Consider the following 56,437-nt stretch of genomic DNA (forward strand, 5'->3'; position numbering starts at 1 on the left):
GCGCCCTCCGAGAATGGGCCTATGCAAAAGCCTATCCGACCTCACAACGCCGCGCCCTCGAACTGCCGGTCTGGCTGCATAGATACAACTGGCATCGGCCACACGGTGGGATAAAATCACAAACACCCATCAGTCGCCTCGCTCTGTCCGAGGACAACCTGTTGAGGCTCCACAACTAGTCAATGACCAGTTCCATAAGGATCCTGGTCATGAAAGTGCTTCTCGTGTTTGCCCATCCTGAACCGCGCTCGCTCAACGCCGCCTTGCGCGACGTCGCCATCAAGGCGCTCGAGGCCGAAGGCCACGAGGTGTGGGTGTCGGACCTCTATGCCGAACGCTGGAAAGCCCAGGTCGATCTCGGCGACTTCCCGGAGCTGGCTTCCGAGGCGCGGCTCAAGGTGCCCGCCGCGTCGGGCGAGGGCTTCGCGGCCGGCGCGCTGACCGACGACGTCAAGGCCGAGCAGGACAAGCTATTGTGGGCGGATGTGCTCATCCTGCAATTTCCGCTGTGGTGGTTTTCGATGCCGGCGATCCTCAAAGGCTGGGTCGACCGGGTGTTCGCCCGCGGCTTCGCCTACGGCGTCGGCGAGCACAGCGACAGCAAATGGGGCGACCGTTACGGCGAGGGGGTCTTCGCCGGCAAGCGCGCGATGCTGGTCGTCACCACCGGGGGATGGCAGCAGCACTACGGGCCGCGCGGCGTGAACGGGCCGATCGACGACCTGCTATTTCCGATCAACCACGGCATTCTGTTTTATCCGGGCTACGACGTGCTGCCGCCGTTCGTGGTGCACAGCGCGGATCGCATCAAAGAGAGCGGGTTCGAGGCGATCGCCGAAGATCTGCGCGAGCGGATGCGGACGCTGGCGACCACGCCGCCGCTCGCTTATCGGCCGCAGAACGGCGGCGACTATCTGATTCCGAACTGCGAACTGCGCCCCGGACTGGGCGAGCCCGGCGCGAGCGGTTTTGCGCTTCACATCCGGCCTGCGGCAGCCGTCGTGGAGGTTGTCGTCGGCGACGCGCAGCGCGCCGTCTGATCAGACCGCGACGTTGTCGATCAGCCGGGTGGTGCCGATGGTTGCCGCCACCAGCAGCCGGATCGGGCCGTCCTTGCGCGAGGCGATAGGCGCCAGCGTCTCGGCGTGGCGGGCTTCGAGATAGTCCAGCTTGAAGCCGGCCGCGGTGATCGTCGCGGCGGCCTCGGCCAGCGCCGGCGCCAGCTTGTCGCCGCCCCGGATCCGCTTCGCGGCTTTTTTCAGGCCACGATATAGCGCCGGCGCGCTGCCGCGGTGCTCGGGCGACAAATAGCGGTTGCGCGACGACATCGCGAGCCCGTCGCGCTCACGGACGATCTGCACGCCCAGCACCTTGACCCCGAGATCGAGGTCGCGGGCCATCCGCGTCACCACCCGCAACTGCTGAAAATCCTTCTCGCCGAACAGCGCGAGGTCCGGTCGCACCTGGGCGAACAGCTTGCCGACCACGGTGGTGACGCCGCCGAAGAATTGCGGCCGGAACCAATCCTCGAGCCCGACCAGCGCCGGGCCCTCGGTGAGGATCTTGCTGGCGAAGCCGGCCGGATACATCGTCTTGGCATCCGGGTTCCAGATCAGGTCGACGTTTTCGGCAGCGAGCCGGGCCAAATCGGCCTTCCAGGTCCGCGGGTAGGCGGCAAAATCCTCGTTCGGGGCAAACTGCGCCGGATTGACGAAGATCGACACCGCGACCTTGCTGGCGCGGCGCTTCGCCAGCCGAACCAGCGAGACGTGGCCGTCGTGCAGCGCGCCCATGGTGGGAACCAGCGCCAGGCTGGCGTGACGGCTACGCAGCGTATCCAGCGCGCGGCGCAGCGCCGGCAGGGTGCGGACGATAACGGGAGAACGGGACATTGCGACTCGATTGTGCAGGGACGGCGGGAGCCAAGTCTAACAAGTTGGGTACGGCACCGCCAATCTTGCGTGCCGGATTCATCATCGCGCGCGCCGCCGCGCTCCGCGAACGCCGTTCGATCGGCAGGTCCAGCCGCGCACCAGCCGCGCCGCCGCGATCGCCCGCGAGAACAGAGAGCTAAGAATTTGCGTTGATTTATCGCAACCTTGGACGGCAATGCATTAGTTATGCTCGCAAGCGCTGCACGGCGACAAGATCAGTTCGCATCGCGCGCCTCTGCTAAGCATGTTTCAGCATTATGACGGTGTGCACAGGAAAGTGCCTTGGCAGCTAATCTTTGTTCGTCTTGCCGGTCGCCCGCCCGCTATAATAGGTATAATAGATCTTCAGCACGATCGGTTGATGGGACCCGGACGAGGCGTTTCGCCGATCAGGATCGCAGATGAAACGCGGAATTTACATTCTGGGTTCGCTTTGCTTGGTGTTCGCCGCGGCGTATTTCACCGCGAGCAAATGGGCGATCCGCCACGAAACCCTGACCTTCTACGACGCCGCGCGAAGCCGGCCGGTGGAGGTCGACATCGCGGTGCGCCGCGACCGTGAAATGCAGTCGGCGGCAGGAATGCTGAAACTGCCGATCGCGATCCTCAACCACGGCAACACCGTCAAATTCACCGAGTATTCGTTCCTGGCCAATCTGTTCGCCGCGCGCGGCTACATGGCGGTGAGCATCCAGCACGACCTCGACACCGACGCGCCTTTAGTGACCAATGTCGGCGAACCCTATGTCGGCCGGCTGCCGGTGTACCAGCGCGGCATCGCCAACATCAATTTCGCGATCGATCGGCTGAAGACCATCCAGCCGAATTCGGACTACGACCATCTCACCATGGTCGGGCATTCCAACGGCGGCGACATTTCGATGTATTTCGCCAAGATCAATCCGGATCGGATCACCAAGGTGGTGACGCTGGACAATCTGCGGGTGCCGTTCATGATCGACGGCAGGTTCAAGATCCTGTCGTTCCGCTCCACCGATCCGGTGTTCAAGGCCGATCCGGGCGTGGTTCCGGACACCGAGATCTGCGAAAAGGCCGGCATCACCGTGGTCAAGACCGAGTTCCAGCACGTCGAGATGAGCGACCGCGGGCCGGCCAAGGTCAAGACCAACATCCAGGGCGTGCTCGACAAGTTCCTGCAGGACAGCGAGCCGGCGCCGGCGCAGGCCCCGCCGCCGTCGGTGATGCAGACCGGGCGCTGGGCGGACGCCAAGACCGTCGCCCACGGTCATGGCCATTGAACGCCTGACGATCCGACGCGGGCGCGCGACACATTGACCGCGCGGCGGCCACTCTCCACATAAGCTCCCGCATGACACGCCAACCGACGCAACCTCCTTCGCGACCGCCGGCCTCGCGCGCCGGCGCACTGCCGGACAGCACGATGTCGCCCTCCGAGGAGATCGCGGCGTTTGTCGCCAAGGCGCGGGCGATGTCGCCGCATGCCGCCGGCGCCAGGGGGCGGCTGGTGTTCGCGCTCGACGCCACCATGAGCCGGCAGCCGACCTGGGACATGGCCTGCAGCCTGCAGGCGGAGATGTTCCGCGAGGCCGCAGCGCTCGGCAGCCTGGACATCCGGCTGGTGTATTATCGCGGCATGAACGAGTGCCGCGCCAGCGGCTGGATCTCGGATTCCGCCAAACTGGCCGCGCTGATGGGCAAGATCGATTGCCGCGGCGGCAACACCCAGATCGGCAAGGTGCTGTCGGAAGCCCGCCGCGATGCCGTGGCCGCGGGCGTGCGCGCGGTGGTGTTCGTCGGCGACGCGATGGAAGAGTCGGCCGATCAGCTTTGCGTCAAGGCCGGCGAGTTGGGGCTGCTCAAGGTGCCGGTGTTCCTGTTCCAGGAAGGTCATGACGCCGCCGCCGAACAGACCTTCCGCGAGATCGCGCGGCTCACCGGCGGGGCATGGTGCCGGTTCGATCCGGGCGCCGCGACGCAATTGCGCGACTTGCTGCGCGCCGCCGCGGCCTATGCCGCCGGCGGCCGCGAGGCCTTGCAGCGGCTGTCGAGAACCGACGGCGGCGCGGCCAAGCTGCTTGACCAGATGAAGTGAGCGCGCGCCGGACGCGGCTGCACAAAGCGGTGCATTTGCCGTCGGCCCGCACTATATGGGGGCCATGCCCACGCTGATCGCCGGCGTCGTCGCCGTCATAGTGCTGTATTCGCTGCTGCAGATGTTCCGGGCCGCCAACCCGGCGGTGCTGGCACGTGGCATCAAGATCGGCGGCGGCGTGGTGACGCTGGCGGTGGCCGCGTTCACCGGGGTCAAGGGCGAACTGGCGGTGGCGATTCCGCTCGGCATCTTCGGCGCCGGGCTGCTCGGCTGGGCGCCGTTCGGCTCCAGCGCGTTCGGCAATCTCGGCACGCTGTTCGGATCGTGGGGACAGCGCTCCGCGGGGCAGACCTCGCGGGTGGTGTCGCGCTACATCGAGATGAGTCTCGACCACGACAGCGGCGCCCTGAGCGGCCGTTTCCTGGCCGGCCCCTATGCCGGCCGCTCGCTCGACGAGTTCGATCTGCCGCAACTGGCGGCGCTGATTCCGTCGTTCGATGCCGAGAGCTGTGCGCTACTTGAAAGCTATCTTGACCGCCGGTTTCCCGCTTGGCGACAAAACGCGCAGGGCGAGGGGGCAGGGGGGCAGAGCCGCCAGACGTCGAGCGGCAAAATGACGGACGAGGAGGCCTATCAGATCCTTGGCCTGAAGCCGGGTGCGGGGCGCGCCGAAATCGGGCAAGCCCACCGTACGCTCATGAAGAAACTGCATCCCGACCAAGGGGGGTCGACGTACCTTGCCGCCCGCGTAAACGCGGCCAAGGATACTTTGCTTCGCACTCATCGCAGCTAACTCCAGCACGCTACATACGCTACCGACTGCGAGTTGCTTCTGGTCTCTGTTCAACGCCCCGGGGCCGCCCGCCGTTTGCCGGCGTGGTCAGCCCTCCGGATCCGTTGTATCGGCCAATCCTTGATGAGTGGTTTTCAGCGGATAAATTTTATCGGTCGTCAACCATGACCGACCGCGTCTGCGCTGACACATGCCCGGTACCGGCGCGCAAGCCGGCAGCCGCGCGTCGCGTGAGACGGCGCCGGCCGCCGGCGCTTGGCGTCGTCAGTTCCTGATGGTGATGCAGGAAATCTCGGTGCGTTTCAGCGCGCGACACACCGCCTCGGCCTGGTCGCGGTCGAGGCCGGCGAAGCGGGCGCGATACAGCTTCTTCTCGCCCTTGGCGACCGTCTCGGTGAACGGCTCTGCCTTGGCCAGCGTGCCGCGGGCCTGGTCGCGCGCCGCGTCGAGCCGGTGGCGGGCTTCGGTTTCGCTTTCCAGCGCGCCGACCTGGACGATCCAGCCGCTATGCGCCGCGGGCTTCACCGCGCCGTTCTGCTGAACCGCCTGCGGTTGTCCGCGCGACGGATCGGCATAGGCCATCGCCTGCGATGAGGGGGCGCCGGCGGCGGAGGCCGGCAGAACGCCGAGCACGCCCTGACCTGTGCCGTGGTTGAGCGGCTGCGGCGGCATCATCGGCCGCGACGGCTCGGCGCGATCCGCCTTGGCGATCATCGACCCCGAGGTTTCGGCCACTTCGCTACGCGCCGGGATGGCGCTGGTGATCGGCGGCGCCGACGGCGACGGGCCGGCGGAGGCCAGTTTGATCGGTCCGGCCTTGACCTGCACCGTCTTCACCCGGACCGGCTTCATCGGCTCGTTGGCGCCGGGAATCGAGGCCTGCTGCTGCGATTGAACGACCCCGCTGTTGAGCGGGCCGGCTTCCGGCTTCTGGGCCGGCTGCGGTTGCGCCGGCGGGATCAGCGATCGCGCGGCCGCGGGGCGCGGGCCGCTGACCTCGGGCGTCGCCGAGGCGACCTGCACCGGGGCCTGAACGGCGCCTTGCGCCTGGACCGTCTTGGTCGGGCGATCGTCCGCTTCGTCCTCGGCGACGTCGGCATTGGCCTCGGCGCCGCTGCGCTCGGCGATCGCGGCGACGGTGTGCCGGGTCGACGCCTTGTCCAGATTTTCGGCGAGCAAATTGCGCATGATGGCGTCGCGCGAACCGCCGCTGCGGCCGCCCAGCACCACGCCGACCAGATAGCGGTTGCCGCGGTGCATGGAGGTCACGAGATTGAAGCCGGAGGCGCGGGTATAGCCGGTCTTGATGCCGTCGACGCCTTCGACACTGCCCACCAGCCGGTTATGATTGCGGATCGCGTTGCCGTGATAGTTGAAAACGCTGGTCGAGAAGAACCGATAATAGCGCGGGAAGCGCTCCTGGATGGCGCGGCCGAGCGTGGCCTGATCGCGCGCGGTGGTGACCTGGTCGTCGTCGGGAAGGCCGGAGGCGTTGCGGTACACCGTCCGCGTCATGCCGAGCGAGCGGGCCTTCTTGGTCATCAGCTTGGCGAAGTCGCCTTCGTCCCCGGCAATCGCTTCGGAGATCACCACGGCGGCGTCGTTGGCGGAACGCGTCACCAGCGCCTTGATGGCGTCCTCGACGCGGATGGTCTGGCCGGGGCGCAGGCCGAGCTTGGTCGGGGCCTGGACCGAGGCGTGTTCAGAGACGTCCATTTCGCTGTCGAGCTGCATCTTGCCGGATTCGAGACGCTCGAACAGCAAGTACAAGGTCATGATCTTGGTCAGCGACGCCGGGTGGCGCAGCCCGTCGGGATTGTTGGCGGCGAGGATGTCGCCGGAATTGCCGTCGACCATGATCGAGGCAAAGGCCGGGTTGTAGCTTTCCGTCGCGGCGTGATGGCGGACATGGTGGCGCGCATGGTGACGGCGGGCATCGGCGGAGTTGGTGGTGGTGATCACGACCGCTGTGACGGTGGCCAGCCCGAGCACGCAGACCCGCAGGGCGCGCGAAACTGAGGTGATGCGATGCATAAACGTCCCCGTCCGATTCTTAGTACATCAACGGTCCGTGAGGCTAAATTAAGCCCGACGCCCGCCGACCGTGCTGCAGGTTGCGTCGTGTTCGGTCCGCCGGCCCGGCAAGGTTTGTCACAGTTTCCGGCTAACTGGCTGTGTCCACGCGACTATTTATCTCAACGCGACATTCCAAGGGCAGGTTAGGCTGGCTGAGTTTCGAAAAGGTTAACCAACTGTTGCACGGCATCGTTGAATTGACCCTATACCCGACTTGTGCAGTGCACAATATTCTTGACATTATTGTGCGGCGCACTATGTTCGCCTGGTGAAAAGCCGGGCCGCCCGGCGATAACAGTCTGGGAAAGGACTCGATCATGGCCAACATTGAAGAGATCCAGCAGTACGGCAAAGAGCAGCTTGATACCGCCATTGCCTCGGCGAGTGGCGTGCAGAAGAGCTATCAGGCGATCGCCACTGCGGTCGGCGACTACACCAAGAAGTCGTTCGAGGACGGCAACGCCTTCGTCGAGAAGCTGTCGGCGGTCAAATCGATCGACAAGGCGATCGAGTTGCAAACCGAATACGCCAAAGCCACCTACGAGACCTTCGTCGCCGAGTCGCAGAAGATCGCCGGCCTCTACACCGATCTGGCCAAGCAGAGCTTCAAGCCGCTCGAGAGCCTCGCTGCGAAATTCGTGCCGGCCGCGCGCTAATCCAATTTCATTTCTGTTGAATGCAAAAGCCCGGCCGCAACGACGGCCGGGCTTTTTGTTGCCTGAGGTGCAAACGCTATTGCGCCAGCCGCAGCTTGGTCAGCGACGAGCCGATCGACTGGAATGCCACCTCGATCTGGTCGGCGGTGGTCGACTGGTAGAACTGCCCGTCATTGGCGCATGATTTCAGCACCGCCGAATCCGGGTCATTGGTGGTGTTGACCTGGATGGTATAGATCGTGACGCTGCCATTGGCGGCATTCTTGATGTTGTCGCACAGCGTCTTCTGTCGGTCGTCAACCTGGGACGCGTAGTCTGATCCGTTGCCGTACCAATAATCGATGGTGTTTTGTCCGTCAGATAACAAGATGATGGCGTCGGTGTATTTGTAGTCGGCGTCCTTGGCGGGCGTATTGAGTGGATTGCCCTGCTGCAGCGCCATCCACGCCCAGTGCATGCCGATCGCCTGATTGGTGCCGCCGTTGGCCGCCAGATTGTTGATTTTGCCTTTCAGCGTCGCATCATTGGTGGAGCTGTCGGATTCGTTGGCATCATAAGCCGCGGTCATCGGCAGGATCGACGAACTGCAGGCTGAGTAATTCTTGGCCACGAACAGCGTCGCCGGGTCTGTCGTGGTCGGTGTGGCCTTGGTGGTGTCGTTGTCGGCGGTGTGGTTCAGGTCGCGATCGGTGACGCAGCCCTGCCAGGTCGTGGTTCGGGTTTCGGTCCAGGTCTTTCCTCTCGCCGTGCATGTGCTTGCGGTGGAGTATAGTAAGCTGCTGCAGGTGCCGAAGAAGGTCCAGGTCTTGTTCGCAGCTTTGCACAAGGCGGCGGTGGGATAGCTGGAGCTGCTGCAGCTGCCGTAGTCGCTGACGTCGTAATTCCTGTTGCTGGTATTAGTCAGCCGCGCATGCCAATCCAGCCAGGTGGCGGCGATATTGGTTTTCCCGACATTGACCATCTGATTGAATGGGATGATCGAGATGTAGACGTCGGCGGTCTGGGTTGCCGACGCCTTCAACGTGTCGATCAGTTTTTTGGCCGCCGACTTCATTGCTGTCAATTTGCCGTTCTTATCCATTGAGCCGGTGACGTCGAGCGCCATCGCCACGCGCAGCCGGGTTGCGCCCCAGCTCGAGGTCGAGCTGGCCGCGAACGGCAGTGCCGTGAAGCCGGCGACCTTCAGGAAGGTTGTCGGCAGACTGCCGGAGGTGTTCATCACGATGGTCGAGGTGCCATCGGCGGACTTCGCCGTGTAAGTCGCCGTGACGGTGATATTGTTGATGCCCGTGCTGGTGTACAGCGCGTTGAAGTACTTTTGCGCTGTGGCCTGGATGTCGCCGGCGGTGATGACGCCGGCCGCATAATCCTTCGACACCATCAGCGTGGCGGAATCCGCGGCGGCCTGCATCGCCGAGCGGGCCGCGGTGGCCTGGCTGTAGTCGACGGCGACGCCGACGAAACTGATCAAGGGGATGACGGCGATGCCGAACAGCACCGCGATGTTGCCATTTTCGGCTGACCGAAAAGCCCTGGCCGCGCGGCGCAGCCGGCGAAGAGGTGAGGCGAGAGGCATGGCTTTTCCTGAATTCCGGTTCTTTGCGGTCATTTCGGGCGCATGCGATGAAGGCGGGGTAAAGATGTGCTGCAAAACAACGTTAATTGCCGTAGAATTCCGAGGTGAAACGGGGCGGCGGTTCGGCCATTGTCAACGCCGGATGAATCGCCGATGGCTGATTCGGCGAAGTCGCCCCGGTTCCCGTTAACTTTCGGCCGGCGCCGCCGTCGCGCTGCCGGGAAGCGCTCCCCGTGACATTCCGGAATCGCTTTAAATCTCTGTGCTTGCGGCCAAGCTGATGCTGACCCATATTCACGCCATCCGATCCAGTCGGCGGATCGGCCGCTGCCGTTGAGCGGCTCCCAAGAGGCTGGTTAGAACGCAATCGAGGGCCATATTGGGGGGCGCCTGCGGTTTGCCGTCAGTTGCCTCCCTGGATTTCGAACGCCTAAACATGCTGCACGCGACGTCACATCGAGCATATTCGCCCTTCAATCGGTCTGCGACGCAGCACCGCCTTTGCTCCGCTCCGCGTATGGGCAATGACGAGGGCCGCTCCGGCGGTCCCGGCAACCCGGCAACCTCGGTCATCACCAAGGTCAAGCCGAAGACCAAGCGTCCCAATCTGTATCGCGTGTTGATCCTGAACGACGATTACACGCCGATGGAATTCGTCGTGCATGTGTTGGAGAAGTTCTTCCAGATGGATGTCGAAGCCGCCACCCAGGTGATGTTGCACGTGCATCATCATGGCATCGGCGAGTGCGGCGTGTTCACCTATGAGATCGCCGAAACAAAAGTAACGCAGGTGATGGATTTTGCCCGCAAGCACCAGCACCCTCTACAGTGCGTGATGGAAAAGAAGTGACGCGGCCGGGATCGCTGCAATCTCGGAACGGGTCTTGCATTGATTGTTTTCGGCGGGCTGGACCTAAGCTCCGCGCTCGGCCCGCGCGGAACCGGACTTTCGCCAAGAGGTTGGATGACTATATGAGCAAGGTTGTTGTTGCCTGACCAAGCAACGGCGGCCATGATAGGCGGGGGCCACAGAGGACGAGAATGCCAACATTTTCCCAGAGCCTTGAGCAATCCCTGCACCGCGCCCTCGCGATCGCGAACGAGCGCCATCATCAATATGCGACGCTCGAGCATTTGCTGCTCTCGCTGGTGGACGATTCCGATGCCGCGGCGGTGATGCGGGCCTGCAGCGTCGATCTCGACAAGTTGCGCACCAGCCTCGTCAATTATCTCGAGACCGAATTCGAGAACCTGGTGACCGACGGCGCCGACGATGCCAAGCCGACCGCCGGTTTCCAGCGGGTGATCCAGCGCGCGGTGATCCACGTGCAGTCGTCCGGCCGCGAAGAAGTCACCGGCGCCAACGTGCTGATCGCGATCTTCGCCGAGCGCGAAAGCCACGCCGCGTATTTCCTGCAGGAGCAGGACATGACGCGTTACGACGCCGTCAATTATATCAGCCATGGCATCGCCAAGCGGCCCGGAGTGTCCGAGGCGCGGCCGGTGCGCGGGGTTGATGAGGAAACCGAGACCAAGGGTGGCGACGACTCGAAAAAGAAAGGTGACGCTTTGGACACCTATTGCGTCAACCTCAACAAGAAGGCCCGCGACGGCAAGATCGATCCGGTGATCGGCCGTAACGTCGAAATCAACCGCGCGATCCAGGTGCTGTGTCGCCGGCAGAAGAACAATCCGCTGTTCGTCGGCGAAGCCGGGGTCGGCAAGACCGCGATCGCCGAGGGTCTCGCCAAGCGCATCGTCGACTCGGAAGTGCCCGAGGTGCTCGCCGCCGCGACGGTGTTCTCGCTCGACATGGGCACGCTGCTCGCCGGCACGCGCTATCGCGGCGACTTCGAAGAACGCCTGAAGCAGGTGCTGAAGGAGCTGGAAGCACATCCCAACGCCATCCTGTTCATCGACGAGATCCACACCGTGATCGGCGCCGGCGCCACCTCCGGCGGTGCGATGGATGCCTCTAATCTGCTCAAGCCTGCCCTCGCATCGGGCACCATCCGCTGCATGGGATCGACCACCTATAAGGAATACCGCCAGCACTTCGAGAAGGACCGCGCGCTGGTGCGGCGCTTCCAGAAGATCGACGTCAACGAGCCGACCGTCGAGGACGCGATCGCGATCCTCAAGGGGCTGAAGCCGTATTTCGAGGACTACCACAAGCTGAAATACACCAACGAGGCGATCGAGTCGGCGGTGCAGCTGTCATCGCGCTACATCCACGACCGCAAGCTGCCCGACAAGGCGATCGACGTGATCGACGAATCCGGCGCGGCGCAGATGCTGGTGGCGGAGAACAAGCGCAAGAAGACCATCGGCATCAAGGAAATCGAGGCCACAGTGGCGACCATGGCGCGGATTCCGCCGAAGAGCGTCTCGAAGGACGACGCCGAAGTGCTGAAGCATCTCGAAACCACCTTGAAGCGCGTGGTGTTCGGGCAGGACAAGGCGATCGAGGCCTTGGCGGCGTCGATCAAGCTGGCGCGCGCCGGCTTGCGCGAGCCGGAGAAGCCGATCGGCTCCTATCTGTTCTCCGGCCCGACCGGCGTCGGCAAGACCGAAGTGGCCAAGCAGCTCGCGGCCTCGCTCGGCGTCGAGCTGATCCGCTTCGACATGTCGGAATACATGGAGCGCCACACCGTGTCGCGGCTGATCGGCGCGCCTCCGGGCTATGTCGGCTTCGACCAGGGCGGCTTGCTCACCGATGGCGTCGATCAGCACCCGCATTGCGTGGTGCTGCTCGACGAAATCGAGAAGGCGCATCCCGACCTCTACAACGTGCTGTTGCAGATCATGGATCACGGCCGGCTGACCGACCATAACGGCAAGCAGGTCAACTTCCGCAACGTCATCCTGATCATGACGACCAATGCCGGCGCCGCCGATCTGGCCCGCCAGGCGTTCGGCTTCACCCGCAACAAGCGCGAAGGCGACGACCACGAGGCGATCAACCGGCAATTCGCGCCGGAATTCCGCAACCGTCTCGACGCCATCGTTTCGTTCGCGCACCTCAATGCCGACGTCATCGGCATGGTGGTGGAGAAGTTCGTGCTGCAGCTCGAGGCGCAGCTCGCCGATCGCGACGTCACCATCGAACTGTCGGAGCCCGCCAAGGCCTGGCTTGTGCAGCACGGCTATGACGAGCAGATGGGCGCGCGGCCGATGTCGCGGGTGATCCAGGAGCACATCAAGAAGCCGCTGGCCGACGAGGTGCTGTTCGGCAAGCTGAAGGGCGGCGGCCATGTCCGTGTCGTTCTGGTCAAGGACGAAGCGGTGCCGGGTGTCGAACTGGAGAAGATCGGCTTCGAATATCTCGAAGGCCCGGTGACGCCGAAGCCGGAGAAGCTGCCCGGCGCGCGCAAGCGCAGCGCCTCGCGCAAGCCGAAATCCGGCGGCGGCTCCGACGGGCCGTCCTCGAAGGGGCCGCTGGTCAAGGTTTGATCGGCAGACCGCACTCGCGACGAGTGAATGCGACGGGGCCGGCGAGCGATCGCCGGCCCCGTTGGTTTGGTCTCACGGCAGCTTGGTTGCGCCGGGGGCGGGCGTCAGCGTCGGGGTGCCGTCCGGCAGCATCACCGCCCAGCCATAGGTTTGCGATTTGCCGTGGCCGAGCGGCAGCACCATGGTGCCAAGCGTCGGCGTCAGCCCTTGGAGCGCCGCGCGATACGGCGCGGGGATTTCGTCGGTCCGCGGGAAATCCGACGTCGCCCAGATCACCAGCGTGCCGGATTGTTTCAGCCGCTCCGGGGTGATCCACGGGCTCTTGCGGAAATCGGCGTCGATGAACACCGACGGCCGCGGCGAGGCATACAGCGCCACGAAGCCGGCCTGCTTGAAATCGCCGGTGACGATATCCAGCCGGCGCAACGATTTGCTGTTCCAGATCGCCTGCATCGCGCCGGACAATTCGCGCGCCGGCCACATCTGGGTCGGCACCTGACCGCTGCCATTGGCCTTGGCGTTGACGAACACCACGTGGCCAATCGGCAGGCCGATCAGCACCAATAGCCAGATCGTCGTCACCAGCCGCGGCGCGCGCAGCACCACGGTCGACGGCAGCAGCATCACCATGGCGAGGCCTGACAGCGCCACCAGCGAGCCGCCGATTTCCGGGCGCTGGTCGACGCCGGCCCAGAACGTCATCGCGGCGATCATCAACAGCGGCAGGAACGCCGCCATCAGCACCAGCGATCGGTCGAACAGGCTCGGCCGATCAAGTTCGATCGCCACCGGCTCGCCCTGCAGCGGCAGCTTCGGAATCAGCGCCAGCAGCCCCACGACGAGGATGCCGGCGTGGTAGCCGAGTTGCGCGAACAGGAATTTCAGCCCCGCCCAGACCCGCGGCAGGAATCCTTCCACCGGCGGCCGGTCGAACGCGAAGCTGAAGGGCAGAAAATTGCTCTGCACCAGCCAGATCAGGTTCGGCAGCAGCACCAAGAGCCCGACCAGCGCCGCGACATAGGGCCCGCGGGTCAGAAGTTGCCTGCGGCCCTGCGGCATCAGCAAGAGATGCAGCGCCAGCACCGCCAGCAGCAGCGCGCCGGAATATTTCGAATACATCAGGATCGCCGCGGCGACGCCGAACAGCACCCAGTTCGACAGTTTGTCGCCCAGCACCGCCTTGCGATAGATGTAGACGGTGGCCGCGAAGATCGGCAACTGCCCGACGTTGTGGCTGTACATCGTCACCGGCGGCCCGAAATAATAGATCAGGATGGTGAGCGCGACGGCGAGCGTCGCGCCGGTCTTGCCGACGGTCTCCGCGCCGATCAGATAGACGAAATAGAACGTCGCCAGGATCGAGCCGATCGCCAGCACGAAATGCGAGCTGATCCAGTGGAAGGTGAGCTGATAGGCGATTTCGGTCAGCCACGGCTCCAGCGGCGGGTGCTTCCAATAGCCCCACTGCATTTCCTTGCCGAACAGGAACATCTCGTAGCTGTCGAACGGCATGCTGGGGAAGCTGACGGTGCTCGAGAACCATAGCGCGCCATAGGCCCCCATGATCCACAGCAACAGCCGGGTCGGCGAGGTCCGCAGCGCATCGAGAAAGGAATCGCAGGTCTCGGCGTAGAGCTTGGCAAACGAAAAGCCGGGCGCGGCCTTGCCGGCACCAGGCGTAGCCTGCGCTGCGCCGGCGGCGGGCGCTGCGGTCGCGGTCGGCTTGGCGGCCTTGGCCCGCGGCGCTGCTGCGGCGCCAGCTTGCGGCGGCACGGCGCGGGGGGCAGGCGCGGCAGCGCGTTGCTCCGCGATGGCGGCCGGCGCCGGGCCGACCGCGGCCGAAGCCTCGCCGGCCGCAGCCGCCGTCACCGGCTTCGGCGCAGCGCGCTGGGCCGCTGGCGGCGCGGAACCGTGACGCTTCTTCGGCGGCCGGTGCTTGGGCTTCTTGCGCTTAATGCTCGTCGTCCTAAGGCAGAGCGGCGCGCAACCGGCGAGCGGGCGCAACCGATCGTGGTGGTCACCGACGACGTTTTAATCAAATCGCCCGGCAAGGCAATCGGCCGGGGCTTGCGGCGCGACGCCGGGCGCACGGGGGCACCGTTCGGGCGCGACTTGCCCACAGCGCAAGCGCGGTCAGCCTTCGCCGAGCCGCATCTTGATCTTGCGCTTCAGCGCACGCTGGATCTTTTCGCTCTTGCGCAGCCGCTCGCCGAGGTCGGAGGCCTGGACGTCGTCGTCGAACGCCACGCCCACCGCTTCGGTGCTGCGCCAGACGATGTTGGCCAGGAACGAGCGGCCCTTGTGCGCGATACGCAGGCCGATCGCATTGGGCAGGCCAATGGTGCTCTCGAATTCCAGGCGGGCACCGCTACTGGACATGTTGCGCACGATGCAGTCGCGGGTGACGCCGCTGTCGCTTCGCGACGCAATCGCGCCGTACAGCACTTTGTCGCGCAAGTTTCGACGCCGATCGATCGTCATTGCCGCCATCCCGCGTTGAAAACGCGACCCTACGCTTCTGGCGGCGCGAGGGAAGGCGGCGCGCCGGGTTAGCTGGCGTTAGGGTAAATGATGGCCGACATGATGCCGGGGATCGGCCTAGGTGACTCCGTCGCGAACGGCGCGGGCGCGCTGTTTCTGGGCGTCGAACTCGCGCCGCCGCCGCGCCAGTTCCTCACGGCTCATCGCGTCGACATTGTTGTAGTCGCGCTTCCAGGACGGGTCATCGCGCCAGCGTAGCGGCGATTGCATCGTGGTCTGCGGGCCGGGCGTGGATTCCAGCAAACGCAGCGCCAGTTCCAGCGTCAAGGCCTGCGAGTCCGGGTCATGTGGCCTGCCGGCGGAATTGCCGAGCGGGAAGTCGCTGAACAAAAACCGCGGCACCGCGGCGTGTTCGACGATGTCCTTGGCGCAGCCCATCACCACGGTGGCGATGCCGTTCGCCTCCAGCTGCCGCGCCACCAGGCTGACGGTCTGATGGCACACCGGGCAGTTCGGCACCAGAACGACCGCGTCGACGCGATCGCCGCGACAGCGCGAGAGGATCTCCGGCGCATCGGTCTCCAGCGTGACCCGATGGCTGCGGTTGGTCGGCGCGCCGAAGAACCGCGGCGCCACCTCGCCGATGCGTCCGGCCGCGGCGAGGCGCTTGAGCTGCGGCAGCGGAAACCAGCAATTGCTGTCCTCGGCGGTCGTGTGGATACGGTCATAGGCGATGTGGGAAATGCGCAGATCGTGCGGCCGTGCGGTGTCGCCGTCATAGACCTGATAGAACTTGGCTTCGCCATTGTAAGGCGCGCCCGGGCCCTGGTCGCCTTTCGCCGGATCGAACGGCGCCGCGGTGGTGACGAGCGCGACGCGGGCCTGCGCCAGCGGCTTGCGCAGCGGATGGAACGGCGCGCCGATATGATGCGCCCAGCGATACGGCTCGGTGTAGCCGATTGCGGTGTAATACGCGCGGGTGCGCGCCATATAGGGGATCGGCACGTCGTCCTCGGCAGCGAAACCGGGTTGCTCACGCAGCGTTACAGCCATAACTTTGCCCCGGCTTCGATCATGCAGGCGATTGTTGTCGCGCTGCGCCTGGTGTCAAGTCGCAGCGTGCGCGGTCACACGCCGCATTCGAAATGGACCTGTTGATGCCGGCACCTCGCGCCTTGCGATCGGTTGTTTGTTTGCTGATGCTGGGCGCGCTGAGCGTCGGCGTACCGCTGCGCGCCGAAGATGCGCCGCTAGGCAGCGACGCAAGGACCAAGGAGGCGCCCGCCGCGGCGGCGCCGAGCGGCGAGGCCGAGCCGAAGCAGGACGCTCAGCCGCAACAGTCTCAGCAGCAACAGCCTCAACAAGCATCGCCGCCGCAGCAGCCCGAACAAGCGCCGCCACAGCAAGCCTCGCCACCGCAAGCCTCGCTACCGGCTGAGGTCGCGGGCAACGGCGACACCCGCGAGGCGATCTGCCTGATGATCGAATCCGCCGCCAAGGCGCATGATTTGCCGCTGGAGTTTTTCGCCCGCGTGATCTGGCAGGAAAGCCGGTTCCAGCCCGACGCGATTGGCCCGTTGACCCGCAGCGGCAGCCGCGCCCAGGGCATCGCGCAGTTCATGCCCGGCACCGCCAGCGAGCGGCGGCTGCTCGATCCGTTCGATCCGGTGCAGGCGCTGCCGAAATCCGCGGAATTCCTGAGCGAATTTCGCGGCCAGTTCGGCAATCTCGGGCTGGCGGCTGCGGCCTATAATGCCGGGCCGCGCCGGGTGCAGGACTGGATCGCCGGCTCCGGTTATCTGCCACAGGAGACCCGCAACTACGTCTCCGCCATCACCGGCACCTCGGTCGACGACTGGGCGGCGATCGGCCGCAACGGCAAGGCCGCCGAACCGGCGCCGCCGACCAGTTGCCGGACGCTGATGGCGCTGTTGACGCGGGCGCCCAATCCGTTCGTGACCCAGCTCGCCGAGCGGGTGAAACTCGGGGCGGATCGGCCATGGGGCGTGCAGCTGGCGGCCGGCTTCAATCGCGACCGCGCATTGTCGCTCTATGCCCGCGCGATGTCGCGGCTCGGTTCGGTGATCGGCGATCAGGACCCGAATCTGTTGAGTTCGGTGTGGCGCAGCCGCGGCACGCGTACCTTCTATCAGGTGCGGATCGGCGCCGACAGCCGCGTCGTGGCGGACAATCTCTGCGGCAAGATCCGCCGCGCCGGCGGCGCCTGCTTGGTGTTGCGCAATGCGCGGTTGAACGGCTGACGATCAAGCAAAGCGTCAGGCGCCGGCTTGACGGCCGGCCTTTCGGTCCGCCAATACGACGCTTCACGCAATCGACGGGCATCATGGCGCTTGCTGATCTCGATTCGCCAAAATGGCAGACTGCGGCCGGCGCTTTCAGGCAGGGCCTGCGCGCGGTGACGACCTCGGTGCTGACGGCGGTGCTGTTTGCGACCTATCTCGGCATCGGCGCGCTGGCGCACGATACGCATTTCAGCCTCGGCTGGGTGCTGGCGTCGACCTTGTTTGTCTGGGCCGGTCCGGCGCAGATCATCCTGATCTCGACGCTGGCTTCGGGGGCGACCGTGGCGCAGGCCGCGATCGCGGTCACGGTGAGCGCGATCCGCCTGTTTCCGATGGTGGTCGCGGTGCTGCCGATGATGCGTACCGCCACCACCAGAAAGCGGCAACTGATCCTGCCTTCGCATTTCATCGCGGTGACGCTGTGGGTGGAGTGCTTCCGGCTGTTTCCGATGGTGCCGCGCCAGGCGCGGATCGCCTTCACCCTTGGCCTGGGCTGTGGCCTGGTCTCGGTCTGCCTGGTCGCCAATGTGGTCGGCTTTCAGCTCGCGGCCAATCTGCCGCAATTGTTCGGCGCCGCGATCCTGCTGCTGACGCCGCTGGCGTTCCTGCTGTCGACCGCGCGCAACTGCCGCGAACTCGCGGACGTCGCAGCGCTCGGGCTGGGACTAGCGCTGTTTCCGCTGGTGTCGCTGCTCAACACCGGCGTTGACATCCTGATCAGCGGCGTCGCTGCCGGCAGCATCGCTTACGGCGTGCATGTCTGGAGACGGCGGCGATGAGCGAGTTCATCGGCGATTGGCACGCGCTGGTGGTGCTACTCGTGGCCGGCTTTCTGCCGAACGAGGTGTGGCGGATGCTCGGGTTGTGGCTCGGCCACGGGCTCGACGAAGCCTCCGAAATCCTGGTGTGGGTGAGGGCGGTGGCGACCGCGATCCTCGCCGGCGTGATCGCCCAGATCTTGGTGCTGCCGCCCGGTGCGCTGGCCAGCGTGCCGGGCCCGCTGCGCTATGGCGCGGTCGCCGTGGGGCTGGTGGTGTTCGTCGTGGCGCGCCCGCTCCATCCTGCTCGGCGTGCTGGCAGGCGAGGCGACCATGCTGATCGGCAAATGGGCGCTCGGATAGCGCTTGCCGCGGCGGTCGCATTGGTCTAACCGCGAGATCAGCCTTGTCGCCACAAGCTGGACTGCACCATGACCTATAGTGACATCCGCGACGGCGAAATCGCCGTGACGGCGCCGCCTGCCACCGACGCCGGGCTGATCTTCATCGGCCGCGTCCGCACGCCGTGGACCTCGCGCGATCAGACGCCGCGACAGGGCGCGCTCGACGGGCCGGTGTGCCGGCTGCAGATCTTCGATCCCTGGCTGCCGGCGCTGCAGGGGCTGGAGAAATACGCCTATCTCGAAGTGCTGTATTGGCTGCATCTGTCGCGGCGCGACCTGGTGCTGCAGAAACGCCGCGGCGACGCGGCGCGCGGCACCTTCGCGCTGCGCTCGCCGCTGCGGCCCAATCCGATCGGCACCTCGCGGGTGACGCTGGTCGGCATCGAAGGCGCCAGCGTGCTGGTGCGCGGGCTGGATTGCCTCGACGACACGCCGCTGATCGATCTGAAGCCCGACCGCTTCCAGTGCGCGATGCCGGAGGGGAAGTAGCGCTCGCGCTTTCCGGTTTGGTCGATGTGCCGGGAAATAACAGGTCGTCATTCCGCAGGGCTATCGCATATGTATTCTCGGACTGATCCGAGCACATATCGGTGGGGATGTGGCGTCACCATTTCCGCGGGTCGTCCCTGCGTACGCAGGGACCCATACGGCGCGAAATTGCTTTTTTGGCGCTGTGGTAAAGACCTTTTTTCCACCTCCGACGCCAGGGGGTATGGGTCCCTGCGTACGCAGGGACGACCCGCGGAGGGGCCAAGCGCGTTGCGAGATTCGGGGTTCACTCGCAGCTACGCTGCTCGCGCCCCGGAATGACGAGGTGACGAACGCACGATCAGGATGACGGCTTAGCCCGATTAGCCCTGTAGCGCTGCGATCAATTTTGCCGCCTGCGCCTCCAGCACAGCTTCGTCTTCCTTGCGGCTGGCCGGCGGCAGCAAAGCCACGCCATCGTGGCGCGGGATCACGTGCATATGCAGGTGAAACACCACCTGGCCGCCGGCGGCTTCGGAAAACTGCTGCACGGTGATGCCGTCGGCGTTGAACGCAGCCTTGGCGGCGCGGGCGATGGTGTGGGCGCCGCGCGCGACATGGGCAAAATCCTCCGCGGAAATGTCGAGGATGTTGCGTGCCTTAGCCTTCGGCAACACCAGCGTATGGCCGGGCGCGCGCGGCATGATGTCGAGAAACGCCAGCACGTGGTCGTTCTCATAGACCTTGTAGCAGGAGAATTCGCCGCGCAGAATCTTGGCGAAGATGTTGTCGGGATCATAGGCGGTCATGACGACTCCGGAAATTGACGGAGGCGACTGTCGCCGCCGCGCGGGGCGCGGTCAAGACGGCTCGTCGGCGGCTTTGCGGAACGGCCCGGCCTCGGTGAGTTCGCGCGCCGCCGCGGCGACATAGGCGCGCTCCTGCTTTAGGTAGTCCGCGACCGCGCGGCGCAGCGCCGGATCGGCGATGTAATGCGCCGAATAGGTGGTTTGCGGCAGGTAGCCGCGCGCGATCTTGTGCTCGCCCTGCGCGCCGGCCTCGACCGTGGCAAGGCCGCGCGCAATGGCGAAGTCGATCGCCTGATAGTAGCAGACCTCGAAATGCAAAAACGGGTGGTGTTCGATCGCGCCCCAGTGTCGGCCGAACAGCGTGTCGCCGCCGATGAAATTGATCGCCCCGGCGATGAAGCGGCCGTTGCGCTTCGCCATCACCAAGAGAACATGCTCGCTCATGGTGCGGCCGATCTCGCTGTAGAACGCGCGGGTCAGATAGGGCCGGCCCCATTTGCGCGACCCGGTGTCCATGTAGAATTCGAAGAACGCGTCCCAGGCCTCTTCGGTGATCGCGGCGCCGGTCAACGCCTCGATGCTGATGCCGTCGACCAAAGCGTCGCGGCGCTCGCGCTTGATCGCCTTGCGATGCCGCGACGCCAGCGTGGCGAGAAAATCGTCGAAGCTGCGATAGCCGGCATTGTGCCAGTGAAATTGCTGGTCGGTGCGCTGCAGGAAGCCCTGCTGCGCCAGAAATCTCCATTCGGCTTCGCGGGCGAAGGTGACGTGCACCGAGGACGCCTTGCTGACGTCGCACAGCGCGATCAGGCCGTTGGCCAGCGCGGTGCCGACCTCTGCGGCGTCGACGCCGGCGCGGATCAACAGCCGCGGCCCGGTCGCTGGCGTGAACGGCACCGAGACCTGCAGCTTCGGATAATAGCGGCCGCCGGCGCGCTGATAGGCATCGGCCCAGCCGCGGTCGAACACGTATTCACCCTGCGAATGCGACTTCAGGTAGCACGGCACGATGCCGACCACGCTGTCCTCCTGCCGGGCCACGAGATGGCGCGGGCCCCAGCCGGTGCGGGCGCAGGCCGATTTCGAGGCCTCCAGGGCGGCGAAGAAGGCGTGCGAGGTGAACGGATTGAACGACGCGGCAGGGACGCAGACGCTGTTGCCCGGCGAGGCCCCGGGTTGCAGCGGCGCGACCGCGCAGGCGTCCCACTCTTCGGCCGCAATCTGGCTGACCGAGCCCACCGCTTCGAGCGAGATCTCCGGCGAGGTCATCGATCGACAGACCGGGCAACAGGATCGGGCAAATCGGGATCGAGCATCGTCGGCGCCATCCTGCAGATTTGTGCATTGCCCGCGGCAGTTCAAGATCGCTCAGGCGTCCGGGCGGAATCCTTCGAAAATCATCTGATCGGCGTAGCGCGCGGCGCGCTGCCGCTGCTCCGGCGTCCGTACCGTCCAGGTCAACAGCGCACAGCCGAACAGCTTGCGCGCGATCCACGGCGCCGGCGCCGGCAGATCGCGCACCCAATAGGCGACGAAATGCGGCCGGGTCTGCAGGCCATGGCGCAATTGCAGCATGCCCTGGCGCTGCGCCGGCGTGAGCTGTTGCCACTCGGCGTCGTCATAGCGGCGCTGCGCGGTGATGCCGCGCAGCAGTTGCGGCATCGCTTCGCGCAAGGCCAGCACCTGGTCGGGATCGAACGACATCGCCGCCACCGGGCCGCGATAGCGCGTCAGCACCTGCGCCATCCGCGCCACCAGCCGGCGGTCGCCGTCGAAATGGCTCTTCACCTCGAGCAGCAGCGGCACCGCGCCGTCGACCAGGGCGCACAGATCGCCGAGTGTCATCATCCGCTCCGCCGTCTCCTTGAACGGCACCTGCTTCAGCTGTGCCGCGGTCAGGTCGTGCAGCGCGCCGCGGCCTTCGGTGAGGCGCCCCAGCGCGTCGTCGTGATGCACCATGGCCTCGCCGTCGGCCGACAATTGCAGGTCGACCTCGATGCCGAACCGCCCGGCCACCGCCGCGGTGACCGCGCCCGGCATGTTCTCGACCACGCCGCGGGCGCGATCATGCAGCCCGCGATGCGCGATCGGCCGTGCGGTCAACCAGTCCGGCGCGCGCATCGGCGGTTTCCTCAGGCGACTTCGAACACCGCGTCGACCTCGACCGCGGCGTCGGCCGGCAACGCGGCGACGCCGACCGCGGCGCGGGCGTGGCGACCCTTGTCGCCGAACGCCGCGACCATCAGGTCTGAGGCGCCGTTCACCACTTTCGGAGCGTCGATGAAATCCGGCGCCGAATTGACGAAGCCGCCGAGCCGCACCACGCGCACCACCTTGTCGAGGTCGCCGAGCGCTGCCTTGACCTGCGCCAGGATATTGACGGCGCAGCCGCGCGCCGCGGCGACGCCCTGTTCGATGCTGACGTCGGCGCCGAGCTTGCCCTTGGCGATCAGCTGGCCCTGCGGATCGAAGCAGACCTGACCGGAGACGAACAGCAGATTGCCGGAACGGACGAAGCCGACATAGTTCGCAACCGGGCTCGCCGGCTCGTGCAGCACCACGCCCTGCGCCGCAAGTTTCTGCTCAACCGTTCCTGCCATGCTGATCCCCGATGATTGTTATGTCGCGACCCGCCGCAGGCCGCGAACGGGGGACTCCCTGTTTCGCGCAAAGCGCCGCGACATGCAAGCAAGCCCGGAACCAGTCGCAACCCGTGAAAAATCGCGCCGCTATCCGCGTTCGAGCCATGGTTGCGGCGCAATGCGGGAGCCAGTATTCTCGCGGTTTCAACGCAGGGGAGGTGTGATGCGCCGTTTGTGGCCAATTTCGCGGGTTCGGTTGTCGTTGCTGGCAATCGCCGTGACCGTGTCGCCTGCCGGGTTTTGCGGTGCCGCCGAGGCCGGCGCGCCGCCGGCGTTCCTGGCGCATCAGGCGCTGTATGAACTCAGCCTGTTGAAGGCGCGCGGCAATGCCTCGGTCAACAGCGTGCGCGGCCGCATCCTGTATAATTTCTCCGGCAGCGCCTGCGAAGGCTACAGCTCGGATTTCCGCCAGGTTTCCGAACTCGACAGCGGCGAGGGCAAGAACACGCTGAGCGATCTGCGCTCGACCAGCTGGGAAGACGGCGAGGGCAAGAGCTATCGCTTCAAGATCGACACCCGGATGAACGATGCCGATCCGAGCTCGGTCGACGGCATCGCCGAGCGCAACGGCGATCACGTCACCGTCAAGCTGAAGCGGCCGGCGGCCAAGACCTTCACGCTGGACGGCGCGACGGTGTTTCCCACCGAACAGATCCACCGCATCATCGAGGCGGCGCGGTCCGGCAAGTCGGTGCTCGAATTGTCGGTCTATGACGGCTCGGACAATGGCGAGAAGGTCTACAACACGCTGACCGTGATCGGCCAGCCGATCGCCGGCGACCGCGCGGTGTCGGCGCCGGATCCCTCCACCAGCTATGATGCGATGAAGTCATTGACCCGCTGGCCGGTGACGGTGAGCTACTACGACCGCGACACCAAGGCCAATTCCGGCGAGCAGACGCCGGTCTATGCGATGTCGTTCGAGCTCTATGAAAACGGCGTGTCGCGCGCGCTGGTGCTCGACTACAATGATTTCGTGATCGCCGGCGCGCTCGGTAAGTTCGATGTCAAGGACAGCAAGGCCTGCAAGTAAGCGCGTGACGTATGAGGGCGTGAAGTAATTTCTTCTTCTCTCTCCCGTTGTGGGAGAAGGAAGGAGTTACTCCCTCGGCTTCTCCGGCCCGTCATAGGCGATGCCCTTGATCACCGCGGCGCTGCCGAATTTCTTGCGCAGGTCGTCCATCGCGCGTTCGGCGTGGGCGGCGCGGGCGTCCAGCATGTCGGTGTCGTCGGCAGCCGAGCCCGGCGCCAGCGCGCTGACCCCGGTGCCGATCAGCCGGAACGCGGTGCCGTCGATTTCCTTGGCCAGCATGTCGCGCGACAGCGCGAAGATCTTGCCGGCGAGCTGGGTCGGCGCCTGAATGGTCTGCGCTCGGGTGCGCTGGCGGAAGTCCGCGGTCTTCAACTTCAGCGTGATCGTCGAGCCGGCGAGATCGGCGCTCTTCAACCGTGACGAGACTTTCTCCGACAGCCGCCACAGCACTTTCTCCAGCGTCGCCAGATCGCGAATGTCGGTCTCGAAGGTGGTTTCGTTGGAAATGCTTTTGGCGCCGCGGTCCGGCACCACGGCGCGGTCGTCGATGCCGCGGGCGAGACGCCACAGCCGTTGCCCTTCGGCGCCGAACTGCTTCATCAGATCGACCTCGGCGGCGCGCTGCAGATCGCCGATCAGGCGATAGCCTCGCGCGAATAGCCGCTGTTCGGTGGCGGGGCCGACGCCGAAGATGAAGCCGACCGGGCGACCCGCCAGCATGGCGCGGGCGTCGTCCTGATCGAGCACCGCAAAGCCGCGCGGCTTGTCGAGATCGGAGGCGATCTTGGCGAGAAATTTGTTGCACGACAGCCCGACCGACACCGTGATGCCGATCTCGCGCTCGACCTTGGCGGCGAACCGCGCCAGCACCTTGGCGGCGATCATGCCGTGCACGCGCTCGGTGCCGGCGAGATCGAGGAACGCCTCGTCGATCGACAAGGGCTCGACCAAGGGCGTCAGCGCCAGCATGGCGTGCCGCACCTCGCGGCCGACGCGGACGTATTTCGCCATGTCGGGGCGCACCACCGCGGCGTCGGGGCACAGCGCCAGGGCCTTGAACATCGGCATCGCCGAGCGCACGCCATAGGTCCGCGCGATGTAGCAGGCTGCCGAGACCACGCCGCGCTTGCCGCCGCCGATGATCACCGGGCGGTCGGCGATCGCCGGATTGTCGCGCTTTTCGACGGTGGCGTAGAACGCGTCGCAGTCGATATGCGCCAGCGTCAGCGTGCCGAGCTTGGCGTGACGCACCAGCCGCGGCGAGCCGCAGCCGCCGCACCGCAGCCCCGCGCCGTCGGATTCGGCGAGGCAGTCGCGGCAGAAGCCGCGCGCCCTCGCGGGCGCTTCCGCGGTCACGGCACGTCGCGTTCCCACGGCACTTCGTCGAGCGCCTGGCGCGCCGCGGCGATCGTGGTGGGATCGAGTTCGGATGCCACGGCGAACGCTTTCACGGTGTCGTCGTCGCGCAGCACGAAGTCCAGCACGCCGGCGAGGAATTGCGGGTCGGCCGCGGCCAGCCGCAGGGTTTCCGGGCCAAGCCCGGTCTCGGCCAGGAACCGGCCCAGCCGCTCGGGCTCCGAGGCGACGAAGGACAGGGCCTGGACTGCCACGATTTCAGCCACTTGGCGGGCTTTTCGATGATCCTTGCTCATCTGCAATGTTTGCCTTTCCGTAACTTATAGTCTCTATTTTAATTCATCATGCCCGAGTCTTGCGGCGTGGCGAACAGGTTCGCTGGTCGCAGATCCGGGCATTCGTTTGGGGATTGGAGGGCGGGATGGCAAAAACCGTCCTGATCGTGGAAGACAACGAGCTTAACATGAAGCTGTTTCGTGACCTGCTGGAAGCCCATGGCTACCAGACGTCGGGAACCAGCAACGGTTATGAGGCGCTCGAACTCGTCCGCAAGCTTCACCCCGACCTGATCCTGATGGACATCCAGTTGCCGCAGGTCTCCGGTCTGGAGGTCACGCGCTGGATCAAGGACGATCCCGAACTGCGCGCCATCCCGGTGGTCGCGGTCACCGCCTTCGCTATGAAGGGCGACGAAGAGCGAATCCGCGAGGGCGGCTGCGAGGCCTATCTGTCCAAGCCGATCTCGGTCGGCAAGTTCATCGAAACCGTTCGCCGCTTTATCGGGTAGGAGAGTTCGATGTCCGCGCGGATTCTGGTGGTCGACGACATTCCCGCCAATGCCAAGCTGCTCGAGGCCCGGCTATCGGCGGAGTATTTCGACGTGCTGACCGCCTCCAGCGGCGCCCAGGCGCTGGAAATCTGTTCGCGCGCCACCTGCGATATCGTGCTGCTCGACGTGATGATGCCGGACATGGATGGTTTCGAGGTCTGCCGTCGGCTGAAGTCGAATCCGGCGACGCATTTCATTCCGGTGGTGATGGTGACCGCGCTCGACAGCGCGTCCGATCGGGTGCGTGGCCTCGAAGCCGGCGCCGACGATTTCCTCACCAAGCCGGTGTCCGACGTGGTGCTGATCGCGCGGGTGCGCTCGCTCACCCGCTTGAAGATGATGACCGACGAATTGCGGATGCGCGCGCTGACCTCGATGGAGATCGGCGTGCAGGCGCCGGAGCGCGAAGCGGTCGCCGAGACTGGCAAGGGCGGCCGCATCCTGCTGGTCGACGACCGGCCGTCGTCCTATGAGCGGCTGGCGCCGGTGCTGGCGGTCGAGCACGCCGTCGATGTCGAGACCAATCCGTCGGAAGCGCTGTTTCATGCCGCCGATGGCAATTACGATCTCTTGATCGTCTCGCTGGGGCTGGAGAATTTCGACGGGCTGCGGCTGTGCAGCCAGGCCCGCTCGCTGGAGCGTACCCGCCACGTGCCGATTCTCGCCATCGCCGACGCCGACAACAACACCCGGCTGCTGCGCGGGCTGGAGATCGGCGTCAACGATTACTTGCTGCGCCCGGTCGACAAGAACGAACTGCTGGCCCGCGCGCGCACCCAGATAAGGCGGCGGCGCTACACCGATCATTTGCGCGACAATGTGCAGAACTCGATCGAGATGGCGATCACCGACAGCCTCACCGGGTTGCACAATCGCCGCTACATGGAGAGCCATCTCGCCACGCTGGCCGAGCAGGCCGGGGTGCGCGGCAAACCGCTGGCGCTGATGATGCTCGACATCGACTTCTTCAAGGCGATCAACGACAGCTACGGTCACGACGCCGGCGACGACGTGCTGCGCGAATTCGCGGTCAGGATCCGCAAATCGATCCGCGGCATCGATCTGGCCTGCCGCTACGGCGGCGAGGAATTCGTGGTGGTGATGCCGGAAACCGATCTTGGCGTCGCCGGCATGGTGGCGGAGCGGTTGCGTCGCGCCATCGCCGGCGAACTGTTCGCGATCGAGAAGGGCACCAAGCGGATCGAGGTCACGATCTCGATCGGGCTGTCGACGCTGGAAAAGAAGGGCGAGCCGATCGCCGACGTGCTGAAACGCGCCGACACCGCGCTGTATCGCGCCAAGCATGACGGCCGCAACCGCGTGGTGGCCGCCGCGGCGTGACAAGCCTGTCGGCGCCGCCCGCCCAGCAAAACCGCCGCGTGACCATAACAGTCCGCGGCCGGTTGCAGCGCTTTCGATCGAAGCAGCGCTTTCGATCGAAGTGGATCCCGGTTCGCGTGAAAAAACGGGCCCAAATAAAAAATCGCGGAACGCTCCGATAGGCGCGGAGCGTTCCGGAAACGGTGTCGGGCTCGTTACTTCGACATTCCGCTCATGCCGTTGCCGGTGCCGTCCTTCTGCGCGCTGCCACCCATGCCGGTGGTCGATGAGCCGTTCGACATGCCGCTGCCCGACATGCTGGACTTGGTGCTCTTCTTTTTCTTTTTCTTCGTGGCGGCGTTGGCATTCATCGGGTCCTGAGCGGTCTGCGCATTGGCAGCCGTCGGGCTGGTCGAGGCGCCGCCCTGGCTCTGGCTGGATTGGGCGAAGGCGAGGGTTCCGGTGAGCGCAACGAGGCACAGGCCGGCGCTGACTGACTTGATCATGGCTGTCTCCGAAAACTGTCCCAAAAACTGACGCAAGAAACTGGCGCGAGAGAATTGTCACTCCGATCAACCCGGGGTGCGACATATCGTTCCAGAGACGCCGTATCCGGCGATGATTTCTCTCCCCCGTCGCAACCCGGCGCACGCCGCCCGCGGCCGCCGCCGCAAATCATGTCGACTGCGTTAACGCTCTGGCAACCACGATGGGGGACCTTGGCGGACCCCTTGCCAGCAGGATGGCCGATGATCTCCCGTGAACAGCGCACACCGTTCAGCGAATGGTGGTGGACCGTGGACAAGCTGCTGCTGGCGGCGCTGGTCGTGCTGATTCTCGGCGGCGTGATCCTGTCGCTGGCAGCGTCGCCGCCGGTGGCGACGCGGATCGGGCTCGACCCGTTCCACTTCTTCAACCGCCACGTCATGTTCCTGCTGCCGTCCTTCATCGTGCTGATCGCGGTGTCGTTCCTGTCGCCGCGGCAGATCCGGCGCTCGGCGCTGATCGTGTTCGCGGTTTCGATCGCGCTGATCGTGGCGACGCTGCTGATCGGCCCGGAAGTGAAGGGCTCGCGGCGCTGGATCACCATTCTCGGCCTCAACATCCAGGCCTCGGAATCCGCCAAGCCGGCCTTCGTGGTGCTGGCGGCGTGGCTGTTTTCGGAATCCGCGCGGCGCCCGGAAATGCCGGCGACCTCGATGGCGGTGGTGCTGTTGATCATGCTGGTGTCGCTGTTGGTGATGGAGCCGGATTTCGGCCAGACCATGCTGATCCTGATGGTATGGGGCTCGGTGTTCTTCATCGCCGGGATGCGCATCGTCTGGGTGATGGGGCTGGCCGGGCTCGCCTCGGGCGGGCTGTTCGCCGCCTATCTGTTCGTGCCGCACGTCGCCGGCCGCATCAAACGCTTCATGAACCCGGCCTCCGGCGACACCTTCCAGGTCGATACCGCGATGGAGGCGTTCAGCAATGGCGGCTGGTTCGGGCTCGGGCCGGGCGAGGGCATCGCCAAGCGCAGCCTGCCGGACAGCCACACCGATTTCGTGTTCGCGGTCGGCGCCGAGGAATTCGGCATCATCCTGTGCCTGGCGCTGTTGGCGCTGTTCGCCTTCATCGTGATCCGCACATTGTCGCGGGCGTATTCCTGCGAGGACCTGTTTTCGCGGTTTGCCGCCTCGGGCCTCGCCATCCTGTTCGGGGTGCAGGCCGCGATCAACATGGCGGTGAACCTGCAACTGATTCCGGCCAAGGGCATGACGTTGCCGTTCATCTCCTATGGCGGCTCGTCGATGATCTCGCTGGCCTATGGCGTCGGCATGATGTTGGCGCTAACCAGACTGCGGCCGCGGGTCGAGATGGAATCGATCGGCGACGCCACCGCGGCGCCGACCTACGCCTGACGGCGCGCCGCGACGACGATGGCGAAATGAGATGGCACAGATGGCACCGTTGATCATGCTCGCCGCCGGCGGCACCGGCGGTCACCTGTTTCCCGCCGAGGCGCTCGGCGTCGCGCTGATGAAGCGCGGCCTGCGGGTGCGGCTGGTCACCGATCTGCGCGCGCTGCGCTACAGCGGGCTGTTCTCGCGTGACATGGTCGCCGTGGTGCCGAGCGAGACCTTTCGCGGCCGCTCGCCCACGGCGATTGCGCGCACCGCGCTGCGGCTCGGCACCGGCACGCTGATGGCGCTCAGTCTGATGCTGCGGCTGAAACCCGCCGCGGTGATCGGCTTCGGCGGCTATCCGACGCTGCCGCCGCTGTTGGCGGCGCGGATGTTCGGCATTCCGACGTTGGTGCACGATTCCAACGCGGTGATGGGGCGCGCCAACCGCTTCCTCTCCAACAAGGTCACGGCGATCGCCACCTCCTTGCCCGGGGTGCTGGATCGCGATCCGGCGCTGGCGGCCAAGACCACCACCACCGGCACGCCGATGCGTCCGGCGATTCTCGCCGCGGCGGCGGTGCCGTTCGTGGCGCCGCAGCCGGAGGGGCCGCTGCGCTTGCTGGTGGTCGGCGGCAGCCAGGGCGCCCGGATCATGGCGGATATCGTCCCGGGCGCGATCGAGAAACTCGGCCCGGCGCTGTGGCCGCGGCTGGTGGTGGTGCAACAGGTCCGCGACGAGGACATGGCGCGGGTTCGCGCGGTCTATGACCGGCTGAAACTGAATTTCGAGCTGGAGCCGTTCTTCAACGACCTGCCGGCGCGGCTCGCCGCCAGCCATCTGGTGATCTCGCGCTCCGGCGCCGGCACGGTGGCCGAACTTGCCGCGATCGGCCGGCCGTCAATCCTGGTGCCGCTGCCCGGCGCGCTGGATCAGGATCAGTTCGCCAATGCCGGGGTGCTGTCGCAGGCCGGCGGCGCGATCCGCATCGCCCAGGATGAGTTTACGTCCACCCGGCTGTCGCAGGAAATTTCCGCGCTCGCCGCCGAGCCGGCGCGATTGACCGCGATGGCCGCCGCGGGCCGCAGCGCCGGCCGACTCGACGCCGCCGAACGGCTCGCCGATCTGGTCGTCAAGGTGGCGGGAATTCCGTCGAAGTCGCCGCAGTTCCAATAGGTTGGCGGAGATCAACGGGGCCTTGCCGGAGTTGATGCTTTAAATCCGGCTGCGCTCGGTATACCGAGGGTGCCGCATCCACACCTTTGACGGCGCCGTGGACGACCGGCCCGCGCCGGCGCGCACCCAACCAGCGAGAACCATCCCATGAGACTGCCGCGCGAGATCGGACCCATTCACTTCGTCGGGATCGGCGGCATCGGCATGAGCGGCATCGCCGAGGTGTTGTGCAATCTGGGCTACACCGTACAGGGCTCCGACGCCTCCGAAGGCGCCAATGTCGCCCGGCTGCGGGACAAAGGCATCGACATCCATGTCGGCCACAAGGCCGAAAACGTCGCCGGCGCCGACGTCGTCGTGGTGTCGACCGCGATCAAGCGCGACAATCCGGAATTGCTGGCGGCCCGCGCGCAGCGCATCCCGGTGGTGCGCCGCGCCGAAATGCTCGCCGAACTGATGCGGCTGAAAAGCTGCGTCGCGATCGCCGGCACCCACGGCAAGACCACCACCACCTCGATGGTCGCGGCGTTGCTCGACGCCGGCGAATTCGATCCCACCGTGATCAATGGCGGCATCATCAACGCCTACGGCACCAACGCGCGGCTCGGCGCCGGCGAGTGGATGGTGGTGGAAGCCGACGAGAGCGACGGTACCTTTCTGAAGCTGCCGGCCGACGTTGCCATCGTCACCAATGTCGATCCCGAACATCTCGATCACTTCAAGACCTTCGAGGCGGTGCAGGAGGCGTTCCGCGACTTCGTCGAGAACGTGCCGTTCTACGGCTTCGCGGTGATGTGCATCGATCATCCGGTGGTGCAGGCTCTGGTCGGCAAGATCGAGGACCGCCGCATCATCACTTACGGGCAGAATCCGCAGGCCGACGTGCGGCTGCTCGATCTCAAACCCAACGGAGGCAGTTCGGCTTTCCGGGTGGCGTTCCGCGACCGCAAGGCGGGCACCGCGCACGAGATCGCCGATCTAGTGTTGCCGATGCCGGGGCGGCACAACGCGCTCAACGCCACCGCGGCGATCGCGGTCGCGCATCAGTTGGGATTGAGCGACGACACCATCCGCAAGGCGCTGGCCGGTTTCGGCGGGGTGCGGCGGCGCTTCACCAAGACCGGCGAATGGAACGGCGTTGCCATCATCGATGACTACGGCCATCACCCGGTGGAGATCGCCGCGGTGCTGAAGGCGGCGCGAGAATCCACCAAGGGCAAGGTGATCGCGGTGGTGCAGCCGCATCGCTTCACCCGATTGCAGTCGCTGTTCGAGGAGTTCTGCACCTGCTTTAACGACGCCGACACGGTGATCGTCGCCGAGGTCTATCCGGCCGGCGAGGCACCGATCGAAGGCGTCGACCGCGATCACTTCGTGCTCGGGCTGCGCGCCCACGGCCACCGCGAGGTGATCCCGCTGCAGGACTCCGCGGCGCTGGCGAGCGTGGTGCACGGCGCCGCGCACAGCGGCGACTACGTGGTCTGTCTCGGCGCCGGCAACATCACGCAATGGGCCTACGCGCTGCCGGGCGAGTTGAAGGCGCTGGATTAAAACGCCGGGATTCAGGTGAGCGGATAGGGTTGACGATCGCCCTATGGTAGCGTTTACTTTTCACTGCAACCAAAATCTTGCAGGAAAGGGAGTGCCATGGCTACGACATTGACAGTCACTCACGCAGATAATGAAGTTGCAGCAATTCTCAACGGCGTTGTCGTCTACGACAAGAAGACCGAAGGCAATCCTCCAATCAACGATCAGGTGCCGCTCGATCCCTATCTCGCCGCGGGCCTGAACGTGCTGGCCATCACAGGCATCAACTGGGGCGGCCCGGCGACATTTTCCGGAGCTGTGACCGTGGGGGCGGTGGTGACGCCGTTCAATTTCGCTGCGGCGTCAACGCCGAACGGCATGGTTTTCAACCAGACCTTCGTCATTCCGCACTGATCGACCGATCGCCGAGCATCGCGCCTGATCTCGGTTAGCGACTGTTGCACCGCTCGATCCATCGGGTCGGGCGGTGCATTTTGCCGTTGGTGCAGTGCGCGGCGCTTCCGATGTCGGAGCCGCGTGACAAGGCTGTGCGGCACGATGTATGGCAACGTCTGCCATGACCTTTCCCGACCTCATCCCCAAGCTCAAAGCCGCGATGCCGCGCCTGCGCGGCCGGCTGCTCGCCAACGAGCCGCTGGCACCGCTGACCTGGTTTCGCGTCGGCGGGCCGGCGCAAGCGCTGTTCACGCCGGCCGATGAGCAGGACCTCGGATATTTTCTCGGCGCCTTGCCGCACGAGATCGACGTCACCGTGGTCGGCGTCGGCTCCAATCTGATCGTGCGCGACGGCGGCCTGCCGGGCGTGGTGATCCGGCTCGGCGGGCGCGGCTTCGGCGAAATCAGCACCGACGGCGACGTCGTCAGCGCCGGCACCGCCGCGCTCGACAAGCGCGTCGCGGAGGCCGCGGCCGCAGCCGGGCTCGGCGGGCTGGAGTTCTATCACGGCATTCCCGGTACCGTCGGCGGCGCGCTGCGGATGAATGCCGGCGCCAATGGACGCGAGACCAAGGACGTGCTGATCGAGGCCAGCGCGATTTCGCGCGACGGCACGCTGCATCGACTGAGCAACGCCGAGATGGCGTTCGGCTATCGCCACAGCGGCGCCGATCCAACCCTGATCTTCACGTCGGCGCGGTTTCGCGGCGCGGCGATGGACCGCGACGCGATCCGCACCCGGATGGACGAGGTGCAGCGCCATCGCGAGACGGCGCAGCCGGTGCGGGAAAAGACCGGCGGCTCGACCTTCAAGAATCCGCCGGGCCACTCAGCCTGGAAGCTGATCGACGCCGCCGGCTGTCGCGGTCTGCGGGTCGGCGGCGCGCAGGTCTCGGAACTGCACTGCAATTTCCTGATCAACACCGGAGCCGCCACCGCGCAGGATATCGAAACCCTCGGCGACACCGTGCGGGCGCGGGTGAAAGATCATTGCGGCATCGAGCTGCACTGGGAGATCAAGCGGATCGGGATCGCGGCGGAAGAGGGCGCGCCGCGCTGACCGACGATTACTTCGCGTCCGCCGGCGGCGCGTCGGGGGCCGCCGGCGTGTCGGCGAGTGTCAACAATCGTTGCAGCGGTTGCGGCGAGACTCTGAATACGCCGTCGAATGGATCTTCCTGTAGCGCCACCAGGCCGAGCGCCACGATCGCGCCGGAGGCGAACACGATCAGCGCCGCCAGCATCGCCCGCGGCCGCTCGAGATGCACCAGCGCCAGCGCGATCTGAGTGATCAGGCCGAGGATTAGCACCGAGATCCATTTCAGATCGTTGGTCCGGTCGGACGACAGGCTGAGCCGGATGGCGCGCGCGGTGGCGACCCGCACCGCGGCGTTGAGCATCGCGCCGTGCACCGCGTTGCTGTCCTCGCGGCTGATCGCGGGGTCGCTGATCCGGCGTAGCAATTCGTCGAACGCCGCGTCGGTTTGCGACGAGCTGCCGCCTTCCACCGCCGGCCATTCGTCATGTACAACGGAGGCGGTGTAGGCCTTCAGCGCGATGCGGATCGCACTCATTTCGGACACCGACGCCACGCTCAGCGTGTAGATGTTGCGCAGCTCGCCGGCTTCGCTCTGCACCGCGCGGCTGGCCTGGCGGTTGCGATCGCCGACATCGTTGGCGAGAAAGCCCGTGAGCAAGGCGAACAGCATCGCCACCGAGGAGAAGAACGGCGCCACCACGCCGTTCACGCTCTTGATGCGCGGGCCGAGCGGCGAGAGGAAGATCACGCCGACCAGCGCCAGCGCCGTGCCATAATAAAGAATGCCGAGCGTGGCGAAGGTCCCGAAGGTCGAGAGGTCAAGCCAGGCTCGGATCATCGAATGTCCTTTATGCCGATGAGGAGCCGCACAGCTCGGCGGCGAAGCCGAGCCACGGCCGGTTCTTGATCGCGGCGGCCTCGCGCAGCACCGCTTCGGTCTGCGGCGCCAGCGCGCTCATATCGTATTTGGCGCGCGCCGCGGCCTGCGCGGCGTCGCCCATCGCTTGGCGCCGCTGCGGATCGGCGGCGAGCGCGATCAGATGCCGGCTGATGGCGTCGACGTCGCCGACCTTCACCACATGGCCGGTGACGTTCTCGGCGACGAAGTCCGACAGCATGCCGACGTCGGTGGCGATCACCGGCAGCCCGCGCGACATCGCCTCCAGCACCGCGAGCGGGCTCGACTCTTTTCGCGACGCCAGCACGAAGGCGTCCATCGCGGCCAATAGCGCCGGCACGTCGTTGCGGCTGCCGGTGGTGATCAGTTGCGAAGCCACGCCGAGTTCGTCGACGACCTTGGTGAGTTCGTCGAAATACTCTTTGAAACGACCGCCGACCAACAGCAGCCAGGCGCGGGGCTCGGTCTTCAGCACGTTGGCGAGCGCGCGCACCACGTCGATCTGGCGCTTGCGTTCGCAGATGTCGCCGACGCAGCCGATCACGAAGGAATCTTGTGGCAAACCCAAGGCATCGCGCGCCGCCATCCGTTCGGCGTCGCCGATCACCGGAAACGAGCGGGTGTCGATGAAACTCGGAATCATCCGCATCGCCCGGTGCGACACCCGGTTGACTTTAATGTGGTGCGCCTCGGCGTCCGGCGAGGTGGCGATCACCCGGTTATTGAACCACCAGTGCAGCTGCAGCGAGGTCGAATGCGCGGTGGCGACCACCGGCCGGCGGCTGAGGATCCGCGCCAGCATGCCGTAGGTGTGGGCGCTGCTCATATGGGTATGCAGCACCTCGGGCTGGAACGCGTTCAGCCGCTTGGTCACCCGGATCAGCTCGGCGGGGCTGCGGCCGAACGAGGTGGCGAATTTCTCCGCGCCCTCAAGTCCGGGGCGGTCGGCGATCCAGGCGCCGGGGCGATGCAGCAGCAGCACGCGATGGCCGCGGCTGAGCAGATATTGCACCAGCAGCAGGCAATGCATCGCGACGCCGTTGACGCCGGTGCCGGAAATCAACAGGGCGATCCGCATCGGGGCGGAGGAGGGGGCTGCGGGATTGACGGTCATGGCGGCAGGGGGGATCACAGCTTGTCGGAGAGGCTTCTCCGAATCAGGAAAATCGACGAAATTTCAACGCCGCATAAGGTTCGCATCGATTTCATCGGGCCACCGCAGTTTGAGGACATCAAGTGACAAAACGCAAGCACGTCGCGGTTCTGCTCGGCGGCTGGTCGTCGGAGCGGGAGGTTTCGCTGCGTTCGGGGGCGGCCTGCGCCAACGCGCTGGAGCGCCGCGGCTACCAGGTCAGCCGGGTCGATGTGCAGCGCAACGTCGGCACCGTGCTCGATGGGCTGAAGCCGGACGCGGCGCTGGTGATGCTGCACGGCCGGCCCGGCGAGGACGGCACCATCCAGGGCGTGCTGGAGACGCTGGGGATTCCCTACAGCCATTCCGGGGTGCTGGCCTCGGCCTTGGCGATGCAGAAGGATCTGGCCAAGACCGTGATGGCGACCGCCGGCGTGCCGGTGGCCGAGGGCCTGACGCTGTCCCGCGCCGAGGTCGCCAAAAAACACGTGATGGCGCCGCCCTATGTGATCAAGCCGGTCGCCGACGGCTCCAGCGTCGGGGTCTTCATCGTCAACGAGGCCCAGGAGCATCCGCCGCAGGAATTATTCCGCGACGACTGGCCCCATGGCGACCGCCTGCTGGTCGAAAAATACGTCGCCGGCAAGGAACTGACCTGCGCGGTGGTCAAGGGCGAGCCGACCGGGGTGATCGAGATCGTGCAGACCAACAAGTTCTACGACTACGAGGCAAAGTATTCTCCCGGCGGATCAAATCACATCCTGCCTGCATCTCTTTTACCATTTGTTTACCAGGAGGTCCGAAGGTTAACGCTGGCGGCGCATGTGGCGCTCGGCTGCCGGGGCGTTAGCCGGGCGGATTTCCGCTTCGACGACCGCATCGAGGGAACGGGTGGCCTCATTTGCCTTGAGGTCAACACCCAGCCCGGCATGACCGAGACGTCACTTGTGCCAGAGCTCGCAGCGGATGCGGGCATAACATTTGACGAGCTCGTGCAATGGATGGTGGAGGACGCCTCGCTCGGTCGGTAAGACGGCAGAGGCTTCGATCTGACCTGAGAGCGGCAGCCATCGGGGTTGTCGTGCTTTTGCGTGAGCGGCTGCAGCGCGGCCGCCGCGCCAGGATCGCCCGTCGTCAGGAGCGGACCAAGAGCCCGCATCGCGTCATCGCCTTCCTGGAAACCTACGCGCCGCCGCGGATCGGCGTGGTGTTCACCGCGCTGGTGCTGCTCGGCAGCGTCGCGCTCGGCGTCGTCAAGGGCGGCCATCTCGACGAGGTGACCACCGCGCTGAGCGACGCCCGCAACGCGGTCGCCAACGTCGCCGGGTTCCGGATCACCAATGTGGCGATCTCCGGCCGCAAGCAGCTCACCCATGACGAGGTGCTGGCGATCGGTGGCGTCACCGGCCGCTCCTCGCTGTTGTTTCTCGATGCGGCGACCGTCCGCGACAAATTGAAAGCCAATCCGTGGATCGCCGACGCCACCGTGCTCAAGCTCTATCCGGGCCAGCTCACCATCGACATCACCGAGCGCTCGGCCTTCGCGCGCTGGCAGTTGCAGGGCCGGCTCGCGGTGATCGCCGATGATGGCGCGGTGCTGGAGCCCTATGTGGCGCGCCGCTTCGCCGCGCTGCCGCTGGTGGTCGGCAAGGGCGCCGAGACCCACGCCAAGGATTTCGTCGCGCTGCTGTCGCGCTATCCGCAGGTCAATTCGGTGGTAATGGCGGCGGTCTATGTCGGCGAGCGCCGCTGGAACCTGCGGCTGAAGAACGGCCTCGACATCCGGCTGCCGGAAAACGAGGTCGGCAACGCGCTCGCCACCTTGAGCAAGCTCGACGCCGAGGACCGGCTGTTGTCGCGCGACATCGTCGCCGTCGACATGCGGCTGCCGGACCGGCTGACGGTGCGATTGTCCGAGGACGCCGCCAAGGCGCGCGACGAATTGTTCAACAAGGACAAGAAAGCCAAGAAGAAGGCTGGCGACGCATGACCGGCCTCGATCACAACCAGGCGCCGAAGACCCGGCCGATGTCGCACAAGCGCTCGGCGCTGGTGGCGTCGCTCGATATCGGAACCAGCAAGATCGCCTGCCTGATCGCAAGGCTGACGCCGTGCCCGCCCAACGAGGCGCTGCGCGGCCGCAGCCACGCCATCGAACTGGTCGGCTACAGCCAGATCCAGTCGCGCGGCGTCAAGGCCGGCGCGGTGATCGATCTCGCCGAATGCGAACGCGCGGTGCGCCAGGCGGTGGCTTTGGCCGAAGGCATGGCCAAGGTGCGGGTCGAATCCGTGCTGCTGTCGGTGTCGGCCGGCCGGCTGCAGGGCCAACTGGTGGAAGCCTCGGCGGAAATCCGCGGCGGCGCGGTGACTTCCGACGACGTCACAAGGGTGACCAGCGCCGGGATGCATCACGCCACGCCGCCGGGCCGCACCGTGCTGCATACGCTGCCGGTCAGCTACACGCTCGACGGCGTCAAAGGCATTCGCGATCCGCGCGGCATGGTGGCGCGGGCGTTCGGCGTCGACATGAACGTCGTCACCGTCGACGGCACCGTCGCCAAGAACCTGATGCTGGTGGTGGAACGCTGCCACCTCAACGTCGAAGCCATGGCGGCGAGTCCATATGTCGCAGGGCTGTCGGTTTTGACCGACGACGAGGCCGATATCGGTGCCGCGGTGGTCGAAATGGGGGCGGGAACTACCACGATCGCCACTTATTCGGCCGGACGCTTCGTTCATGCCTCGGGATTTGCGGTCGGCGGGCAACACATCACGATGGATTTGGCCCGCGGACTGGGGGCTTGCATTGCAGATGCCGAGCGAATCAAGACGTTATATGGCACCGTGCTGACTGGCGGTTCCGATGCTCGCGAGTTGATGTCGGTGCCTAGCGCCGGGGACAACGAGCGGGATGCCCCGCAGATCATCTCCCGCGCTCAGATCGCCAACATCGTGCGGCATCGGGCCGAGGAGATTTTTGAAATGGTCAGGGACCGGCTCGCAGATTCCCCGTTCGCGGCAGAGCCGCGGGCGCGGGTGGTGCTGAGCGGCGGCGCCTCGCAGCTCACCGGACTGCCCGAACTCGCCACCCGGATTCTCGGCCGCCCGGTGCGGATCGGCCGGCCGCTCGGCTTCGGCCGGCTGCCCAGTGAGGCCAAGAGCGCTTCCTTCGCGGTGCCGACCGGGCTTCTGGTCTATCCGCAATATGCGCATCTCGAACACGTCGAGCCGCGCAACATGCGCCATCACAAGACCGGCACCAATGGTTACTTCGGGAAGGTCGGCCGATGGCTGCGCGAGGGCTTCTGATGACTATCGTTTCACCGCTTCAATTCCCATCCACTCTCCCGGTTGTCGGCCGGGGACATCGCGATTCAACGCGCGCGTAATCGAGAGGCACCCATGACCATCAATCTCAACGTCCCTGATATTCGCGAGCTGAGGCCCCGGATCACCGTGTTCGGTGTCGGCGGCGCCGGCGGCAACGCCGTCAACAACATGATCACCGCCGGATTGCAGGGCGTCGATTTCGTGGTCGCCAACACCGACGCGCAGGCGCTGACGATGTCGAAGGCCGAGCGCCTGGTGCAGATGGGCACCCAGGTGACGCAGGGCCTCGGCGCCGGTTCGCAGCCCGACGTCGGCGCCGCCGCCGCGCAGGAGGTGATCGACGAGATCCGCGATCATCTGTCGGGTGCCAACATGGTGTTCGTCACCGCCGGCATGGGCGGCGGCACCGGCACCGGCGCCGCGCCGGTGATCGCCAAGGCCGCGCGTGAGATGGGCATCCTGACGGTCGGCGTGGTTACCAAGCCGTTCCACTTCGAGGGCCAGCGCCGGATGCGCACCGCGGAGTCCGGCATCACCGAATTGCACAAGGTGGTCGACACGCTGTTGATCATCCCGAACCAGAACCTGTTCCGGGTCGCCAACGAGAAAACCACCTTCGCCGACGCCTTCGCGATGGCCGACCAGGTGCTGTATTCCGGCGTCGCCTGCATCACCGACCTGATGGTCAAGGAAGGCCTGATCAATCTCGACTTCGCCGACGTCCGCGCGGTGATGCGCGAGATGGGCAAGGCGATGATGGGCACCGGCGAGGCCTCCGGCGAGAAGCGGGCGTTGACCGCCGCCGAAGCCGCGATCGCCAACCCGTTGATCGACGATTCCTCGATGAAGGGCGCCCGCGGGCTGTTGATCTCGATCACCGGCGGCAAGGACCTGACGCTGTTCGAAGTCGACGAAGCCGCCACCCGCATCCGCGAAGAGGTCGACCAGGACGCCAACATCATCGTCGGCGCCACCTTCGACGAAAGCCTCGATGGCGTGATCCGGGTCTCGGTGGTCGCCACCGGCATCGAGCAGGCCCAGCTCGCCCGCAATCTCGCAGCCCCCGCCGGCGCTGCGCCGGCCGCGCCCGCGAACGGCGGCGCTCCCGACGGCCGGCTGGCCGATCTGACCGCGCGGCTGCGCGCCGACCAGCAGCGTGCCCAGGACGCCGCCCCGGCGGCGCCCCGCCCGACCACCGCCGCCGCACCGCGCGCGCCGTCCAACACCGTCGAGCGCGCCGCTTTGGCGGCGATCGCCGCCGCGGTCGGCACCGAGCAGATGCCGCAGGGCATCGCGCCGCAGCCGGCGTCCTATGGCGACGTCACCGTGCGCGCCATCGCCCAAAAGCCGTCGCTGTTTCCGGACCCGGAGCCGGTCCGCCAGGTCGTCGAGGAAGAACCGCCGGCCCCGGAATCGTTCATTCCGCAGCAGCCGGATCGCGCAGCGATTCGCTCGCCGCGGATGCCGAAGTTCGAGGAACTGCCGATGCCGGCGCAGAACGAGATCCGTCAGGCGCAGGGCGAAACCGAGGACGATCATCCGCACAAGACCCGGATGTCGCTGTTGCAGCGTCTCGCCAATGTCGGCCTCGGCCGGCGCGAGGACGACGGCGAGCCGCCGGTGTCGGCGCGTCCCGCCGGCCCGGCGATGGCGCCGATGCCGCCGTTGCCGGAGCGCAAGCCGCAGCGCAGCGTCGCCGAACAGATGGCGTCCGAGCCGGTGTCGGAGTACGCGCGTCGTCCGGCGCCGCAAGGACTCGACCTCCATGGCCGCCCGGCGCCTGTGGCTCATCCGCCACAGGGCGACGATCATCTGGATATCCCCGCCTTCCTGCGGCGCCAATCCAAGTGAGGCGTGTGTAACAATCGGGGCAACCCACTGGCCTCGGCGGAACTCGCCGAGGCCATTATTCTTCGCAGTGCAGCATCCGCGGCTGTCGCGTAACCTCCTGCGAAGACATAAGAATAGGCGAGCGGCGGGAGGCTATTGCAAGTTTTCCGATGCCACGATCGGAGCGGAATTCGGTCAACCGGCGGCGGCTTTGCGGCGGAGTTAGGGTAACAATCCGTAAAAAAGCGTGAGTTGGTGGTGTTTGTGACAGTGGGTATGGTTTTCTGACATTGGGGACATTGAAGGCGAGTCGCCGGATCTTCGGCTCTGCATCGTTCTTCAACTGGGTCATTGGTGGGCAGACTAGCTATGAAATTCAGTCGTCAGACCACGCTTCGTTCGCAGGCCACGGTGACGGGCGTCGGTGTCCATTCCGGCCTTCCAGTGAATCTCTCCATCGGACCCGCGGATGTAAACGCGGGTTTTATTTTTGTCCGCACGGGTCTGGACGGCGCTGACCGCGAGGTCCGCGCCTCGGCGAAGTCGGTGATCGCCACCGAGCTTGCCACCGTGCTGGGCGACACCGACGGCCCGCTGGTCTCCACCGCCGAACACGTGCTCGCCGCGCTGCGCGGCATGGGCATCGACAACGCCATCATCGAAGTCGACGGCCCCGAAGTGCCGATCATGGACGGCAGCGCCGCCGCCTTCGTCGCCGCGATCGACCAGGCCGGCATGCGCGAACAGTCGGCGCCGCGCCGTTTCATCCAGGTCTTGAAGCCGGTGCAGGTCGCGATCGGCGATTCCTTCGGCGAGTTGCGGCCCCATGCCAACGGCTTTCGCGCCGAAGTCGAAATCGACTTCGCCCATCCGCTGATCGGCCGGCAGAACTACATTCTCAACCTCAGCCCGGAAAATTTCCGCCGCGAAGTCTGCCGCGCCCGCACCTTCGGCAGCATGACCGACGTGGCGCGGCTGTGGAGCCTGGGCTACGCGCTCGGCGCTTCGTTCGACAATTCCATCGTGTTCGACGACACCAGGATGCTCAACACCGAAGGGTTGCGTTACGCCGACGAATGCGCGCGCCACAAGGTGCTCGACGCGGTCGGCGATCTGGCGCTGGCCGGACTGCCGCTGCTCGGCGCCTACCGTTCGGTGCGCGGCGGCCACAAGCTCAACCACGCCGTGCTGACCACGCTTCTGGCCGATCACAGCGCCTGGCGGGTGATCGAGGCCGAGCCGGCGCGGCGTCCGCGCGGCCACGCCGAAGTGGTCAGCGGCATGCTCGGCGGCATGGTGGCGCCGGCCTACGGCCCCGACGTCTCCTGACCGGCTTGCGCCGCGACCCCGGTCGGGCGTTCGGCGTTGCGGGGCGCGGGATGGCGCGCTGCGCAATCGGTTCCGAAGTTAACCACAGCCGCGGCGGTCGCCACCCGATCGCCTTATTCCGGGCGAAATGCCTGCGTACTCGGTTGGTTCATCGACCTTTTTGGGCTAAACCGCCTGCGGTCGCGCGGTCAGCTTCGAGCACGTCGATGGGGCTCCATGGCGATGCTCGTGGATCGCGCAGCGGGCAGGGCATCACAGGCATCAGGTAACATATGTCGGCACAACGTGTGACGCCCGGATTGCGGGAACTGGTTGTCCTTTGCGGCGGCATTCGCGCCGCCCGCGGCTTGCGGTTCGCCGCCGGCCTGATCGTGCTGACGCTGCCGCTGTCCGGCTGCGGCACCGGCGCGCTGTGGGACAAGTTCATGACCAAGGACGAGACCTACACCGACGAGCCCGCCGACAAGCTCTACAATGAGGGCTTGTACCTGATGAACAAGGGCAAGGACCCCAAGGCCGCCTCGAAGAAATTCGAAGAGGTCGACCGCCAGCATCCTTATTCCGACTGGGCGCGCAAATCGCTGTTGATGTCGGCCTACGCGTTCTACGAAGCTGGCGACTACGACAGCTGCATCGGCTCGGCGACGCGCTACGTCACCATGCATCCCGGCAGCCCGGACGCCGCCTACGCGCAATATCTGATCGCCGCCTCGCATTACGACCAGATCCCGGACATCTCCCGCGACCAGGGCCGCACCGAAAAGGCGATCGCCGCGCTCGAAGAGGTGATCCGCAAATATCCGACCTCGGAATACGCCACCTCCGCCAAGAAGAAGCTGGAAGGCGCCCGCGACCAGTTGGCCGGCAAGGAAATGAATGTCGGGCGCTATTACATGGAAAAGCGCGATTACACCGCGGCGATCAACCGCTTCAAGACCGTGGTGACGCGCTACCAGACCACACGCCACGTCGAGGAGGCGCTGGCGCGGCTGACCGAGGCCTATATGGCGATCGGCATCGTCGGCGAGGCGCAGACCGCCGCCGCCGTGCTTGGCCACAACTTTCCTGACAGCAAGTGGTACCAAGACGCCTACAATCTAGTAAAGTCCGGCGGAGTTGAGCCGAGCGAGAACCAGGGGTCCTACATCAGTAAGGCCTTCAGGAAGCTCGGCCTCGGTTAGGAACATCCTCGCATGCTGGCCCGCCTGTCGATCCGTGACATCGTCCTGATCGAACGGTTGGATATCGAATTCTGCCGCGGTCTTGCGGTGTTGACCGGCGAAACCGGCGCCGGCAAGTCGATTTTGCTCGACGCCTTCGCGCTGGCGCTGGGCGGCCGCGGCGACGCTGGCCTGGTGCGCCACGGCGCCGAGCACGGCCAGGTCACCGCGGCGTTCGACGTGGCACGCGGCCATCCGGCGTTCGCGATCCTCGCCGCCAACGGCCTCGACGACGCCAGTCCCGACGATTCTTCGGAAATGATCCTGCGCCGCGTGCAGCTCGCCGACGGCCGCACCCGCGCCTTCATCAACGACCAGACCGTCAGCGTGCAGACTTTGAAAGCCGTCGGCTCTTCCCTGGTCGAAATCCACGGCCAGCACGACGAGCGCGCGCTGGTCGATGCCGCCACCCACCGCCGGCTGCTCGACGCCTTCGCCGGGCTGGAGAAGGACGTCGCTGCCCTCGAGACGTTGTGGGACGCTCGCCGCGCCGCCCGCGCGGCACTCGAGGCGCACCGCGCCGGCATGGAGCGCGCCGCGCGCGAGGCGGACTTTTTGCGCCACGCCGCCGACGAGCTGAAGAAGCTCAACCCCAAGGACGGCGAGGAGACCACGCTCGCCGAGCGCCGCGCCACCATGATGCAGGGCGAGAAGATCGCCGGCGATCTGCGCGAGGCGCAGGAGGCGGTCAGCGGCCATCATTCGCCGGTGGCGGCGCTTTCGGCGGCGGTGCGCCGGCTGGAGCGCCGCGCCGGCAACGCGCCGGCCTTGATCGACCCCGCGGTGAAGGCCATCGATGCCGCGATCAACGCGCTGGAGGAGGCCGACCAGCATCTCACCGCGGCCCTGATCGCGGCGGATTTCGATCCCTTGGAACTGGAGCGGATCGAGGAGCGATTGTTCGCGCTGCGCGCCGCGTCGCGCAAATACACCACGCCGGTCGACGGTCTCGCAGCATTGGCGGCGAAATACGCCGCCGAGGTCGCGCTGATCGATGCCGGCGCCGGGCAATTGAAGGCGCTGGAGGGCAAGGCCGCCGAGGCCGATTCCCGCTATGCCGCAGCCGCCGCCAAGCTGTCGGCGGCGCGGGCAAAAGCCGCGGACAAGCTCAACAAGGCGGTAAACGGCGAGTTGGCGCCGCTCAAGCTCGAGCGTGCCAAATTCATCACCCAGGTCGAGACCGATCAGGCCGCGCCCGGCCCGCAGGGCTGCGACCGCGTCGAATTCTGGGTGCAGACCAACCCCGGCACCAAGCCGGGGCCTTTGATGAAGGTCGCCTCCGGCGGCGAGCTGTCGCGCTTCCTGCTGGCGCTCAAAGTGGTGCTGTCGGACAAGGGCTCGGCGCCGACGCTGGTGTTCGACGAAATCGACACCGGGGTCGGCGGGGCGGTCGCCGATGCGATCGGCGCCCGGCTGGCGCGCTTGGCCGCCAAGGTGCAGGTGATGGCGGTGACCCACGCCCCGCAGGTCGCCGCGCGCGCCGACCAGCATCTGTTGATCTCCAAGGACGCGCTCGACAAGGGCAAGCGCGTCGCCACGCGCGTCGACGCGCTCAAGGCCGACCGCAGGCGCGAGGAAATCGCCCGCATGCTGGCCGGCGCCGAGATCACCGCCGAGGCGCGGGCGGCGGCCGATCAGTTGATCAAGGCGGCGGGGTAGGGCTCTTTCCCTCGCCCCGCTTGCGGGGAGAGGGTGGCGAGACAAGCGAAGCTTGTCGGGCCGGGTGAGGGGGCGCCGCGTTCTGTCGAGGCGCCCCCTCACCCGACCCGGCTTCGCTGCGCTTCGCCGGGTCGACCTCTCCCCGCAAGCGGGGAGAGGTGAAGGGCACGATGACTTTTCACCATTCGATCTTCATTGTATCGCTTGCCGATGGCCAAGAAATCAACCGTTCCCATCGACCTCGACAAGCTCACCAAGGCCAAAGCCAAGGTCGAGCTGAAACGGCTGTCGCTCGAGATCGAACGCCACAACAACGCCTATTATCAGGAAGACGCGCCGAAGATTTCCGACGCCGACTACGACGCGCTGCGCCGCCGCGTCGAAGCCATCGAGGCCAAGTTTCCGGAGCTGGTCAGCGCCGACTCGCCGACGCAAAAGGTCGGCGCCGCGCCGGCGCGCGGCTTTGCCAAGGTGCAGCACGCGGTGCCGATGCTGTCGCTTGGCAACGCGTTCTCCGACGACGAGGTCACCGAATTCCTCGCCCGGGTGCGGCGGTTTCTCAAACTCGACGCCGAGGAAATTCCGGCGATCGTCGCCGAGCCGAAGATCGACGGGCTGTCGCTGTCGCTGCGCTATGAGCATGGCGAATTGGTGCGCGCCGCCACCCGCGGCGACGGTTTTGTCGGCGAGGACGTCACCGCCAACGTCCGCACCATCGACGACATTCCGAACGAGTTGAAAGGCAAGACGATCCCCGCCGCCTGCGAATTACGCGGCGAGGTCTACATGCTGAAGAGCGATTTCCTCGCACTCAACGCCCGCCAGGAAGAGGCCGGCGAAGCGCCGTTCGCCAATCCGCGCAATTCGGCGGCGGGCTCGCTGCGGCAGAAGGACGTCGCGATCACCGCGTCGCGGCCGTTGAAATTCTTCGCCTATGCCTGGGGCGAATTCATCGATCCGCCCGAAGACACTCAGCACGGCATGTTGGCGTGGCTGAAGCGCGCCGGCTTCACCGTCAATCCCAAGATCACACTCTGCAAGAGCGTCGATGACGCGTTGGCGTTCTATCGCAAGATCGGCGAAGAGCGCGCGCAGCTCCCCTACGACATCGACGGCGTGGTCTACAAGGTCGACCGGCTGGACTATCAGGAACGGCTCGGCTTTGCCGGCCGCGCGCCGCGCTGGGCGATCGCGCATAAATTCGCCGCCGAGCAGGCCACCACGATCCTCAACGGCATCGAAATCCAGGTCGGCCGCACCGGCGCGCTGACCCCGGTGGCGCGTTTGCAGCCGGTCACGGTCGGCGGCGTGGTGGTGCAGAACGCCACGCTGCACAACGAGGACTACATCAAGAGCCTCGACATCCACGTCGGCGACACCGTGGTGGTGCAGCGCGCCGGCGACGTCATTCCGCAGATCGTCAGCGTGGTGGCGGACAAGCGGCCGAAGCACGCCGAGGCGTATGCGTTTCCGCACAAATGCCCCGTGTGTCACAGTCACGCTGTGCGCGAGGAGGGCGAGGTGGTGTGGCGCTGCAGTGGCGCCTTGGTCTGCCCGGCGCAGGCCGTGGAGCGGCTGAAGCATTTCGTGTCGCGGCTGGCGTTCGATATCGACGGCCTGGGCGAGAAGCAGATCGAACTGTTTCACGACAAGGGCTGGGTCAAGGAGCCGTCCGATATCTTCACTCTGAAGCAGCGCAACGGAACGCTCAAGCTTGAAGAGATTGAAGGCTATGGCGAGACCTCGGTGCGCAACCTGTTCGCCGCGATCGACGCGCGGCGCGAGATCGAGCTGAACCGGCTGATCTTCGCGCTCGGCATTCGCCATGTCGGCGAAGGCAATGCCAAGCTGTTGGCGCGGCATTACGGCAGCTTCGATGCGTTTCGTGACGCGATGCTGGCCGCGGCCGCGGGACAGGTGGCAGAGGGCAACGATTCCGAAGCCTATCAGGATCTCAACAATATCGGCGGGGTGGGCGAGATCGTCGCTGACGCGATCGTCGAGTTCTTCGCCGAGCAGCGCAACGTCAAGGCGCTCGATAAGTTGCGTAGTGAATTGGACAAGGTGCTGCCGGTCGAGCAGGCGAAGCAAGACACCGCCGTCGCCGGCAAGACCGTGGTGTTCACCGGGTCGTTGACCAAATTCACCCGCGACGAGGCCAAGGCCGCCGCCGAGCGATTAGGTGCCAAGGTGGCGGGCTCGGTGTCGAAGAAGACCGACTATGTGGTCGCCGGCGAAGACGCCGGCTCCAAGCTCACCAAGGCGCGCGACCTCGGCGTCGCGGTTTTGACCGAGGACGAGTGGCTGGCGTTGATCGAAGGGTAGCGGCGTTGCCGTTGGGCTGGCGGTGATGCAAAGGGCGTAGCTACACTTGCGCCGTCATCCTGAGGCGACCGAGCGCAGCGAGGGCCTCGAAGGATGGGCCGCAGGCACGCGCAGCCGCATCCTTCGAGACGCCGGGCTTCGCTGCGCTACGCCGGGCTCCTCAGGATGACGTCGTTGTCCTGGAGGCGCCCGGTACTAACCGAATACGAATGGCTGACGTTGATCGAAGGGTGATGTGACGCTGCCGTGCGCGATCGCCGTGCTTGCTACTGGCTGTTCGCGCATAGCCACCGCTGTCGTCTCGAGCATAGCCACCCGATCGCCGTCATCCTGAGGTGCCCGAGCACAGCGATGGCCTCGAAGGATGGGCCGCAGGCACGCGCAGCCGCATCCTTCGAGACGCCCGGCTTCGCTGCGCTACGCCGGCCTCCTCAGGATGACGGCGTTGTACTAGTGGCTTCGTTTTGCACCACGTCCTTGCACTACGTTTTGCGCTACGTTCATGTGGTGTCCTTGCAGGGCACGGCACGCGACGCGTCACAACAACCCGGTTTCTTCTTCCTCGGCCTGTTCGATCAGGTCCTCGGTGGCGATCACGCCGCCGCGCGGCACCAGGAAGATCATCGACGCCGCGCAGGCCAGGGACAGCACCACGATGGCGATGTTGAGCGGCACCGGGGTTGCAAAATGCCCGCCGAGCCAGGCGCCGAATTGCGAGCACAGCGCGCCGAACCCCATCTGCAAAAACCCCATCAACCCCGACGCGGTGCCGGCGGCCTGCGGCTTGATGCTGATGGCGCCGGCGGCGGAATTCGACATCACGAAGGCGTTGGCGAAGGTGATCAGCATGTGGGTGCCGAACAGCCAGTTCGGCTGCTGATTGTAGCCGAGCAGGCCCCAGGTCAGGTTCAGCGCGGCGCCGAGAAATTGCAGCGCCAGGCCAAGCCAGATCAGCCGCTCCAGCGAGTGCCGCGGCGAGAACCGCACGCAGCACAGATTGCCGATCAGATAGGCGAGGCCGGAGGTCGCGAACCAGGCGCCGTATTCGGCCGAGCTTCGTCCCATCTGCGTCACCACCACATAGGGCCCGCCGCCGGCGAAGGTGAAGATGATCGAGGACGCCAGCACCTGGCACAGCACATAGCCGACGAAGGCGCGGCTGGTGGTCAGGCTGCGCGCATCGGACAGAAAACTCGCGCCCGGCGGGCGGTCGGCGGCACGCCGTGTCTCCGGCAGCGCCACCGCGATGACAATCGTGACCAAGACCGACACCAGCGCGATGACGTAGAAGATCGCGCGCCAGCCGAGGCTGGTTTCGATCACGCCGCCGAGCAGCGGGCTCAGCATCTGCGCGATCATCATCACCGCGACCACCAGGCTGATCATGCTGCCGACGCGGTCGCGGGCGTAGAGGTCGCGGATGATGGCGCGGCTGATTACCATGCCGGAGGCGCCGCCGAGCGCCTGCAGGAACCGGGCGGCGATCAGTTGCGGCAGGGTCTCGGCGAAGATGCAGCCGACGCTCGCCAGCATCATCAGCGCCAGCCCGCCGAGCAGCACCGGGCGGCGGCCGAGCTTGTCGGATAAGGGCCCGAGTACGATCTGCGAAAACGCGATCCCGACCATGAACAGCGACACCGTCATCTGCGCGATCGAGATGTCGCGGCCGAACACGTTGGCCAGCATCGGCAGCGCCGGCACCAGAATGTACATCGAGATCGGCGCCGCCCCGGTCATCGCGACCAGCAGCAGCAGCATCGAGCGGGAGATCAGTTGATCGCGAGGTTCGGCGGTGGGCGTCTTGCCGGTCAGTCCATGCATGAGGTGGCGTTGCCAGTCCTGACCGATGTTGCGATGGCTCGACTGTACCGAGGCCGCTGCCGCGCGAGCAGCGGCTTTTCGGAATACCGCTACTCGATTTTCGGGACCGTGGCCGCCAGCGGCTGCGTCGCGGCGTCGAGCCACAGCTTGTCGGCGTCGTCGAGTTGTGGAGACACCTCGCGCCGCACTTTTGCGTGATAATCGTCAAGCCAGCCGATCTCGGCGTCGCTGAGCGAACCGACGTCGATCAGCCGTCGATCGATCGGCGCCAGCGTCAGCGTCTCGAAGCCGTTGATCGGCTTTTCGGCGCCGTCGATCGCGGCCGCAACCACCAGTTCGAGATTCTCGATGCGGATGCCGAAACAGCCGGCCTTGTAGTAGCCGGGCTCGTTGGACAGGATCATGCCGCGCTTCAAGGGCGTGGTGCCGAGCTTGGAGATCCGCGCCGGGCCTTCGTGCACCGACAGGTAGGAGCCTACGCCGTGGCCGGTGCCGTGCTCGAAATCGATGCCGGCCTGCCAGAGAAATTGCCGCGCCAGGGTGTCGAGCTGTGCGCCGGTGGTGCCGTCGGGGAAGATCGCGCGTGCGATCGCGATGTGGCCGCGCAGCACCCGCGTGAAGCGGTCGCGCATTTCCGCGGTCGGCGCGCCAATCGCGATGGTGCGGGTGACGTCGGTGGTGCCGTCCTGATATTGCGCGCCGGAATCGATCAGCAGCAGGTCGCCGAGCGCGATCCGCCGGTTGCTCTTGCGGGTGACGCGATAATGCACGATGGCGCCGTTCGGTCCGGTGCCGGAAATGGTGGGGAAGGAGACGTCCTTCAGCGCGCCGGTGTCGCGGCGGAAACTCTCCAGCGCTTCCACCGCGTCGATCTCGGTCAATTTGCCGCACGGCGCCTCGTTGTCGATGAAGGCGAGAAATCGCGCCAGCGCCACCGCGTCGCGGCGATGCGCGGCCTTTGTGCCTGCGATCTCGGTTGGGTTTTTCACTGCCTTCAGCAGCGTCACCGGATCGGCGCCGCGCAGCGGCTTGCCGCCGGCGGCATCGATCAACCTGGTCAGCGCGTCGGCGGCGGTGGCGGCGTCGAGCGCGATCGCGGCGCCGGTCTGCGCCAGCGCGGTCAATGCCGGCGTCAACGCGTCGGGCTCCTTCACCTCGGCGCTGTGCTCGAGATGATCGCGGGCGCTGTTCGACAGCTTGCGATGATCGATGAACACGGTCGGCCGGCCGTCGCGCGGCAGCAGCGCGTAGGACAATGGCAGCGGCGTGTGCGAGACGTCGGCGCCGCGAATGTTGAAGGTCCAGGCCACGGCGTGGGAGTCCGATAGCACCAGCGCGTCGGCGCCGAGTGGGCCGAGTTCCGCGCGAATCCGGCCGAGCTTGTCGGCCTCGCTCTCGCCGGCGAACTGCAGGCCGTGCACCGCGACAGGTCCGAGCGGCGGCGCCGGGCGTTCGCTCCACACCGCGTCGAGCGGGTTGCCGTCGACCGCGACCAGTTCGGCACCGGCCTTGGTGCAGGCTTGTGCCAGCCGTTCGGCTGCCGCGGAAGTGTGCAGCCAAGGATCAAATCCGAGGCGGTCGCCGGGTTTCAGATGCGCGCCAAGCCAGTGTTCCGGCGGTAGTTCTACCAGCGGTTGGACACTCCAGGCCCGGCCATCGACCTGATGCGCGGCCTGCAGCGTGTAGCGGCCGTCGACAAACACTGCGGCCTGATCGACCAGAACGATCGCCAGACCGGCCGATCCGGTGAATCCGGTAAGCCAGGCCAGCCGCTCTTCCGAGGGCGCGACATATTCGTTTTGTTGCTGATCGGCGCGGGGAATCACGAATCCGCTGAGCCTTCGCCGCAGCAATTCCTCGAGAAACGCGGCGAGCCGCGCGGTGAGGGCGACGCCGCTGTCCGGCTCCTCGAAGGTTTGAAACAGGGCTTCGAACATCGCTCGCTGTCCTCCTGGTCCGACGCTGCCGCAATCGTGAAGCAAATCAACCTCGTATTGGCACGCATCGTGCATGAAATACAGTGCTTAACAACGCAACGGCGAGACCCTTTTTGCTGCAAGGCAAGGCTTCCGCTGCAACTGGGGAAATCCCGGGAGTGTTTCAACTCAACGATGAGGGGATACACATGCCTGCTTTCACGTTTGAGAAGATATCGCCGCCGGCGCGCGGCGGTCCAAGTCCCAAACCTGAAAAGAAGCAACGCGGCCTGATTATCCAGATCCTGGATCGCTTCGTTGACGCCCGACGCCCGCATCCCGACGCCGATGAGTCGACCGGCGAACAATCGCCACCCCGATAACCCCAACCGGATCGATCGCAGCGCCCGCGCCGCGTGCGGTTTCAGCCGCGGCGCAGCAGCACGCTGCTCCAGCCCTCGACGATGATGGCCTTCACCAGCACCAGGCCGCGGGCGCGATAGGCCGCGATCACGCCGCGGGTCTGCGCCGGCAATAGCCCGGACAGAATGACGTCGGCTGACGGCGCCAGATGCGCCGCCATCGGCGTCGCCAATTGCCGCAGCGGATTGGCCAGGATATTGGCCAGCACCAGATCGAACGGTGCGGCTTTTCGAAACTGCGCGTCGGCAAATCCCGCGGCGCAGATGCCGCCGAACAGAGTGCCCACCCCGTTCAGCCGCGCATTGTCGCGCGCCACCCGCACCGAGACCGGATCGATATCGCTGGCGGTGACATGGCGCTGCAGCGCCTTGGCCGCAGCGATGGCCAGCACGCCGGTGCCGGTGCCGAGGTCGAGCACGTGGCGCGGGGTGCGGCGCTTCAAGACGTCGTCGAGCAGCAGCAGGCAGCCGCGGGTGGTGCCGTGATGGCCGGTGCCGAACGCCAGCGCGGCCTCGATCTCGATGCCGAGCTTGTTGCGCGGCACCCGGTCGCGATCATGCGCGCCATGCACCACGAAGCGGCCTGCGGGGACGGGATCGAGCCCCTCCAGGCTGGCGCGGACCCAGTCCTTGGCTTCCACGGTGTCGAAGGCGAGCGCTGCGGCCACGGCGTCGCCGGCGGCCAGTGCCACCAGGCGGCGCACCGCGGCCTGGTTCGGCGGCTCGGCGAAGTTCAGCGCCAGGTCCCAGGCCCCGTCGATGCGCTCGAAGGCAGTGACGGCGGCGGCGCCGTCGTCGAAACATTCGGTCAACAGATCGACGACGCGGCGGGCGGTCGGCTCATCGCCGATCGCGGCGCTGGCGCGAAAGGTGGTCGGGGTCTCGGGCACTAAACCGTGATCTGCCTTTTCGAGTTAGAAAGATGTGGGGTGCTTAAGAGTACGGATTGGAAATAATCCTCATCCAAGAATCTGAGAACCTTCTTTAATTCAGCTTTATTCTCAGGCAGAACAAGAACAGACTTCTCACCTACGATTGTTGTATTCAGATCAATGCCGAAAACAAGCGCGACTTTCTTTGTCTCTTCAAGATCGATTTTGTCGAGGATCGCGCTCTGCATCACCAAAGCGACCTTTCTTCTCACCCAACTATCGGAGGCTGCGACGAAGTTAGAAACATCAGCCACGTGCACACTATTAGACAGGTCCCTTAGATCTTCGTCCGTCGCCTCCTTGTAATACTGAGTGAGGTCAAGGATTTGACGAGCCGCGTGAAAGCTAAAAAAACGCAATTTGCTGTCTTCAAGTATCGCGGCGACGCGCGTATCCAGCGTTAAGCCGACACCTTCAATCTTGCGATAGACATTTGCTGCATGGAAGAGCGATAATCCACGGTTTGACAAGACCTTTCGCTTGTCAAAAGTTTGCATCAGCACAATCTGTTGTGATCCTTCAGTCCTCCCCGAGAATAGCGCTTTGATACCCTCAAATTCTGCTGTCGTTGGTGCGATCTCAGGTACGCTTAGAGGATTTGCGACGGCGTGGTGCAAGTTGTCGATGTCATCATAGTCGCTTATTGACAGACACTCTCCCTCTTCAGGCTTATACTTTCCATCAAAGGCGATCTCTTCTTGGGCGGCAGAACGAAAATCTGCTTCCTGATCTCTAAAGAGCGCGCTGACCTCATTTTGGATTTCAGCTGATAGAGGGATGCGCAATACTCGCCGAGAACTGTCCCGTGTTAGTGCGAAGAGATTCATTTCCAAACCTGCAAAGCATCGATGATGAGATTTTTTTGACCAGTTTAACGTCTTTGGGGTCGTTGATCTGACGGTTCGTTATCAGTGTGTAGACCATGCCATTCGCTGATTCTGCCTTATAGAACTTAAAGCCAAATACGCGCATGAGCGGGCTCGGAATGGAAGCGTCCGTGAACCAGAATACAACCCATGCAGCCAAAACTAGAGCGATGACAATGCCTGCCGTGATATCCGACGCTCGCCCAAAAAAAGGGAATATGTACGTGGCGACAATCCCGAAAAGTAAAACGTCGTTCGACTCAATCTTTTTTGCGTGAAACGGGAGGGCCTCTCCATGGCATTTCAATGCGGATAGAATGTAAGCGACCGACAAACTCCCAATAACTCCGGCTACGACGTAATAAATAGCATCCCAGAATACGCCGCCCGCGAGAAGGCGCATTACGCCAATGCTGATGAGAGCAGGCGAGAACGCGGAAAGAAACAGCAATGCCTTAAGCGCATTTCTCATCGTGTTTGCCAAAGACAAAATCTCGAAAAGAACATAACGTGAACATACATGATTACTTGTTACTGTGCAAGGGGTGAATCAGTGAGCATAAGGCCCGAGAGCCGCAGGGTTTGCCGGACGCGGCGCATAGCACCATACCTATTGTCTTGAAAACCTTGTCCTCGAGACGGAGTCCGTTGCAGGCGTTGCCCCGCAGGCCTGTGGACTCGGCAGAAGTGGTAGAACGCGACGTGCAGCGCCGGCCCGTGGCAGCGGGTCCCAAACTTCGTGGTGACGTAATGGCTAAGTGTGCAGCGGCTCATCGACAAGGTTAGGCGCGGAGGGCAGAAAAAGTTGTGAGACGACCGGAGGTATGCGGCTCGACAGAATTTGACTGAAACCCACCACTGCTTCTTCACAGCTTTTCAGCGGCTTATCCAGAGCTTTTCATCGCATTGTGCACCGGATTATACAGGACTTGTGCACAGCTTTGGCAGCGGTTTTGCAGGGCTTTCCAACATTTTCGCGCGGCGTTTATGGCGACATTCTAGGCTTTATTTCAGTAGGTTGCGGTCCATATTAAAACCGATTTGTCATGAAGAATGCGCGGTGGTCGCGCAAAATCGCCTGCGCGGCGTTGTGCCCCGGCGCGCCAGTGACACCGCCGCCGGGATGCGCGCCGGAGCCGCAGTGGTAGAGGCCTTTGACGGCGCCGCGGTAGTGGGCGTAGCCAAGCATCGGCCGCGCCGAGAACAATTGGTTGAGCGACAGCGCGCCGTGGAAGATGTCGCCGCCGACGAGGCCGAAGTCGCGCTCCAGATCCAGCGGCGACAGCGCCTTGCGGCCGATCACGCTTTGCGCGAAGCCGGGAGCGTGGCGGTCGACGGTGGCGATCATCAGGTCGGCGACGGCGTCGCGGTGCTGGTCCCAGGACGAGCCGTCGGGCAGCGTCGGGGCGACGTGCTGGCAGAACAGGCTGGCGACATGCTGGCCGGGCGGTGCCAGCGAATCGTCGAGCGTCGAGGGGATCAGCATCTCCACCACCGGCTCGCGGCTCCAGCCGTGCTCGCGGGCGTCGTGCCAGGCGCGATCCATGTAGCCCAGGCTCGGCGCGATGATGATGCCGGCGCTGAGGTGGTCGCCGCCGCCCGGCAGCACGCTGAATGACGGTAATTCGCTCAGCGCGACGTTGATCCGGAAGGTGCCGGAGCCGTTGCGCCAACGCGTCATCCGCTCGCGGAAGCCGTCCGGCTGCGCATTGGCCGGCAACAGTCTGGTGTAGAGCAGCTTCGGGTTGACGTTACTGGCGACATATTTCGCCCTGATGGCGCGGCCGTCGTCGAGCGTCACTCCGACGACGCGGTCGCGCTCGACCAGGATTTCGCGGACCCCGGCGGAGGTCTCGATCTCGGCGCCGGCGCCGCGCGCCGCGGCCGCCATCGCTTGCGTGATCGCGCCCATGCCGCCGATCGCGTGGCCCCAGATCCCCTTCTTGCCGTTCACCTCGCCGAAGGCGTGGTGCAGCATCACATAGGCTGAGCCGGCGGCGTAGGGGCTGGCGTAGTTGCCGACGATGGCGTCGAAGCCGAACAGCGCCTTCACCAGATCGCTCTCGAACCAGTCGTCCAGCATGTCGCCGGCCGAGCCGGTGAACAGGTCGAGCAACATGCGCTGCTGCGGCAGCGACAGCCCGCGCAAAATATTGGCGGTGCCGAGCGCGTTGATCGCCTCGCGGATCGCGCCGACGCCGAAGCCCTCGACCAGATTCGGCGGCGCCCGCAGCACGAATTGCCGCAGCACGTCGGCGATGGCTTCGAGCTCGGCCATGAAGCGGCCGATCTTGCCGGCGTCGGCCTTGCTGAGTTTCTTCACCGACCGCTCGGTGCGGCCTTCGCCGGTCAGCAGGTAGCGGCCGTGCGGCCCCGGCAAAAAATTCTGCGCCCGGCGCTCGACAATGCGCAGCCCGTGGTCGTGGAGCTTGAGGTCGGCGATGATCTTCGGATTGAGCAGGCTGACGGTATAGGCGGCGACCGAATTGCGGAAACCGGGGTGAAATTCCTCCGTCACCGCGGCGCCGCCGACCACGGCGCGGCGCTCCACCACCTTCACCCGCAAGCCGCTCATCGCGAGGTAGGCCGCGCAGGTGAGGCCGTTGTGGCCGGCCCCGATGATCAAGACGTCACAATCCGACATGGCCATTCACAATGGTTCGGTGAAATTCAAAACGCCGTGGCGGCGTGCCACGGGCGGGCCTTTATCGAAGAGTTGAATGACCGGCACAAGCGCGCGGTGTAGGATCACATCACAGCTTCCTTCGCCTGTCTCGCCTTCTGCTCTCGCTCGTCGCTCGCGAGTCCGGCGCCGCCCGGTGCCGCCGCATCACGTTGGAGCCCCCATGACGTCGTCGACGCCCGCCGCCACCTCGGAGCCGATCGCCCGGTCCCGCAACGGCTTGATCCTGATCGTCTACACCGCCGCGATCTTCACCAGCGCATTGCTGTTGTTCTCGGTGCAGCCGCTGTTCACCAAAATGGTGCTGCCGCGGCTCGGCGGCTCGCCGGCGGTGTGGTCGGTGGCGATGGTGTTCTTCCAGTCGCTGCTGCTCGGCGGCTACGCCTACGCGCATTATCTGATGCGGCTGCGTAGCCGCACCATCCCGGTGCTGGTGCATCTGTTGCTGCTGGTGGTGGCGTTTTTCGGCCTACCACTGTCGATCGCGGGGGGCTGGGGCACGCCGCCGTCGAGCGGTTACGCGTTCTGGCTGCTCGGGCTGTTCGCTGTGTCGATCGGGCTGCCGTTCTTCGCGCTAGCCGCCAACAATCCGCTGCTGCAGGCCTGGTTCGTGCGCACCGGCCATCCTGACGGCCATGACCCGTATTTTCTCTATGCCTCGTCGAATATCGGCAGCTTCCTGGCGCTGTTGTCCTATCCGCTGCTGCTGGAGCCGATGCTGTCGCTGCGCACGCAGAACCTGGTATGGACCGCCGGCTACGCGCTGCTGATCATGCTGATCCTGGGCTGCGGCTGGCTGCTGCTGCAATCGCCGAGCCAGACCCTACGCGCTGAGGCCGAGGACGTCGCCGCACCGGCGCCATCCTGGGCGCTGCGGGCGCGTTGGATCTTTCTCGCCGCGGTGCCGTCCGGGCTGCTGATCGCGGTGACCGCGCATATCTCCACCGACGTCGCCGCAGCGCCTCTGTTATGGGTGCTGCCGCTGTCGCTGTATCTGTTGACCTGGGTGCTGGTGTTCCAGTCG

50 protein-coding genes and 1 pseudogene (1 of these 51 cut by a window edge) are annotated in these 56,437 nt (G+C 65.5%); 30 read left to right on the forward strand and 21 right to left on the reverse strand.

The genetic code is table 11. The annotated features are described in order from the left end of the window. On the forward strand, window positions 1-179 hold a 179-nt coding region (locus tag VGC77_RS04415; protein ID WP_331170415.1), incomplete at its 5' end, for an integrase core domain-containing protein. A gap of 30 nt (window positions 180-209) precedes the next feature. Continuing rightward, window positions 210-1,040 carry an NAD(P)H-dependent oxidoreductase gene (locus VGC77_RS04420; RefSeq protein ID WP_331170358.1) on the forward strand — a complete coding sequence of 277 codons (831 nt, stop codon included), beginning with the start codon at window positions 210-212 and terminating at the stop codon, window positions 1,038-1,040. Here VGC77_RS04420 and panC read toward each other — a convergent pair whose 3' ends face one another. After that, entirely contained in the window at window positions 1,041-1,892 is an 852-nt protein-coding gene (gene panC / locus VGC77_RS04425) for a pantoate--beta-alanine ligase (protein ID WP_331170359.1), read from the reverse strand. 443 nt (window positions 1,893-2,335) lie between these two features. Between panC and VGC77_RS04430 the strand changes: the two genes are divergently transcribed. The 3 genes from VGC77_RS04430 (at window position 2,336) to VGC77_RS04440 (ending at window position 4,801) form a co-directional block, all read left to right on the forward strand. Beyond that, the gene (locus tag VGC77_RS04430) at window positions 2,336-3,193 is read left to right on the forward strand and encodes an alpha/beta hydrolase (RefSeq protein WP_331170360.1); all 858 of its coding nucleotides are present in this window, start codon (window positions 2,336-2,338) and stop codon (window positions 3,191-3,193) included. 71 nt (window positions 3,194-3,264) lie between these two features. Beyond that, window positions 3,265-4,008, forward strand: coding sequence for a VWA domain-containing protein (locus tag VGC77_RS04435; protein WP_331170361.1), 744 nt, complete (start codon window positions 3,265-3,267; stop codon window positions 4,006-4,008). A 64-nt stretch (window positions 4,009-4,072) separates the two neighbouring features. Beyond that, the gene (locus VGC77_RS04440) at window positions 4,073-4,801 is read left to right on the forward strand and encodes a DnaJ domain-containing protein (protein WP_331170362.1); all 729 of its coding nucleotides are present in this window, start codon (window positions 4,073-4,075) and stop codon (window positions 4,799-4,801) included. Window positions 4,802-5,065: 264 nt separating this feature from the next. Here the strand turns inward: VGC77_RS04440 and VGC77_RS04445 are convergent, their stop codons facing one another. Then, entirely contained in the window at window positions 5,066-6,835 is a 1,770-nt protein-coding gene (locus VGC77_RS04445) for a serine hydrolase (protein ID WP_331170363.1), read from the reverse strand. 359 nt (window positions 6,836-7,194) lie between these two features. Here VGC77_RS04445 and VGC77_RS04450 point away from each other — a divergent pair, with 359 nt between their 5' ends. After that, window positions 7,195-7,533 carry a phasin family protein gene (locus VGC77_RS04450; RefSeq protein ID WP_331170364.1) on the forward strand — a complete coding sequence of 113 codons (339 nt, stop codon included), beginning with the start codon at window positions 7,195-7,197 and terminating at the stop codon, window positions 7,531-7,533. A 76-nt stretch (window positions 7,534-7,609) separates the two neighbouring features. Here the strand turns inward: VGC77_RS04450 and VGC77_RS04455 are convergent, their stop codons facing one another. After that, the gene (locus VGC77_RS04455) at window positions 7,610-9,109 is read right to left on the reverse strand and encodes a pilus assembly protein TadG-related protein (protein WP_331170365.1); all 1,500 of its coding nucleotides are present in this window, start codon (window positions 9,107-9,109) and stop codon (window positions 7,610-7,612) included. Between the two features lie 517 nt (window positions 9,110-9,626). On the opposite strand from VGC77_RS04455, the gene clpS reads away from it, so the two are divergent. Then, the gene (gene clpS / locus VGC77_RS04460; RefSeq protein ID WP_184256736.1) at window positions 9,627-9,959 is read left to right on the forward strand and encodes an ATP-dependent Clp protease adapter ClpS; all 333 of its coding nucleotides are present in this window, start codon (window positions 9,627-9,629) and stop codon (window positions 9,957-9,959) included. A gap of 191 nt (window positions 9,960-10,150) precedes the next feature. Then, the gene (clpA, locus tag VGC77_RS04465) at window positions 10,151-12,562 is read left to right on the forward strand and encodes an ATP-dependent Clp protease ATP-binding subunit ClpA (RefSeq protein WP_331170366.1); all 2,412 of its coding nucleotides are present in this window, start codon (window positions 10,151-10,153) and stop codon (window positions 12,560-12,562) included. A 72-nt stretch (window positions 12,563-12,634) separates the two neighbouring features. Here clpA and VGC77_RS04470 read toward each other — a convergent pair whose 3' ends face one another. From VGC77_RS04470 to VGC77_RS04480, 3 genes are all read right to left on the reverse strand, one after another. After that, window positions 12,635-14,431, reverse strand: a complete 1,797-nt coding sequence (locus tag VGC77_RS04470; protein ID WP_331170367.1) for a glycosyltransferase family 39 protein — start codon at window positions 14,429-14,431, stop codon at window positions 12,635-12,637. Window positions 14,432-14,695: 264 nt separating this feature from the next. Continuing rightward, window positions 14,696-15,043, reverse strand: coding sequence for a PilZ domain-containing protein (locus tag VGC77_RS04475; RefSeq protein ID WP_331170368.1), 348 nt, complete (start codon window positions 15,041-15,043; stop codon window positions 14,696-14,698). Between the two features lie 117 nt (window positions 15,044-15,160). Further along, window positions 15,161-16,096: a glycine/sarcosine/betaine reductase selenoprotein B family protein gene (locus VGC77_RS04480; protein ID WP_331170369.1), complete on the reverse strand. Its 936-nt coding sequence runs from the start codon at window positions 16,094-16,096 to the stop codon at window positions 15,161-15,163. A 146-nt stretch (window positions 16,097-16,242) separates the two neighbouring features. On the opposite strand from VGC77_RS04480, the gene VGC77_RS04485 reads away from it, so the two are divergent. The 4 genes and pseudogenes from VGC77_RS04485 (at window position 16,243) to tsaA (ending at window position 18,997) form a co-directional block, all read left to right on the forward strand. Continuing rightward, on the forward strand, window positions 16,243-17,304 hold the full coding sequence (locus VGC77_RS04485) for a lytic transglycosylase domain-containing protein (RefSeq protein WP_331170370.1): 1,062 nt from the start codon (window positions 16,243-16,245) through the stop codon (window positions 17,302-17,304). An 83-nt stretch (window positions 17,305-17,387) separates the two neighbouring features. Further along, window positions 17,388-18,125: an AzlC family ABC transporter permease gene (locus tag VGC77_RS04490; protein WP_331170371.1), complete on the forward strand. Its 738-nt coding sequence runs from the start codon at window positions 17,388-17,390 to the stop codon at window positions 18,123-18,125. Further along, a pseudogene (locus VGC77_RS04495) lies at window positions 18,122-18,467 on the forward strand (AzlD domain-containing protein). The gene VGC77_RS04490 and the pseudogene VGC77_RS04495 overlap by 4 nt, the downstream one beginning before the upstream one ends. A gap of 68 nt (window positions 18,468-18,535) precedes the next feature. Next, the gene (tsaA, locus tag VGC77_RS04500) at window positions 18,536-18,997 is read left to right on the forward strand and encodes a tRNA (N6-threonylcarbamoyladenosine(37)-N6)-methyltransferase TrmO (RefSeq protein WP_331170372.1); all 462 of its coding nucleotides are present in this window, start codon (window positions 18,536-18,538) and stop codon (window positions 18,995-18,997) included. Window positions 18,998-19,359: 362 nt separating this feature from the next. On the opposite strand, the gene VGC77_RS04505 is transcribed toward tsaA, so the two are convergent. The 4 genes from VGC77_RS04505 to VGC77_RS04520 all read right to left on the reverse strand — a co-directional run bounded on the left by VGC77_RS04505 (window position 19,360) and on the right by VGC77_RS04520 (window position 22,385). Next, window positions 19,360-19,785 carry an HIT family protein gene (locus VGC77_RS04505; protein ID WP_331170373.1) on the reverse strand — a complete coding sequence of 142 codons (426 nt, stop codon included), beginning with the start codon at window positions 19,783-19,785 and terminating at the stop codon, window positions 19,360-19,362. 51 nt (window positions 19,786-19,836) lie between these two features. Further along, on the reverse strand, window positions 19,837-21,054 hold the full coding sequence (locus VGC77_RS04510; protein WP_331170374.1) for a GNAT family N-acetyltransferase: 1,218 nt from the start codon (window positions 21,052-21,054) through the stop codon (window positions 19,837-19,839). Between the two features lie 99 nt (window positions 21,055-21,153). Further along, window positions 21,154-21,906 (reverse strand): glycerophosphodiester phosphodiesterase, encoded by a 753-nt coding sequence (locus tag VGC77_RS04515; protein ID WP_331170375.1) that lies wholly within the window; start codon window positions 21,904-21,906, stop codon window positions 21,154-21,156. Window positions 21,907-21,917: 11 nt separating this feature from the next. After that, window positions 21,918-22,385, reverse strand: coding sequence for a RidA family protein (locus tag VGC77_RS04520; protein ID WP_331170376.1), 468 nt, complete (start codon window positions 22,383-22,385; stop codon window positions 21,918-21,920). Between the two features lie 205 nt (window positions 22,386-22,590). Here VGC77_RS04520 and VGC77_RS04525 point away from each other — a divergent pair, with 205 nt between their 5' ends. Then, a complete protein-coding gene (locus tag VGC77_RS04525; protein ID WP_331170377.1) occupies window positions 22,591-23,460 on the forward strand; it encodes a cell envelope integrity EipB family protein in 870 nt (289 codons plus the stop codon). Window positions 23,461-23,526: 66 nt separating this feature from the next. On the opposite strand, the gene VGC77_RS04530 is transcribed toward VGC77_RS04525, so the two are convergent. Both VGC77_RS04530 and VGC77_RS04535 read right to left on the reverse strand, forming a co-directional pair. Beyond that, complete coding sequence (locus VGC77_RS04530; protein WP_331170378.1) at window positions 23,527-24,816, reverse strand: DNA polymerase IV; 1,290 nt, start codon at window positions 24,814-24,816, stop codon at window positions 23,527-23,529. Next, window positions 24,813-25,112 (reverse strand): DUF3572 domain-containing protein, encoded by a 300-nt coding sequence (locus VGC77_RS04535; RefSeq protein WP_331170379.1) that lies wholly within the window; start codon window positions 25,110-25,112, stop codon window positions 24,813-24,815. Before VGC77_RS04535 ends, VGC77_RS04530 begins: the two co-directional genes overlap by 4 nt. Window positions 25,113-25,237: 125 nt before the next feature. Here VGC77_RS04535 and VGC77_RS04540 point away from each other — a divergent pair, with 125 nt between their 5' ends. Further along, a complete protein-coding gene (locus VGC77_RS04540; protein WP_331170380.1) occupies window positions 25,238-25,603 on the forward strand; it encodes a response regulator in 366 nt (121 codons plus the stop codon). A 9-nt stretch (window positions 25,604-25,612) separates the two neighbouring features. Continuing rightward, a complete protein-coding gene (locus VGC77_RS04545) occupies window positions 25,613-26,986 on the forward strand; it encodes a PleD family two-component system response regulator (RefSeq protein WP_331170381.1) in 1,374 nt (457 codons plus the stop codon). Window positions 26,987-27,180: 194 nt separating this feature from the next. On the opposite strand, the gene VGC77_RS04550 is transcribed toward VGC77_RS04545, so the two are convergent. Next, window positions 27,181-27,471 (reverse strand): hypothetical protein, encoded by a 291-nt coding sequence (locus VGC77_RS04550; RefSeq protein WP_331170382.1) that lies wholly within the window; start codon window positions 27,469-27,471, stop codon window positions 27,181-27,183. A 243-nt stretch (window positions 27,472-27,714) separates the two neighbouring features. Between VGC77_RS04550 and ftsW the strand changes: the two genes are divergently transcribed. The 5 genes from ftsW to murB all read left to right on the forward strand — a co-directional run bounded on the left by ftsW (window position 27,715) and on the right by murB (window position 33,071). Continuing rightward, on the forward strand, window positions 27,715-28,866 hold the full coding sequence (gene ftsW / locus VGC77_RS04555) for a putative lipid II flippase FtsW (protein ID WP_331170383.1): 1,152 nt from the start codon (window positions 27,715-27,717) through the stop codon (window positions 28,864-28,866). 31 nt (window positions 28,867-28,897) lie between these two features. Then, complete coding sequence (murG, locus tag VGC77_RS04560; protein WP_331170384.1) at window positions 28,898-30,025, forward strand: undecaprenyldiphospho-muramoylpentapeptide beta-N-acetylglucosaminyltransferase; 1,128 nt, start codon at window positions 28,898-28,900, stop codon at window positions 30,023-30,025. Window positions 30,026-30,172: 147 nt separating this feature from the next. Beyond that, entirely contained in the window at window positions 30,173-31,576 is a 1,404-nt protein-coding gene (gene murC, locus VGC77_RS04565; protein WP_331170385.1) for a UDP-N-acetylmuramate--L-alanine ligase, read from the forward strand. 96 nt (window positions 31,577-31,672) lie between these two features. Further along, window positions 31,673-31,969, forward strand: coding sequence for a hypothetical protein (locus VGC77_RS04570; protein WP_331170386.1), 297 nt, complete (start codon window positions 31,673-31,675; stop codon window positions 31,967-31,969). 163 nt (window positions 31,970-32,132) lie between these two features. Beyond that, on the forward strand, window positions 32,133-33,071 hold the full coding sequence (murB, locus tag VGC77_RS04575) for a UDP-N-acetylmuramate dehydrogenase (protein ID WP_331170416.1): 939 nt from the start codon (window positions 32,133-32,135) through the stop codon (window positions 33,069-33,071). Window positions 33,072-33,078: 7 nt separating this feature from the next. On the opposite strand, the gene VGC77_RS04580 is transcribed toward murB, so the two are convergent. Then, window positions 33,079-33,888 carry a DUF4239 domain-containing protein gene (locus VGC77_RS04580; RefSeq protein ID WP_331170387.1) on the reverse strand — a complete coding sequence of 270 codons (810 nt, stop codon included), beginning with the start codon at window positions 33,886-33,888 and terminating at the stop codon, window positions 33,079-33,081. Between the two features lie 10 nt (window positions 33,889-33,898). Further along, window positions 33,899-35,062: a glycosyltransferase family 4 protein gene (locus VGC77_RS04585; protein ID WP_331170388.1), complete on the reverse strand. Its 1,164-nt coding sequence runs from the start codon at window positions 35,060-35,062 to the stop codon at window positions 33,899-33,901. A 122-nt stretch (window positions 35,063-35,184) separates the two neighbouring features. Between VGC77_RS04585 and VGC77_RS04590 the strand changes: the two genes are divergently transcribed. The 8 genes from VGC77_RS04590 (at window position 35,185) to ligA (ending at window position 46,773) form a co-directional block, all read left to right on the forward strand. Beyond that, window positions 35,185-36,111 (forward strand): D-alanine--D-alanine ligase, encoded by a 927-nt coding sequence (locus VGC77_RS04590; protein ID WP_331170389.1) that lies wholly within the window; start codon window positions 35,185-35,187, stop codon window positions 36,109-36,111. Further along, window positions 36,078-37,070: a cell division protein FtsQ/DivIB gene (locus tag VGC77_RS04595; RefSeq protein WP_331170390.1), complete on the forward strand. Its 993-nt coding sequence runs from the start codon at window positions 36,078-36,080 to the stop codon at window positions 37,068-37,070. Before VGC77_RS04590 ends, VGC77_RS04595 begins: the two co-directional genes overlap by 34 nt. Further along, window positions 37,067-38,389, forward strand: a complete 1,323-nt coding sequence (ftsA, locus tag VGC77_RS04600) for a cell division protein FtsA (protein ID WP_331170391.1) — start codon at window positions 37,067-37,069, stop codon at window positions 38,387-38,389. Before VGC77_RS04595 ends, ftsA begins: the two co-directional genes overlap by 4 nt. 93 nt (window positions 38,390-38,482) lie before the next feature. Next, complete coding sequence (ftsZ, locus tag VGC77_RS04605; RefSeq protein WP_331170392.1) at window positions 38,483-40,261, forward strand: cell division protein FtsZ; 1,779 nt, start codon at window positions 38,483-38,485, stop codon at window positions 40,259-40,261. Window positions 40,262-40,609: 348 nt separating this feature from the next. Then, a complete protein-coding gene (gene lpxC / locus VGC77_RS04610) occupies window positions 40,610-41,569 on the forward strand; it encodes a UDP-3-O-acyl-N-acetylglucosamine deacetylase (protein ID WP_331170393.1) in 960 nt (319 codons plus the stop codon). Window positions 41,570-41,841: 272 nt separating this feature from the next. Beyond that, window positions 41,842-42,750: an outer membrane protein assembly factor BamD gene (locus VGC77_RS04615; RefSeq protein WP_331170394.1), complete on the forward strand. Its 909-nt coding sequence runs from the start codon at window positions 41,842-41,844 to the stop codon at window positions 42,748-42,750. 12 nt (window positions 42,751-42,762) lie between these two features. Further along, window positions 42,763-44,448: a DNA repair protein RecN gene (gene recN, locus VGC77_RS04620; RefSeq protein WP_331170395.1), complete on the forward strand. Its 1,686-nt coding sequence runs from the start codon at window positions 42,763-42,765 to the stop codon at window positions 44,446-44,448. Between the two features lie 210 nt (window positions 44,449-44,658). Next, window positions 44,659-46,773, forward strand: a complete 2,115-nt coding sequence (gene ligA / locus VGC77_RS04625; protein WP_331170396.1) for an NAD-dependent DNA ligase LigA — start codon at window positions 44,659-44,661, stop codon at window positions 46,771-46,773. Between the two features lie 537 nt (window positions 46,774-47,310). Here ligA and VGC77_RS04630 read toward each other — a convergent pair. Next, window positions 47,311-48,594: a multidrug effflux MFS transporter gene (locus tag VGC77_RS04630; protein ID WP_331170397.1), complete on the reverse strand. Its 1,284-nt coding sequence runs from the start codon at window positions 48,592-48,594 to the stop codon at window positions 47,311-47,313. An 89-nt stretch (window positions 48,595-48,683) separates the two neighbouring features. Continuing rightward, window positions 48,684-50,531, reverse strand: a complete 1,848-nt coding sequence (locus tag VGC77_RS04635) for an aminopeptidase P family protein (RefSeq protein WP_331170398.1) — start codon at window positions 50,529-50,531, stop codon at window positions 48,684-48,686. Window positions 50,532-50,614: 83 nt separating this feature from the next. Between VGC77_RS04635 and VGC77_RS04640 the strand changes: the two genes are divergently transcribed. Further along, on the forward strand, window positions 50,615-50,893 hold the full coding sequence (locus tag VGC77_RS04640) for a hypothetical protein (RefSeq protein ID WP_331170418.1): 279 nt from the start codon (window positions 50,615-50,617) through the stop codon (window positions 50,891-50,893). A gap of 41 nt (window positions 50,894-50,934) precedes the next feature. On the opposite strand, the gene VGC77_RS04645 is transcribed toward VGC77_RS04640, so the two are convergent. The 4 genes from VGC77_RS04645 to VGC77_RS04660 form a co-directional block, all read right to left on the reverse strand. Then, window positions 50,935-51,822 carry a 50S ribosomal protein L11 methyltransferase gene (locus VGC77_RS04645; RefSeq protein ID WP_331170399.1) on the reverse strand — a complete coding sequence of 296 codons (888 nt, stop codon included), beginning with the start codon at window positions 51,820-51,822 and terminating at the stop codon, window positions 50,935-50,937. Then, the gene (locus VGC77_RS04650; RefSeq protein WP_331170400.1) at window positions 51,822-52,691 is read right to left on the reverse strand and encodes a Kiwa anti-phage protein KwaB-like domain-containing protein; all 870 of its coding nucleotides are present in this window, start codon (window positions 52,689-52,691) and stop codon (window positions 51,822-51,824) included. The genes VGC77_RS04645 and VGC77_RS04650 overlap by 1 nt, the downstream gene beginning before the upstream one ends. Further along, window positions 52,627-53,214 carry a hypothetical protein gene (locus tag VGC77_RS04655; RefSeq protein ID WP_331170401.1) on the reverse strand — a complete coding sequence of 196 codons (588 nt, stop codon included), beginning with the start codon at window positions 53,212-53,214 and terminating at the stop codon, window positions 52,627-52,629. The genes VGC77_RS04650 and VGC77_RS04655 overlap by 65 nt, the downstream gene beginning before the upstream one ends. Window positions 53,215-53,760: 546 nt before the next feature. Next, window positions 53,761-55,374 carry an NAD(P)/FAD-dependent oxidoreductase gene (locus tag VGC77_RS04660; protein ID WP_331170417.1) on the reverse strand — a complete coding sequence of 538 codons (1,614 nt, stop codon included), beginning with the start codon at window positions 55,372-55,374 and terminating at the stop codon, window positions 53,761-53,763. Between the two features lie 202 nt (window positions 55,375-55,576). On the opposite strand from VGC77_RS04660, the gene VGC77_RS04665 reads away from it, so the two are divergent. Then, on the forward strand, window positions 55,577-56,437 hold the 5' portion of the coding sequence (locus VGC77_RS04665) for a fused MFS/spermidine synthase (protein WP_331170402.1). 1,419 nt of this gene lie beyond the right edge of the window; only the first 861 of its 2,280 coding nucleotides appear in the window; its start codon is at window positions 55,577-55,579; its stop codon lies beyond the right edge, outside the window.

The organism is Rhodopseudomonas sp. (assembly GCF_036404135.1).
GTDB lineage: Bacteria > Pseudomonadota > Alphaproteobacteria > Rhizobiales > Xanthobacteraceae > Rhodopseudomonas_A.

What these genes read in the sequence shown, in the direction of transcription:
- VGC77_RS04420 (WP_331170358.1), top strand. Translation starts at nt 210, where the DNA reads ATGAAAGTGCTTCTCGTGTTTGCCCATCCTGAACCGCGCTCGCTCAAC.
- panC (WP_331170359.1), bottom strand. Translation starts at nt 1,892, where the DNA reads ATGTCCCGTTCTCCCGTTATCGTCCGCACCCTGCCGGCGCTGCGCCGC.
- VGC77_RS04430 (WP_331170360.1), top strand. Translation starts at nt 2,336, where the DNA reads ATGAAACGCGGAATTTACATTCTGGGTTCGCTTTGCTTGGTGTTCGCC.
- VGC77_RS04435 (WP_331170361.1), top strand. Translation starts at nt 3,265, where the DNA reads ATGACACGCCAACCGACGCAACCTCCTTCGCGACCGCCGGCCTCGCGC.
- VGC77_RS04440 (WP_331170362.1), top strand. Translation starts at nt 4,073, where the DNA reads ATGCCCACGCTGATCGCCGGCGTCGTCGCCGTCATAGTGCTGTATTCG.
- VGC77_RS04445 (WP_331170363.1), bottom strand. Translation starts at nt 6,835, where the DNA reads ATGCATCGCATCACCTCAGTTTCGCGCGCCCTGCGGGTCTGCGTGCTC.
- VGC77_RS04450 (WP_331170364.1), top strand. Translation starts at nt 7,195, where the DNA reads ATGGCCAACATTGAAGAGATCCAGCAGTACGGCAAAGAGCAGCTTGAT.
- VGC77_RS04455 (WP_331170365.1), bottom strand. Translation starts at nt 9,109, where the DNA reads ATGCCTCTCGCCTCACCTCTTCGCCGGCTGCGCCGCGCGGCCAGGGCT.
- clpS (WP_184256736.1), top strand. Translation starts at nt 9,627, where the DNA reads ATGGGCAATGACGAGGGCCGCTCCGGCGGTCCCGGCAACCCGGCAACC.
- clpA (WP_331170366.1), top strand. Translation starts at nt 10,151, where the DNA reads ATGCCAACATTTTCCCAGAGCCTTGAGCAATCCCTGCACCGCGCCCTC.
- VGC77_RS04475 (WP_331170368.1), bottom strand. Translation starts at nt 15,043, where the DNA reads ATGACGATCGATCGGCGTCGAAACTTGCGCGACAAAGTGCTGTACGGC.
- VGC77_RS04480 (WP_331170369.1), bottom strand. Translation starts at nt 16,096, where the DNA reads ATGGCTGTAACGCTGCGTGAGCAACCCGGTTTCGCTGCCGAGGACGAC.
- VGC77_RS04485 (WP_331170370.1), top strand. Translation starts at nt 16,243, where the DNA reads ATGCTGGGCGCGCTGAGCGTCGGCGTACCGCTGCGCGCCGAAGATGCG.
- VGC77_RS04490 (WP_331170371.1), top strand. Translation starts at nt 17,388, where the DNA reads ATGGCGCTTGCTGATCTCGATTCGCCAAAATGGCAGACTGCGGCCGGC.
- tsaA (WP_331170372.1), top strand. Translation starts at nt 18,536, where the DNA reads ATGACCTATAGTGACATCCGCGACGGCGAAATCGCCGTGACGGCGCCG.
- VGC77_RS04505 (WP_331170373.1), bottom strand. Translation starts at nt 19,785, where the DNA reads ATGACCGCCTATGATCCCGACAACATCTTCGCCAAGATTCTGCGCGGC.
- VGC77_RS04510 (WP_331170374.1), bottom strand. Translation starts at nt 21,054, where the DNA reads ATGACCTCGCCGGAGATCTCGCTCGAAGCGGTGGGCTCGGTCAGCCAG.
- VGC77_RS04515 (WP_331170375.1), bottom strand. Translation starts at nt 21,906, where the DNA reads ATGCGCGCGCCGGACTGGTTGACCGCACGGCCGATCGCGCATCGCGGG.
- VGC77_RS04520 (WP_331170376.1), bottom strand. Translation starts at nt 22,385, where the DNA reads ATGGCAGGAACGGTTGAGCAGAAACTTGCGGCGCAGGGCGTGGTGCTG.
- VGC77_RS04525 (WP_331170377.1), top strand. Translation starts at nt 22,591, where the DNA reads ATGCGCCGTTTGTGGCCAATTTCGCGGGTTCGGTTGTCGTTGCTGGCA.
- VGC77_RS04535 (WP_331170379.1), bottom strand. Translation starts at nt 25,112, where the DNA reads ATGAGCAAGGATCATCGAAAAGCCCGCCAAGTGGCTGAAATCGTGGCA.
- VGC77_RS04540 (WP_331170380.1), top strand. Translation starts at nt 25,238, where the DNA reads ATGGCAAAAACCGTCCTGATCGTGGAAGACAACGAGCTTAACATGAAG.
- VGC77_RS04545 (WP_331170381.1), top strand. Translation starts at nt 25,613, where the DNA reads ATGTCCGCGCGGATTCTGGTGGTCGACGACATTCCCGCCAATGCCAAG.
- VGC77_RS04550 (WP_331170382.1), bottom strand. Translation starts at nt 27,471, where the DNA reads ATGATCAAGTCAGTCAGCGCCGGCCTGTGCCTCGTTGCGCTCACCGGA.
- ftsW (WP_331170383.1), top strand. Translation starts at nt 27,715, where the DNA reads ATGATCTCCCGTGAACAGCGCACACCGTTCAGCGAATGGTGGTGGACC.
- murG (WP_331170384.1), top strand. Translation starts at nt 28,898, where the DNA reads ATGGCACAGATGGCACCGTTGATCATGCTCGCCGCCGGCGGCACCGGC.
- murC (WP_331170385.1), top strand. Translation starts at nt 30,173, where the DNA reads ATGAGACTGCCGCGCGAGATCGGACCCATTCACTTCGTCGGGATCGGC.
- VGC77_RS04570 (WP_331170386.1), top strand. Translation starts at nt 31,673, where the DNA reads ATGGCTACGACATTGACAGTCACTCACGCAGATAATGAAGTTGCAGCA.
- murB (WP_331170416.1), top strand. Translation starts at nt 32,133, where the DNA reads ATGACCTTTCCCGACCTCATCCCCAAGCTCAAAGCCGCGATGCCGCGC.
- VGC77_RS04580 (WP_331170387.1), bottom strand. Translation starts at nt 33,888, where the DNA reads ATGATCCGAGCCTGGCTTGACCTCTCGACCTTCGGGACCTTCGCCACG.
- VGC77_RS04585 (WP_331170388.1), bottom strand. Translation starts at nt 35,062, where the DNA reads ATGACCGTCAATCCCGCAGCCCCCTCCTCCGCCCCGATGCGGATCGCC.
- VGC77_RS04595 (WP_331170390.1), top strand. Translation starts at nt 36,078, where the DNA reads ATGGATGGTGGAGGACGCCTCGCTCGGTCGGTAAGACGGCAGAGGCTT.
- ftsA (WP_331170391.1), top strand. Translation starts at nt 37,067, where the DNA reads ATGACCGGCCTCGATCACAACCAGGCGCCGAAGACCCGGCCGATGTCG.
- ftsZ (WP_331170392.1), top strand. Translation starts at nt 38,483, where the DNA reads ATGACCATCAATCTCAACGTCCCTGATATTCGCGAGCTGAGGCCCCGG.
- lpxC (WP_331170393.1), top strand. Translation starts at nt 40,610, where the DNA reads ATGAAATTCAGTCGTCAGACCACGCTTCGTTCGCAGGCCACGGTGACG.
- VGC77_RS04615 (WP_331170394.1), top strand. Translation starts at nt 41,842, where the DNA reads ATGTCGGCACAACGTGTGACGCCCGGATTGCGGGAACTGGTTGTCCTT.
- recN (WP_331170395.1), top strand. Translation starts at nt 42,763, where the DNA reads ATGCTGGCCCGCCTGTCGATCCGTGACATCGTCCTGATCGAACGGTTG.
- ligA (WP_331170396.1), top strand. Translation starts at nt 44,659, where the DNA reads ATGGCCAAGAAATCAACCGTTCCCATCGACCTCGACAAGCTCACCAAG.
- VGC77_RS04630 (WP_331170397.1), bottom strand. Translation starts at nt 48,594, where the DNA reads ATGCATGGACTGACCGGCAAGACGCCCACCGCCGAACCTCGCGATCAA.
- VGC77_RS04635 (WP_331170398.1), bottom strand. Translation starts at nt 50,531, where the DNA reads ATGTTCGAAGCCCTGTTTCAAACCTTCGAGGAGCCGGACAGCGGCGTC.
- VGC77_RS04650 (WP_331170400.1), bottom strand. Translation starts at nt 52,691, where the DNA reads ATGAATCTCTTCGCACTAACACGGGACAGTTCTCGGCGAGTATTGCGC.
- VGC77_RS04660 (WP_331170417.1), bottom strand. Translation starts at nt 55,374, where the DNA reads ATGTCGGATTGTGACGTCTTGATCATCGGGGCCGGCCACAACGGCCTC.